The organism is Rhodospirillales bacterium, assembly GCA_023898765.1.
Classification (GTDB): domain Bacteria; phylum Pseudomonadota; class Alphaproteobacteria; order Micavibrionales; family Micavibrionaceae.
In genome coordinates this window covers 1,545,390-1,600,200 of record CP060238.1, presented here as the reverse complement: position 1 = coordinate 1,600,200, position 54,811 = coordinate 1,545,390, and the positions used below count along the sequence as shown (strand labels likewise).

The 54,811-nt window shown below is 53.6% G+C and carries 64 protein-coding genes and 1 tRNA gene (2 of these 65 only partly in view); 32 read left to right on the top strand and 33 right to left on the bottom strand.

Going from position 1 to position 54,811, the window contains the following annotated elements; genetic code table 11:
* From upp to H6853_07805, 3 genes are all read left to right on the top strand, one after another.
* Positions 1-156, top strand: partial view of a uracil phosphoribosyltransferase gene (upp, locus tag H6853_07815; protein USO03425.1) — the 3' portion only. The gene continues 498 nt to the left of window position 1, outside the view; the window shows 156 of its 654 coding nt (coding positions 499-654); its start codon lies off the left edge, out of view; it ends in the stop codon at positions 154-156.
* Positions 157-240: 84 nt separating this feature from the next.
* Positions 241-648, top strand: coding sequence for a transcriptional repressor (locus H6853_07810; GenBank protein USO03424.1), 408 nt, complete (start codon positions 241-243; stop codon positions 646-648).
* A gap of 8 nt (positions 649-656) precedes the next feature.
* A complete protein-coding gene (locus H6853_07805) occupies positions 657-992 on the top strand; it encodes a DUF1491 family protein (protein USO03423.1) in 336 nt (111 codons plus the stop codon).
* On the opposite strand, the gene H6853_07800 is transcribed toward H6853_07805, so the two are convergent.
* Positions 989-1,177 (bottom strand): hypothetical protein, encoded by a 189-nt coding sequence (locus tag H6853_07800; GenBank protein ID USO03422.1) that lies wholly within the window; start codon positions 1,175-1,177, stop codon positions 989-991. The two genes, H6853_07805 and H6853_07800, sit on opposite strands and share 4 nt — an antisense overlap.
* Positions 1,178-1,207: 30 nt before the next feature.
* Complete coding sequence (locus H6853_07795; protein ID USO03421.1) at positions 1,208-1,387, bottom strand: hypothetical protein; 180 nt, start codon at positions 1,385-1,387, stop codon at positions 1,208-1,210.
* Positions 1,388-1,534: 147 nt separating this feature from the next.
* Here H6853_07795 and H6853_07790 point away from each other — a divergent pair, with 147 nt between their 5' ends.
* The 9 genes from H6853_07790 (at position 1,535) to H6853_07750 (ending at position 8,024) form a co-directional block, all read left to right on the top strand.
* Positions 1,535-1,945 carry an SUF system Fe-S cluster assembly regulator gene (locus H6853_07790; GenBank protein ID USO04638.1) on the top strand — a complete coding sequence of 137 codons (411 nt, stop codon included), beginning with the start codon at positions 1,535-1,537 and terminating at the stop codon, positions 1,943-1,945.
* Positions 1,942-3,414, top strand: coding sequence for a Fe-S cluster assembly protein SufB (sufB, locus tag H6853_07785; protein USO03420.1), 1,473 nt, complete (start codon positions 1,942-1,944; stop codon positions 3,412-3,414). Before H6853_07790 ends, sufB begins: the two co-directional genes overlap by 4 nt.
* Positions 3,415-3,485: 71 nt before the next feature.
* Positions 3,486-3,815, top strand: a complete 330-nt coding sequence (locus H6853_07780) for a hypothetical protein (GenBank protein USO03419.1) — start codon at positions 3,486-3,488, stop codon at positions 3,813-3,815.
* A 6-nt stretch (positions 3,816-3,821) separates the two neighbouring features.
* The gene (sufC, locus tag H6853_07775) at positions 3,822-4,562 is read left to right on the top strand and encodes a Fe-S cluster assembly ATPase SufC (protein ID USO03418.1); all 741 of its coding nucleotides are present in this window, start codon (positions 3,822-3,824) and stop codon (positions 4,560-4,562) included.
* Between the two features lie 91 nt (positions 4,563-4,653).
* Positions 4,654-5,598, top strand: a complete 945-nt coding sequence (gene sufD / locus H6853_07770) for a Fe-S cluster assembly protein SufD (GenBank protein ID USO03417.1) — start codon at positions 4,654-4,656, stop codon at positions 5,596-5,598.
* Between the two features lie 10 nt (positions 5,599-5,608).
* Positions 5,609-6,832: a cysteine desulfurase gene (locus H6853_07765; protein USO03416.1), complete on the top strand. Its 1,224-nt coding sequence runs from the start codon at positions 5,609-5,611 to the stop codon at positions 6,830-6,832.
* Positions 6,829-7,227 (top strand): DUF59 domain-containing protein, encoded by a 399-nt coding sequence (locus H6853_07760; protein ID USO03415.1) that lies wholly within the window; start codon positions 6,829-6,831, stop codon positions 7,225-7,227. The genes H6853_07765 and H6853_07760 overlap by 4 nt, the downstream gene beginning before the upstream one ends.
* Before the next feature lie 63 nt (positions 7,228-7,290).
* A complete protein-coding gene (locus H6853_07755; GenBank protein ID USO03414.1) occupies positions 7,291-7,674 on the top strand; it encodes an endonuclease domain-containing protein in 384 nt (127 codons plus the stop codon).
* Positions 7,671-8,024 (top strand): iron-sulfur cluster assembly accessory protein, encoded by a 354-nt coding sequence (locus H6853_07750; GenBank protein ID USO03413.1) that lies wholly within the window; start codon positions 7,671-7,673, stop codon positions 8,022-8,024. Before H6853_07755 ends, H6853_07750 begins: the two co-directional genes overlap by 4 nt.
* A 534-nt stretch (positions 8,025-8,558) precedes the next feature.
* Here H6853_07750 and H6853_07745 read toward each other — a convergent pair.
* The 3 genes from H6853_07745 to dusA form a co-directional block, all read right to left on the bottom strand.
* Positions 8,559-9,122 (bottom strand): hypothetical protein, encoded by a 564-nt coding sequence (locus H6853_07745; GenBank protein USO03412.1) that lies wholly within the window; start codon positions 9,120-9,122, stop codon positions 8,559-8,561.
* A 9-nt stretch (positions 9,123-9,131) separates the two neighbouring features.
* Positions 9,132-9,746: a hypothetical protein gene (locus H6853_07740; GenBank protein ID USO03411.1), complete on the bottom strand. Its 615-nt coding sequence runs from the start codon at positions 9,744-9,746 to the stop codon at positions 9,132-9,134.
* Positions 9,747-9,835: 89 nt separating this feature from the next.
* Positions 9,836-10,828 carry a tRNA dihydrouridine(20/20a) synthase DusA gene (gene dusA, locus H6853_07735; protein ID USO03410.1) on the bottom strand — a complete coding sequence of 331 codons (993 nt, stop codon included), beginning with the start codon at positions 10,826-10,828 and terminating at the stop codon, positions 9,836-9,838.
* 120 nt (positions 10,829-10,948) lie between these two features.
* Between dusA and H6853_07730 the strand changes: the two genes are divergently transcribed.
* Both H6853_07730 and H6853_07725 read left to right on the top strand, forming a co-directional pair.
* Complete coding sequence (locus H6853_07730; GenBank protein USO03409.1) at positions 10,949-11,470, top strand: hypothetical protein; 522 nt, start codon at positions 10,949-10,951, stop codon at positions 11,468-11,470.
* A gap of 90 nt (positions 11,471-11,560) precedes the next feature.
* Positions 11,561-12,535, top strand: coding sequence for a hypothetical protein (locus tag H6853_07725; GenBank protein USO03408.1), 975 nt, complete (start codon positions 11,561-11,563; stop codon positions 12,533-12,535).
* Positions 12,536-12,547: 12 nt separating this feature from the next.
* Here the strand turns inward: H6853_07725 and H6853_07720 are convergent, their stop codons facing one another.
* The gene (locus H6853_07720; GenBank protein ID USO03407.1) at positions 12,548-12,766 is read right to left on the bottom strand and encodes a hypothetical protein; all 219 of its coding nucleotides are present in this window, start codon (positions 12,764-12,766) and stop codon (positions 12,548-12,550) included.
* A gap of 79 nt (positions 12,767-12,845) precedes the next feature.
* Entirely contained in the window at positions 12,846-13,172 is a 327-nt protein-coding gene (locus tag H6853_07715; protein ID USO03406.1) for a hypothetical protein, read from the bottom strand.
* A 182-nt stretch (positions 13,173-13,354) separates the two neighbouring features.
* Here H6853_07715 and fabA point away from each other — a divergent pair, with 182 nt between their 5' ends.
* Genes fabA through H6853_07700 form a run of 3 tightly spaced genes read left to right on the top strand, consistent with a single transcriptional unit; the run spans position 13,355 to position 15,934 of the window.
* Positions 13,355-13,882, top strand: coding sequence for a bifunctional 3-hydroxydecanoyl-ACP dehydratase/trans-2-decenoyl-ACP isomerase (fabA, locus tag H6853_07710; GenBank protein ID USO04637.1), 528 nt, complete (start codon positions 13,355-13,357; stop codon positions 13,880-13,882).
* Positions 13,883-13,885: 3 nt separating this feature from the next.
* The gene (gene fabB, locus H6853_07705; protein USO03405.1) at positions 13,886-15,127 is read left to right on the top strand and encodes a beta-ketoacyl-ACP synthase I; all 1,242 of its coding nucleotides are present in this window, start codon (positions 13,886-13,888) and stop codon (positions 15,125-15,127) included.
* Positions 15,128-15,130: 3 nt separating this feature from the next.
* On the top strand, positions 15,131-15,934 hold the full coding sequence (locus H6853_07700; protein USO03404.1) for an SDR family oxidoreductase: 804 nt from the start codon (positions 15,131-15,133) through the stop codon (positions 15,932-15,934).
* On the opposite strand, the gene H6853_07695 is transcribed toward H6853_07700, so the two are convergent.
* The 5 genes from H6853_07695 to pnp all read right to left on the bottom strand — a co-directional run bounded on the left by H6853_07695 (position 15,935) and on the right by pnp (position 20,958).
* Complete coding sequence (locus H6853_07695; GenBank protein USO03403.1) at positions 15,935-16,273, bottom strand: hypothetical protein; 339 nt, start codon at positions 16,271-16,273, stop codon at positions 15,935-15,937.
* A gap of 61 nt (positions 16,274-16,334) precedes the next feature.
* Entirely contained in the window at positions 16,335-17,084 is a 750-nt protein-coding gene (locus tag H6853_07690; protein ID USO03402.1) for a glycerophosphoryl diester phosphodiesterase, read from the bottom strand.
* A gap of 48 nt (positions 17,085-17,132) precedes the next feature.
* Positions 17,133-18,038, bottom strand: a complete 906-nt coding sequence (locus H6853_07685; protein ID USO03401.1) for a peptidase — start codon at positions 18,036-18,038, stop codon at positions 17,133-17,135.
* 117 nt (positions 18,039-18,155) lie between these two features.
* Positions 18,156-18,725 carry a hypothetical protein gene (locus H6853_07680; GenBank protein USO03400.1) on the bottom strand — a complete coding sequence of 190 codons (570 nt, stop codon included), beginning with the start codon at positions 18,723-18,725 and terminating at the stop codon, positions 18,156-18,158.
* A 91-nt stretch (positions 18,726-18,816) separates the two neighbouring features.
* Positions 18,817-20,958 carry a polyribonucleotide nucleotidyltransferase gene (gene pnp, locus H6853_07675; GenBank protein ID USO03399.1) on the bottom strand — a complete coding sequence of 714 codons (2,142 nt, stop codon included), beginning with the start codon at positions 20,956-20,958 and terminating at the stop codon, positions 18,817-18,819.
* Positions 20,959-21,192: 234 nt separating this feature from the next.
* Between pnp and H6853_07670 the strand changes: the two genes are divergently transcribed.
* Positions 21,193-21,825: a 2,3-bisphosphoglycerate-dependent phosphoglycerate mutase gene (locus tag H6853_07670; protein USO03398.1), complete on the top strand. Its 633-nt coding sequence runs from the start codon at positions 21,193-21,195 to the stop codon at positions 21,823-21,825.
* A 172-nt stretch (positions 21,826-21,997) separates the two neighbouring features.
* Here H6853_07670 and H6853_07665 read toward each other — a convergent pair whose 3' ends face one another.
* The 10 genes from H6853_07665 to H6853_07620 all read right to left on the bottom strand — a co-directional run bounded on the left by H6853_07665 (position 21,998) and on the right by H6853_07620 (position 30,489).
* A complete protein-coding gene (locus H6853_07665) occupies positions 21,998-22,456 on the bottom strand; it encodes a hypothetical protein (GenBank protein ID USO03397.1) in 459 nt (152 codons plus the stop codon).
* A 41-nt stretch (positions 22,457-22,497) separates the two neighbouring features.
* A complete protein-coding gene (locus tag H6853_07660; GenBank protein USO03396.1) occupies positions 22,498-23,229 on the bottom strand; it encodes a hypothetical protein in 732 nt (243 codons plus the stop codon).
* Positions 23,230-23,258: 29 nt separating this feature from the next.
* Positions 23,259-23,612, bottom strand: coding sequence for a hypothetical protein (locus H6853_07655; protein USO03395.1), 354 nt, complete (start codon positions 23,610-23,612; stop codon positions 23,259-23,261).
* Between the two features lie 9 nt (positions 23,613-23,621).
* Positions 23,622-23,948, bottom strand: a complete 327-nt coding sequence (locus H6853_07650; GenBank protein USO03394.1) for a hypothetical protein — start codon at positions 23,946-23,948, stop codon at positions 23,622-23,624.
* Positions 23,949-24,084: 136 nt separating this feature from the next.
* Positions 24,085-24,354: a 30S ribosomal protein S15 gene (gene rpsO / locus H6853_07645; protein USO03393.1), complete on the bottom strand. Its 270-nt coding sequence runs from the start codon at positions 24,352-24,354 to the stop codon at positions 24,085-24,087.
* A gap of 14 nt (positions 24,355-24,368) precedes the next feature.
* Positions 24,369-25,385 carry a tRNA pseudouridine(55) synthase TruB gene (gene truB / locus H6853_07640; GenBank protein USO03392.1) on the bottom strand — a complete coding sequence of 339 codons (1,017 nt, stop codon included), beginning with the start codon at positions 25,383-25,385 and terminating at the stop codon, positions 24,369-24,371.
* 5 nt (positions 25,386-25,390) lie between these two features.
* The gene (rbfA, locus tag H6853_07635) at positions 25,391-25,774 is read right to left on the bottom strand and encodes a 30S ribosome-binding factor RbfA (protein ID USO03391.1); all 384 of its coding nucleotides are present in this window, start codon (positions 25,772-25,774) and stop codon (positions 25,391-25,393) included.
* Positions 25,775-25,886: 112 nt separating this feature from the next.
* Positions 25,887-28,316 carry a translation initiation factor IF-2 gene (gene infB, locus H6853_07630; protein ID USO03390.1) on the bottom strand — a complete coding sequence of 810 codons (2,430 nt, stop codon included), beginning with the start codon at positions 28,314-28,316 and terminating at the stop codon, positions 25,887-25,889.
* A 68-nt stretch (positions 28,317-28,384) separates the two neighbouring features.
* Positions 28,385-29,971, bottom strand: a complete 1,587-nt coding sequence (nusA, locus tag H6853_07625; GenBank protein ID USO04636.1) for a transcription termination/antitermination protein NusA — start codon at positions 29,969-29,971, stop codon at positions 28,385-28,387.
* A 5-nt stretch (positions 29,972-29,976) separates the two neighbouring features.
* On the bottom strand, positions 29,977-30,489 hold the full coding sequence (locus tag H6853_07620; protein ID USO03389.1) for a ribosome maturation factor RimP: 513 nt from the start codon (positions 30,487-30,489) through the stop codon (positions 29,977-29,979).
* A gap of 290 nt (positions 30,490-30,779) precedes the next feature.
* Here H6853_07620 and H6853_07615 point away from each other — a divergent pair, with 290 nt between their 5' ends.
* Positions 30,780-31,178 carry a hypothetical protein gene (locus H6853_07615; GenBank protein USO03388.1) on the top strand — a complete coding sequence of 133 codons (399 nt, stop codon included), beginning with the start codon at positions 30,780-30,782 and terminating at the stop codon, positions 31,176-31,178.
* 29 nt (positions 31,179-31,207) lie between these two features.
* On the opposite strand, the gene trmB is transcribed toward H6853_07615, so the two are convergent.
* A complete protein-coding gene (gene trmB, locus H6853_07610; protein USO03387.1) occupies positions 31,208-31,906 on the bottom strand; it encodes a tRNA (guanosine(46)-N7)-methyltransferase TrmB in 699 nt (232 codons plus the stop codon).
* Between the two features lie 69 nt (positions 31,907-31,975).
* Here trmB and H6853_07605 point away from each other — a divergent pair, with 69 nt between their 5' ends.
* Positions 31,976-32,488, top strand: a complete 513-nt coding sequence (locus tag H6853_07605) for a hypothetical protein (GenBank protein USO03386.1) — start codon at positions 31,976-31,978, stop codon at positions 32,486-32,488.
* Here H6853_07605 and H6853_07600 read toward each other — a convergent pair.
* The 8 genes from H6853_07600 to miaB form a co-directional block, all read right to left on the bottom strand.
* A complete protein-coding gene (locus H6853_07600; GenBank protein USO03385.1) occupies positions 32,475-33,131 on the bottom strand; it encodes a hypothetical protein in 657 nt (218 codons plus the stop codon). The genes H6853_07605 and H6853_07600 overlap by 14 nt on opposite strands.
* Before the next feature lie 6 nt (positions 33,132-33,137).
* Entirely contained in the window at positions 33,138-34,301 is a 1,164-nt protein-coding gene (locus H6853_07595) for a methionine adenosyltransferase (GenBank protein USO03384.1), read from the bottom strand.
* A 113-nt stretch (positions 34,302-34,414) separates the two neighbouring features.
* Positions 34,415-34,828, bottom strand: a complete 414-nt coding sequence (locus tag H6853_07590) for a helix-turn-helix transcriptional regulator (GenBank protein USO04635.1) — start codon at positions 34,826-34,828, stop codon at positions 34,415-34,417.
* A gap of 236 nt (positions 34,829-35,064) precedes the next feature.
* Entirely contained in the window at positions 35,065-36,642 is a 1,578-nt protein-coding gene (gene lnt / locus H6853_07585; GenBank protein ID USO03383.1) for an apolipoprotein N-acyltransferase, read from the bottom strand.
* Positions 36,632-37,540 carry an HlyC/CorC family transporter gene (locus H6853_07580; protein ID USO03382.1) on the bottom strand — a complete coding sequence of 303 codons (909 nt, stop codon included), beginning with the start codon at positions 37,538-37,540 and terminating at the stop codon, positions 36,632-36,634. The genes lnt and H6853_07580 overlap by 11 nt, the downstream gene beginning before the upstream one ends.
* A 13-nt stretch (positions 37,541-37,553) precedes the next feature.
* A complete protein-coding gene (gene ybeY, locus H6853_07575; protein USO03381.1) occupies positions 37,554-38,072 on the bottom strand; it encodes an rRNA maturation RNase YbeY in 519 nt (172 codons plus the stop codon).
* Positions 38,053-39,024: a PhoH family protein gene (locus H6853_07570; GenBank protein USO03380.1), complete on the bottom strand. Its 972-nt coding sequence runs from the start codon at positions 39,022-39,024 to the stop codon at positions 38,053-38,055. The genes ybeY and H6853_07570 overlap by 20 nt, the downstream gene beginning before the upstream one ends.
* A 71-nt stretch (positions 39,025-39,095) precedes the next feature.
* A complete protein-coding gene (miaB, locus tag H6853_07565; protein USO03379.1) occupies positions 39,096-40,448 on the bottom strand; it encodes a tRNA (N6-isopentenyl adenosine(37)-C2)-methylthiotransferase MiaB in 1,353 nt (450 codons plus the stop codon).
* A 163-nt stretch (positions 40,449-40,611) separates the two neighbouring features.
* Between miaB and H6853_07560 the strand changes: the two genes are divergently transcribed.
* The 3 genes from H6853_07560 (at position 40,612) to H6853_07550 (ending at position 46,475) form a co-directional block, all read left to right on the top strand.
* Positions 40,612-41,100, top strand: a complete 489-nt coding sequence (locus H6853_07560; protein ID USO03378.1) for a hypothetical protein — start codon at positions 40,612-40,614, stop codon at positions 41,098-41,100.
* 27 nt (positions 41,101-41,127) lie between these two features.
* Positions 41,128-42,570 carry an alanine:cation symporter family protein gene (locus tag H6853_07555; GenBank protein USO03377.1) on the top strand — a complete coding sequence of 481 codons (1,443 nt, stop codon included), beginning with the start codon at positions 41,128-41,130 and terminating at the stop codon, positions 42,568-42,570.
* 146 nt (positions 42,571-42,716) lie between these two features.
* Positions 42,717-46,475 carry a hypothetical protein gene (locus H6853_07550; GenBank protein USO03376.1) on the top strand — a complete coding sequence of 1,253 codons (3,759 nt, stop codon included), beginning with the start codon at positions 42,717-42,719 and terminating at the stop codon, positions 46,473-46,475.
* Between the two features lie 21 nt (positions 46,476-46,496).
* On the opposite strand, the gene H6853_07545 is transcribed toward H6853_07550, so the two are convergent.
* Positions 46,497-46,667, bottom strand: coding sequence for a hypothetical protein (locus H6853_07545; protein ID USO03375.1), 171 nt, complete (start codon positions 46,665-46,667; stop codon positions 46,497-46,499).
* A 223-nt stretch (positions 46,668-46,890) separates the two neighbouring features.
* Between H6853_07545 and H6853_07540 the strand changes: the two genes are divergently transcribed.
* Positions 46,891-47,826, top strand: a complete 936-nt coding sequence (locus tag H6853_07540; protein ID USO03374.1) for a TIGR01459 family HAD-type hydrolase — start codon at positions 46,891-46,893, stop codon at positions 47,824-47,826.
* A 22-nt stretch (positions 47,827-47,848) separates the two neighbouring features.
* Here the strand turns inward: H6853_07540 and H6853_07535 are convergent, their stop codons facing one another.
* Positions 47,849-48,859: a patatin-like phospholipase family protein gene (locus H6853_07535; GenBank protein ID USO03373.1), complete on the bottom strand. Its 1,011-nt coding sequence runs from the start codon at positions 48,857-48,859 to the stop codon at positions 47,849-47,851.
* Between the two features lie 39 nt (positions 48,860-48,898).
* On the opposite strand from H6853_07535, the gene H6853_07530 reads away from it, so the two are divergent.
* The 8 genes from H6853_07530 to H6853_07495 form a co-directional block, all read left to right on the top strand.
* The gene (locus H6853_07530; GenBank protein USO03372.1) at positions 48,899-50,677 is read left to right on the top strand and encodes an ATP-binding cassette domain-containing protein; all 1,779 of its coding nucleotides are present in this window, start codon (positions 48,899-48,901) and stop codon (positions 50,675-50,677) included.
* Between the two features lie 98 nt (positions 50,678-50,775).
* Complete coding sequence (locus tag H6853_07525) at positions 50,776-51,300, top strand: CBS domain-containing protein (GenBank protein ID USO03371.1); 525 nt, start codon at positions 50,776-50,778, stop codon at positions 51,298-51,300.
* Between the two features lie 116 nt (positions 51,301-51,416).
* Positions 51,417-52,730, top strand: coding sequence for an arsenic transporter (locus H6853_07520; protein USO04634.1), 1,314 nt, complete (start codon positions 51,417-51,419; stop codon positions 52,728-52,730).
* 66 nt (positions 52,731-52,796) lie between these two features.
* Positions 52,797-53,252 (top strand): DUF192 domain-containing protein, encoded by a 456-nt coding sequence (locus H6853_07515; GenBank protein USO04633.1) that lies wholly within the window; start codon positions 52,797-52,799, stop codon positions 53,250-53,252.
* A 31-nt stretch (positions 53,253-53,283) separates the two neighbouring features.
* Positions 53,284-53,360, top strand: a tRNA-Pro gene (locus tag H6853_07510).
* A gap of 74 nt (positions 53,361-53,434) precedes the next feature.
* Positions 53,435-53,983 carry a sigma-70 family RNA polymerase sigma factor gene (locus H6853_07505; GenBank protein ID USO03370.1) on the top strand — a complete coding sequence of 183 codons (549 nt, stop codon included), beginning with the start codon at positions 53,435-53,437 and terminating at the stop codon, positions 53,981-53,983.
* Complete coding sequence (locus H6853_07500) at positions 53,976-54,617, top strand: DUF1109 family protein (protein USO03369.1); 642 nt, start codon at positions 53,976-53,978, stop codon at positions 54,615-54,617. The genes H6853_07505 and H6853_07500 overlap by 8 nt, the downstream gene beginning before the upstream one ends.
* 85 nt (positions 54,618-54,702) lie before the next feature.
* Positions 54,703-54,811 carry the 5' portion of a hypothetical protein gene (locus H6853_07495; protein ID USO03368.1) on the top strand. The gene runs 1,235 nt beyond the window's last position, so only the first 109 of its 1,344 coding nucleotides appear in the window; it begins with the start codon at positions 54,703-54,705; its stop codon lies off the right edge, out of view.

Sequence of the window (54,811 nt, the reverse complement as noted above, 5' to 3'; positions counted from 1 at the left end):
GCGCTGGTGGCGGCCCCGGAAGGCGTCCGGGTTGTGGAGGCGGCCTGCCCTGAAATCCCCGTATATGTGGCGGCGCTGGATGAGAAATTGAACGATAACGCTTTTATCGAGCCGGGACTTGGCGATGCGGGCGACCGCCTGTTTGGCACGGTTTGACCGAAGAGATTGAATTCCCCGACAGGTCCGGGTAGGTTGTCTGGGCACTCTTATCCTCTCGTCCTCTTAAGGAGCGTTTTTTTAATGATGGATCTTGAACAGCGCTGCATTGAAGCGGGCTTGAAAATGACCGGGCCGCGCAAAGTCATCCTGAAGGTTTTGACGCAGGCAAAGGACCATCCTTCCGTGGATACGGTATACGAGCGGGCCAAGGCCATCGACAAGACCATGAGCATCGCAACGGTTTACCGCACGCTCAGCACGCTGGAAGAGCTGGATATTATTGTCCGGCGGGAATTTAACGAAAGCTTTGCGCGTTATGAAACGAATATGGACCACCACCATCACCTGATTGATGTGGAAACCGGCAAAGTCGTTGAGTTTGAAAATATCGAGCTCGAAAAAATCAAAATCAAAATCGCCGAAGAACTGGGGTACGAGCTGATAGATCACCGGCTCGAGCTCTACGGGCGCAAACGCAGGAAGACGTAAAGGCCGGCATGTACGAAGAAGAGGCGCGCCTTCCGACACATCTATGGCTGGAGGCCAAAATCCGTGAATTGATGAGCGAAGGCCTGCCGGTCTATGTCGCGCATAAGGGGGAAAAGACGGGCGGGCTCGTTCTGCTCAAGATCAGCGATATGGCGGGGCGGTGCAGGCTCCTGACGCAGCAGCGCGATCTGGAGGGCGTTTTGGGCTGGGAAAATGCGCGGGGTTCGGACGTGGTGGAAGAAGAGGATGCGGATTCCTACATCCGGCGCTCAATAGAGCGCGACCCGGATCTCTGGGTCGTCGAAATCGAAGACCGGGAAATGAGGAATCCTTTTGCGTGTTAAAGTCTGGGGGTGCTTGAAAGGCCGGCCGCAGGCGCGCCTGTGGAAAAGCCGTTCCTGTCCAGCCGGACAATGCCGGGAATCTTTTTAACGTCCTGGAGAAATGCCTGTGTTGGCGCATCGCTTGGCGGCAGCAGTTCCGGACGCACTGCCTTCAAAAAATCCGTTCCGGTGTCTTTGTTCTTCATTTTTCGTCCCGTCCTTTATGGCAGGCCCGGTCAGGCCAGCCGCTTGAGTCCCTGGATATATTCAATTCCTTCCAGAAGAACCTTGTCCATGAACTCCTGATTTTGTGCTTCTTCGATCATTTCGATCATTTTGCGGCGGTCTTCCCCGACAAAAGGCAGGCTTTGTTTCCGGCGGTTTGCGGCTTCGTTGTAAATATGGCTTAATTTCATGTCTCACCCTTTTGCAAAATGAACTCAATTACCCTTCAGGGTACGTGAGAAGCCTTTAATAAATCTTAATTTCCTTGAATTTTTGAGACAGACATGCCATTTAAAGCGTACCGGATTTGTACGGATTTGACGATTTTTGATAAGTATATGATAAAACTGACAAAATTAACGGATTATGCGGTGGTCATTCTGGCTGAAATGGCTGCCCGGAAAGGCGTTTTGCTGCAGGCTTCCGGGCTGGCGGTCAAAACGGCCCTGCCGGAGCCGACGGTTTCCAAAGTTTTGAAACTGCTGGCAAAGGGCGGTGTCGTGACATCTGTGCGCGGCGCCGGCGGCGGGTATATGCTGGATAAAATGCCGGAGGAGATCAGTGTCGCGGCCGTGGTTACGGCGCTGGACGGCCCTGTGGCCCTTACGGCCTGTGTCGAGGGCAGCGACGAATGTTGTGCGCGGGAGGAGGACTGCCCGATCAAGGGGCAGTGGAATCCCGTGAATATGGCCATGCGCGAGGCGCTGGAAGGGGTGTCCCTGGCCCAGATGATGAGGCACGCCGCATGACTCCCGCCCGGAATGAAACGATTGAAGCGGTTCAGAGTCTCGGCACGTATGAGGCCGGATTTGAAACCGATATTGAAACGGACTACGCGCCCAAGGGCTTGTCCGAAGAGATTATCCGCCTGATTTCCGAAAAGAAGAAGGAGCCGGAGTGGATGCTGGCGGCGCGGCTCAAAGCCTATGCGCACTGGCTCAAAATGCCCGAGCCGGAATGGGCTAATGTTGATTTTCAGGCGATTGATTATCAGGATTTTTATTACTACGCCGCGCCTAAAAGCATGGCGGACAAGCCAAAGAGCCTTGACGAGGTGGACCCGAGATTACTGGAGACATACAAAAGGCTCGGTATTTCGCTTAAAGAGCAGGAGGTTCTGGCAGGGGTCGAAGGCGCGCCGAAGGTTGCCGTCGATGCCGTGTTTGACTCCGTTTCGGTGGCGACGACCTTTCGAAAGTCCCTGGAAGATGCGGGGGTCATTTTTTGCTCGATCAGCGAAGCTATCCAAAACCATCCTGATCTTGTGAAAAAATATCTCGGTTCGGTCGTGCCGTATCACGACAATAAGCATGCCTGTTTGAACGCCGCTGTGTTTACGGACGGCAGTTTTGTCTACGTGCCCGAAGGGGTGCGCTGCCCGATGGAGCTGTCCACTTACTTTCGCATGAACGCCGTCAATACGGGCCAGTTCGAACGCACGCTGATTATCGCCGGCAAGGGCTCGTATGTGTCCTATCTGGAAGGCTGCACCGCGCCGCAGCGCGACGAAAACCAGCTTCACGCCGCGGTGGTTGAACTGGTGGCGCACGAGGAAGCGGAGATTAAATACTCCACCGTGCAAAACTGGTATCCCGGCGATGCAGAGGGCAAGGGCGGCGTCTATAATTTCGTCACCAAGCGCGGTATGTGCGAAGGCAGGAATTCCAAAATTTCATGGACGCAGGTGGAAACCGGCTCCGCGATCACATGGAAATATCCTTCCTGCGTGCTCAAAGGGGAAGGGTCGCAAGGGGAATTTTATTCTGTGGCGATTACCAATAATCATCAACAGGCCGATACCGGCACAAAGATGATCCATATGGGGGCTAATACAAAGAGCCGGATTATCTCCAAGGGAATATCTGCCGGCAAGTCGAACCAGACCTATCGCGGGCTGGTAAAGGTTTTGCCGGGGGCGGACGGGGCGCGGAACTTTACGCAGTGCGATAGCCTGCTCATCGGGGACCAGTGCGGCGCGCATACGGTGCCTTATATCGAAAGCCGGAATCCAGGCGCGAATCTGGAACATGAGGCCACGACCTCCAAAATTTCGGAGCAGCAGCTCTTTTACTGCCAAAGCCGCGGGATCGGCGAAGAAGAAGCGCTGGCGCTTATCGTGAACGGTTTTTGCCGGGACGTGATGCAGCATTTGCCCATGGAATTCGCCGTGGAAGCCCAAAAGCTTGTCGGTATTTCACTGGAGGGAAGTGTGGGATGAATCCTAACACGAAGAAGGGAAAGTGAAGCGAAGTTCACGAAAAAATTTTTATACGAAGAAAGGAAAAAACGATGACGAAAATATTACCTGAAGATCCGAATGACGCGATCCGGAAAATGATCCACCTGACGCAGGAATGTGTCAGCCTTCTGGAATCCGAAGACGAGAAAATCACGCGCAATGATGCGGTGGAATTCACCGTGAATGAACAAAACAAACAAAAAGCATTCGACTATTACGATCAGGCCGCCAAAGAGCTTTCGGTCCGTATAGAAGGCATGCAGGGGAAGGTCAGCCCGGCCTTGATTACGGATCTGGAGCGGTTGCAGCTTCGTCTCAAACAGCAGGCGGCGGCGAATAACGACCGGCTGGGCAAAATTGAGGGCGTGAAATCGAAGTAAAACAAGATGATCGAAATTAAAAATCTGCACGCCAGTGTGAACGGCACGGAAATCCTCAAAGGCATCGACCTGCACATTGAGGCCGGGAAGGTGCATGCCATTATGGGGCCAAATGGCGCAGGTAAATCCACGCTCTCTTACGTGCTGGCGGGCCGGGAAGGTTATGAGGTGACGCAGGGGGATATCCTGTTTAACGGGAAAAACATTCTCGGCCTGCGCCCGGATGAGCGCGCGGCGGCGGGGCTGTTTCTGGCCTTTCAGTATCCGGTCGAAATTCCCGGCGTGCAGATGACGCAATTCCTCAAAACCGCGATCAATTCGATCCGCAAGGCCCGTGGGGAGGAAGAGCTGGACGCGATCGGGTTCCTGAAGCTCATGAAGGCAAAATGCGCCTCTCTTGGCATGTCCGAAGAGATGATGAAACGGCCTGTGAATGTCGGCTTTTCCGGCGGGGAGAAAAAACGCGCCGAAGTTTTGCAAATGGCGATGCTGGAACCGGGTTTTGCCGTGCTGGATGAAACGGATAGCGGGCTGGATATCGACGCGCTGAAAGTGGTCGCAGGCGGGGTAAACGCCCTGCGCTCCCCGGAGCGTTCCTTCCTTGTCATTACGCATTACCAGCGCTTGCTGGATTATATCGTGCCGGATGTCGTGCACGTGCTGGCGGAGGGGAGAATCGTCAAAACCGGCGGGAAAGACCTCGCGCTGGAACTGGAAGAAAAAGGGTATGGAGAAATAGCCGCATGAAAAGAATGAACCACGGAGGCACGGAGTCACAGAGTAACACAGAGTTTTATAAATATTCTCTGTGTCTTTGTGACTCTGTGGTTAAAGGCCCGTGATTTCTTTATCGTTAAATAATCTGCCAACGCCGAAAGAGGAGGCGTGGAAATACACGAACCTTCCAAAGGCGATGCCGGAAGGTTTGACGGCGGCTTCTGCCGCGCAGGAGATAACGATCACGCAAGGCGGGCGGGAGGAAATTCTGTGGTCGGGGCGCAGCGGGGAAATCCATACGCCGCATCTCACGGTCGCGCTGGAAGACGGGGTGGACCTGACCCTGATTGAACGCTACGAGGGGCAGGGCGCCTACTGGAGCAATGTCACAACTCAAATCACGCTGGGACAGGGTGCAAGGCTGCACCATTACCGCTTTCAGGAAGAAAGCGCGGACGCCGTCCACACCAATATGGCGCACATTACACTGGCGGCGGGGGCCGTTTATGAAGGCTTTACCTTAAGCTGCGGGGCAAAACTGAGCCGGAACGAGATCGCGGTGGATATTCAGGGGGAGACGGCGCGCTGCGATTTGAGCGGGATTCAGTTGTTGCGGGGCAGGCAGCACGGGGATACGACGATCGCCATGAACCATCATGTTGGCAATAGCGGTTCAAACCAGTTCTATCGGAGTGTCATAGCGGATCAGGCGCGGGGGGTTTTTCAGGGAAAAGTCCGCGTGGAACGCGCGGCCCGGAAAACGGATGCGCGCCAGCTTTCCAACGCTTTGCTGCTTTCCTCTCTGGCCGAAATGGACACCAAGCCGGAGCTGGAAATCTATGCCGATGACGTAAAATGCTCCCATGGTGCAACGACGGGTCAAATCGGCGAAGAGGCCCTGTTTTATATGCAATCGCGCGGTATTCCGGAAGGCCGGGCGCGCGCGCTTATCATTCAGGGGTTTTTGACCGAGGTTGCCGGGAAAATGACAGACGAGGCGGCCGGGGAGCAGGTGGCCGAAGCAATCCGGAACTGGCTGGAGGAAGCGCATGCAAGCGGCGGATAAGGCAAAGCATATGATGGATATTTCCATTTACCGTGAAGATTTCCCGATTTTGCAGGAAAAAATGAACGGAAGGCCCCTGGCCTTTCTGGACAGCGCCGCAAGCGCGCAGAAGCCGCGCAGCGTGATGGAGGCGATGCGCGATCTTTTTGAGCATAATTATGCGAATGTTCACAGGGGGTTATACAGGTTTTCTCAAGTAACAACACATCAATATGAGGCGGTCCGGTCCAAGGCCGCGGACTTTATCAATGCGCCGTCCGGGAACGAAATTGTCTTTACCCGCAATTCTACCGAAGGCATCAATCTTGTGGCGCAAAGCTGGGGCCGGACTTTCCTGCGGCAAGGGGATGAAATTATCCTCTCCGGAATGGAACATCACGCCAATATCGTCCCGTGGCAGCTTTTAAGGGACCAAATCGGCATTCATTTGCGCATTATTCCCGTTTTAGGGGACGGAACGCTCGATTTAGAGGCTTTTGAAGGTCTTTTAAGCGATAAAACAAGGCTTGTTTCCCTTGTTCATGTCTCGAATGCGCTCGGAACTATCAATCCGGTGCAAAAAATGGTCAAAACAGTTAAAAATTTTAACCCGGAGATCAAAGTCCTGCTGGACGGTTCGCAAGCCGTCGTGCATGGCCCCGTGGACGTTCAGGCTCTGGGGTGCGATTTCTACGTCTTTACGGGCCACAAGCTCTATGGCCCGACGGGGGCAGGGGTTTTGTGGGGGCGTTTTGATCTTCTGGAGGCCATGCCGCCTTACCAGGGGGGCGGGGATATGATTGAAACCGTCAGCTTCGAAAAAACCGCCTATAAAGCCCCGCCCGCGCGCTTTGAGGCGGGAACGCCGGCGATTGCGGAGGTTATCGGCCTCGGCGCGGCCATCGACTATCTCGGCGCCATCGGGATGGAGGCAATTGCGGCCCATGAAAAGGGACTCCTCGCTTACGCCCTGCAGGAACTTGAGAGGATAGAGGGCCTGACCTGTTACGGGCGGGCGCCGGAAAAGGCCGGCATTGTCAGCTTTGTCGCCGACTGGGCGCATCCAAGCGATATCGCCATGATTTTGGACCAGTGCGGCGTGGCCATCCGCACAGGACACCATTGCTGCATGCCGCTCATGAAGCGTCTGGGCGTGGAGGGCACGGCCCGCGCGTCTTTGGGCCTTTATACGAACAAAAACGATATAGACGCGCTTGTCGCGGGGTTAAAAAAAGCGAAGGAGATGCTGGCATGAGCGAACCCGCCCAGACGACGGAAGACGAGGATTATGACGAACTGGCGGAGCCGGAGCATGTGGAAGGCAGCAAGGATCACAGACTTTGGCCGGATATTGTCGCCGCTATCCGGGAGATTTACGATCCTGAAATTCCGGTCAATATCTACGAGCTGGGGCTGATCTACCGCATGGACATTATCGACCGGGAAGACGGCAAGGCGGATGTCTGTGTCCAGATGACCCTGACGTCGCCTGGCTGCCCCGTGGCGCAGGATATGCCCGGCTGGGTGCAGGGCGCGCTCTTTGCCGTTGACGGGGTGGAGGAAGTGGATGTGGAAATTGTCTGGGATCCGCCGTGGGACCCTTCAAAAATGGCGGAAACAGCGAAGTTGCAACTCAATATGTTTGTGTAGATTTACCTCTCCCTTCAGGGAGAGGTCGGCGGGACGTATGTCACGCCGGGTGAGGGAAGGAAAATGGGGATAACAAAGACAGCGCGAAATTTAAGGCAAAATCAGACAGAAGCTGAAAAGTGTTTATGGCTGCATTTGCGAAGCCGCCAGATGGAGGGGTGTAAATTTTACCGTCAGTTTCCCGTTCCGCCTTATTACGCGGATTTTGCCTGCCGGAGCGCCGGTCTGATTGTCGAAATTGACGGCGGGCAGCATGCGGACCGGAAGGGATACGATATGAAACGGACGGCTTTTATGGAACGAAAAGGCTATAAGGTTTTAAGGTTTTGGAACAATCAGGGGATGCAGGAAACAGAAGGTGTTTTGCAGACGATCAGGGATGAGATGCAGGCCCTCACCCGGAATGCTGTGCATTCCGACCTCTCCCTGAAGGGAGAGGTAAAGTGACGCAGGCGGTAAAAATAACAGATGCGGCTGTCAAAGCCATAAAAGCCAAAACGGCCCTCAATCCCGGAGCCGCGGGCCTGCGGCTGAGCATCCGGGCGACGGGCTGCAGCGGGCATTCCTACCGGATGGAGCATGTGCTGGAAGAGGATTTGACGGCGGATGAACGCTTCGCGCAAGGCGGCGCCGTGCTGTATATCCCCAAAATCCACTCCTGGATGCTCTACGGCATGGAAATCGACTATGCGGAAGATAAAATGGGCGCCGGATTTGTCTTCACTAACCCCAACGAATCGGCTCGCTGCGGCTGCGGGGAGAGCTTTGCGGTGGCGCCGCCCGAAAATCAGGAGTAAGTCCACTTCAAGCGGACCCGCTTTTTAGATAACATCTTGTTTTTGAAGAAAAAAATGTGGACTTAGTCCGCACGGCTTTTCGATTTTATGTGCAGCTCTTCAAGAAACATCTCTGCCATTTCAACAATAGTATTCCAATCTGCGATCACTTGAGCGTGAAATACTATAGCGAACGGAGTCGAAGGATATTTGAGGACCGTTACATATAAGATCCCTCGACTTCGCTCGGGATGACAGGGAGGGGGCTCGGGATGACAGGGAGGAAAGGGCATATCCCGGAAAAAACAAAGGGCCTCAAACGAGGCCCTTACTTACAAAATACACCAATCTACCGCACTATGGCTGCGCTGGTTTGTAGTCCGCGCCAAGGGTCAAACTGATACCAATACCCGGTGCGCGTTGATCAAGGCGCAACCCCTCGTTCCGTGCGCCATCCATAATTGCGCCGCTAACGGGACCTCCGATTGTAATGTTACTCAAAGACTTACTAAAAGCTAAAGAAGCTACAGCCATATTTACCCTCTCTTTCGTTTTCTAACGTCCTTCGTAAGCATCAAATAATTCCTTTTCAGAGGCATTATTCTCGTATGCTTTATAGACATCAATATACCCAAAATATGTTAATGCGTCAAGTAAATCCGAAAAATATGAAGAATTGGTTAACTCCTTTACAACTTTGCATGTGAAAACAATTGAATCCAGGTTTTTTGCATGCATAACAGAGGCATATTTTATAAAATCCTTGGATGGATCTGGCGCGGTGAAACCTATAACTTCGTGTTCTGCCTCACGAAGAGCTTTTGCAAGCTTGATGATATCTTTGGCGTCCGTTTTTGATATTTTTCCTGGAATTTGTAGGTAAATAACCTTTGTTTGCGGTGAATATCCGGACTCTCCTGTTCCTTTAATGACATGGATAGGAAAGTCATATTTTTCGTGCACTTGGATCAGGGTTTGGCCCGTTTCCGATTCTTTTAAAACCTCTTTTGCGCCTTCAATAATCGAATCGGCGTAAGGGTGGCCGTAGGCAATCTGGTTCACGTTCGTGCCTTTATCCCCGAAGGAGCCTGTCAGATTTCCTGTGTGTTCGTCGCTCATGTCGTTCCTTTATACCACAAATTTTCCGTTTTCGGCAGTCTGTCCCACCTCGTTTATAATCATTTTCCGGTCCTTGATGCCCACGCGGCCCGCATGATCGACATGAATGGTCGCGCGGAGCAGGATTCCGTCCACATACAGATCCACTTTCGCCATGTATCCCGCATCGTTTTCCAGACGTTCGACGCGGGGGGGGCGGTGATTCCGGATGATGGTCTGCACGGCGGAAGAATCAAGCGAGTCCAGCATCGGCATGTCGTGAGGATTGCGGACCAGGACGATATCGCCGTCTTCGGGGTCCGTCACATGCTGGAAATAAAAGACAAGATAATCGACCACGTGAATTTCATCCAGATGCAGGATCTTTTTGTCGTTCACGGCGTAAATGGGATGATTCGTCCCGTCCAGATAATGAAAAAACTTGCCGTCCCCCAGATATTCGAACGTGAAAGATGGCAGGGAGGCGAAACTCGTAATCCGGTAGAGGTAAAAATCCTTGTAAAAAGGCAGCCATGCGCGCTCGACCTCGCTGGCGGTGGCTGAAATCAGCCCCGGCTCGGCGGCGGATTTCACGCTGTCGATAATTTGGTGCGTCGTTTCGCGGTCCAGTCGTTTCCAGTTCATTCGTTTTCTTTGATCCGTGCAGAAGCAGTCGCCCGACTATTTCGTCAGGTTTTCATGACTTTATCAACTCTTTTCACAAATTTGCAAATTCAGGACGCAATCGCGCAATATAATGGGTTTTGGGTTGCCTCCAGCGCCCGTCTCAGGACGTCCGGCCCGGCGCCGTCTTCATGGGGCAATGTGCTTAAAGCCTGCCGCCATTTTCTGGCGCCCTTTTCGCCCTGAAACAGCCCCGTCATGTGGCGGGTGACGGATTTGACAGGCGTGCCGAATGCCTTTTGCTGCGCGGCGGCGTATCTTATCATTTCCTCGATAACCGACTCTCTGGGCAGGGGATTTTCATTTTTAAAAAAGCGGCGCTCGATTTCGCTGAGGAAAAACGGATTCTGGTAGGCCTCGCGGCCAATCATGATTCCGTCAAAAAGGGCCAGTTTTTCCGCCGCGTCCTGCACGGTCCTGATCCCCCCGTTCACCACGATATGCAAGGAAGGAAATTCCTGCCTGATCTTTTCAACCACGTCGTAGCGCAGGGGCGGAACGTCCCTGTTCTCCTTCGGGGAAAGCCCCTTGAGCCAGGCCTTGCGGGCGTGAATGACAAAATTCTGGCACCCCGCCGCCGAGACGGCTTTGATGAAGGTTTCAAGGAAGGGATAGTCTTCGTGTTCGTCGATGGCCACGCGGCATTTGACGCTGACGGGGATTTTTACGGCGCCTTGCATCGCGGAGACGATCTCGCCGACGCGGGCGGGCTCCTCCATCAGGCAGGCGCCGAACGCGCCGCTTTGTACGCGGTCCGACGGGCAGCCGCAATTCAGGTTGATTTCGTCATAGCCGTAATCCTCCCCCATTTTCGCGCAAGATGCCAGCGCGGACGCCTCCGAGCCGCCGAGCTGCAGTACAACCGGCTTTTCTTCCTCCGAAAACCGTAAAAAACGGTCCCGGTCCCCGTGAAGCAGCGCGCCCGTGGTCACCATCTCCGTATAGAGCCGCACATGCGGCGCAATCAAACGGTGGAAATAGCGGCAATGCCGGTCCGTCCAGTCCATCATCGGGGCCACGCATATCTGGGGCAGGGGTTTCATGCGCGGTACTTAACCACGAATGACGCCGAATGGACATAAATAAATTCCCGTAGCGGAGCGGGGGGGAAAGGCAGGAAGAAATGCTTTGCGTCTTTTACGTCCTTTGCGCTAAATAATTTTATGCGCTTTTTAATCCTTATATCCGTGTTGTTTCTCAGCCTTCCGGCCTTTGCGCAAGAGGAAGGGGCGGCGCCGGACCAAAACCCGCAGGACGTTTTTCGGACGACGGGCCTGCCCATTCCGCGCTTTGTGTCTTTGCGCTCCGATCGCGTCTTTGTGCGCTCCGGCCCGGCGCTGCGTTATCCCATCAAATGGATTTTTCAAAAAAACGCGCTGCCCGTCGAAGTCGTTCAGGAATTTGACACATGGCGGAAAATACGGGATATGGACGGGGACGAGGGATGGGTTCACCAGTCTTTGCTCTCCGGTAAGCGCAGCGCCATCGTTCAGGGCAAGGAACAGGCCCTCCTTTACAGGAATGCAACGGGACAGGAGCGCATTGTCGCGCGCCTGGAGCCGGGCGTCGTGGTCGAGGCGCTGCGCTGTATGTCCCTGCGCTGTGAAGTGAATGCCGGCGGCTATCGGGGATGGGTGGAGAGAAAGTTTCTCTGGGGCATTTACGCCGAAGAAAAATTCGACTAATCTTGATTTCAAGGTGATTCGCTCGCCGATTCACTCCATTTTCCACCTTTTCTATTCACAACCTTCTTTTACTGACTTCTCGTTTTGAACATGCTCGATTTTATGAACAAGGCCGAAGTGGCTGCAAGGATTCACGATTCGATTCAAGGTCTTTGCCATGACGAAGAACGCGGCATAGACGGGATGAAGGAATTGCTGCTGCTGTCGGGCATGATGGTGGAAACGGCTTTTCTCTTCGATAACTGCCAGGAAGCGCTGCCGGAGATGTTCGAGAAGCTCTCGAGGCTTCTTGCCTGCGAGCCGCTGGAGGGCGTTGTGGCGTCAAAGGCCATGCCGCCTTCGACGATCATAGATTTCGATACGGAACACGGCCGGGCGCTGGCGCGCGAGTTCTTTGAAGAATGGCTCGATTGCCCCTATGAATTCCATGAGATGCTGCTCTTTCTGATCCAGCAGATATTTATCCGCCGCGAAACGCAGGGGCAGTCGCGGGCCGAAAGTTTTCGGCTCCTGATAGAAGGAGCCCATCTGGCGATGGCCTACGAGCTGGCGGCGCAGGAATTGTGCGACGCCGTGATCGAAACAAAAATCGGCGTGAACGGCTGGACGCTGGCGGACAGCGTCAGCGGCATGGCCGGCACGGCGGGCCGGAAACTGGCCCTGTCGCACGACGGAAAAAACCAGTGCTGCTGGTTCCGCGGAACGAATTTTCCCGATTTTCTGGACCAGACCGCCTATGTGATGACGCAGGAAGCCGTGCGGCTGGGTCTTTCCACGGGGCCGGACTGGCGTTTCGGCCTGCCCGCGAACGACGTGCCGTCGAACCCGCCGACAATCCTGATTCAGGGAATGGAGAGTATCTGCCGTGGATTTTTTGCCGCCATAAACATGCATGACCCGGCGGACCAGGCCGTTGCCTGTGCCAAGGCCGCCGGACGGATGCTCGCCGTGGCGGCAGGGGGCAAGACGCCGGAAATGGAGCCTGCCATCGCCAAACCCCTTGCAATGGCCGCCCTGACAGAGAGTTACAAGGGCGTCTGCGTCGAATTCGCCGCCGCTTTGTAACCGTAGTCTGTTCTACAGGGAACAGTTCAAACCCTTTTTTTGTATTTTTGCGATCACCTGAGCGCCCGGGTTTTGTTTTTCAAAAGAGGTTATAGCCCCTGCTAAATCAATCCCTTCCTTAGAATTCTTAAACTTATCGCATAAGGTTTCTTCATGCTGGGCGCTTATAGCAGCAGCTGTTGTTCCTAACACCATAAACACGCTTAAAACATGTCCGTTTTTTATTCTCATTGTTTTTCTCCTGAATAATTCCGTTTCGGGAATATGCATATGTAAAAACAAAAAGCAATAAAAACCTTTTCCCGCCGGGTCAGGGAGCCGGTTTTCTCTCGATTTTGAAGATGTCCTTTCGGGAGTTTTTTCCCGGCGGTTGCGCTTTGGCTTGCAGTTGCCGGATTCTTTCACAGTCCTTGAATCTCCCGCATGTTCTTTTCAGGAACTCTTCGAGTGTTTTGTTCATGGCTTTTAATTCTTTGATTTCCTGCTGCTGTCGCCGGGTCAATTTTGGTGGAAGTTTTCCTTCCTTGACGGACGTTCTTTGATGGAAGTCGTTGTAAATATCTACGACGAGAGCTGTGGATGCGGCTATTGAAGCGACGAGAAAAGAATATGCCAGGCCTCTTGCTGTAATTTTCATGGTCCGTTTTCCAATATCGTGATGCTTCGGGAATATATAGAAAATATGCATTATGTCAATAAAAATAATCCTGCCGATACGGGCGTGGATGAGATTTGAGCGCGGTGGATAGGGCCTTGATTCAAGCGGCTGAAGGGTCTAAAACTCCCTTCATGTCTATCCATCACGCAGCGGAAAAACCCATGGAATTTGTACCGAAAAGCTCTTACAGCTACGAAGATATTATCGAATGCGGGGAAGGGAAGCTTTTCGGCCCCGGAAACGCGCAGCTTCCCCTGCCGCCGATGTTGATGTTCGATCGTATCACACATGTCTCCGATACAGGCGGGGCGTATGACAAGGGGCAGATTGTCGCCGAAATGGATATCAAGCCCGATTTGTGGTTTTTCAAATGCCACTTTAAAGGCGATCCGGTCATGCCGGGCTGTCTGGGGCTGGATGCGATCTGGCAGCTTCTGGGGTTTTATCTGGGCTGGACGGGCGCGCCGGGCGCCGGCCGCGCGCTGGGACTGGGAGAGCTTAAACTCACCGGGCAGGTTCTGCCGAGCGTGAAACTCGTCAGGTATATCGTGGATATCAAACGGGTGATTAACCGCAAGCTTGTCCTTGGCGTCGGGGACGGACGGGTGGAAGCCGACGGGGAAACCATCTATGAGGCGCAGGGGCTGAAAGTCGGACTGTTCGATAACAGCGCCGCAGCGGCGGCTTAAAGCATGGCAAATCCTCTCAGACGCGTGGTGGTAACGGGAATCGGGATTATTTCCTGCATCGGGAACGATTCCGGGAGCGTTCTGGCCTCTCTCAAGGCCGGGAAGTCCGGCATTACAAAAGACCAGAGCTACGAAGACCTGGGGTTCCGGTCCCGGATTTCGGGCAAGCCCGATATCGACCTGACCGAAGCGATCGATCGCCGCCTGATCCGTTTTATGGGCGATGGCGCGGCCTATAACCATTTGTCCATGGAGCAGGCTGTCGCCGACAGCGGTCTGGAGCCGCATGAGGTGTCCAATGAACGCACCGGGATTATTATGGGTTCCGGCGGGTCCTCTACACGCAATCTTTTGATCGCGGCGGATATTACACGCGAAAATAAAAGCCCCAAGCGTATCGGGCCGCTTTTTGTCCCGCGCTGCATGTCTTCGACGAACTCTGCCACCATCGCGACCAATTTTAAAATCAAGGGATTGAACTATTCCATTTCTTCCGCCTGTTCGACGAGCGCGCACTGCATCGGCAACGGGGTGGAGCAAATTCAGTGGGGCAAGCAGGATATTGTGTTTGCCGGCGGCGGCGAAGAACTGGACTGGACTCTCTCCTGCCTGTTCGATGCGATGGGGGCGATGTCCTCCAAGTATAACGATACGCCGGAAAAGGCGTCCCGTGCTTACGACGCCAACCGTGACGGGTTTGTGATTGCAGGCGGCGGCGGGGTCGTTGTGCTGGAAGAATATGAGCGGGCCAGAGCGCGCGGCGCCAAAATCTACGCCGAAATCACAGGCTACGGCGCGACATCCGACGGGGCCGATATGGTGGCGCCCAGCGGTGAGGGAGCCGTGCGCTGCATGCGTCAGGCGCTCTCTACGGTCAAAACGCCTGTGACCTATATCAACACGCACGGGACCTCGACCCCCGCCGGGGATATTACAGAGCTGGACGCAATCCGCAGCGTCTTTGGGCAGATGGATCAGGACATGCCCCATATCAGCGCCACAAAATCCATGACAGGGCATTCTCTGGGCGCCACCGGCGTGCAGGAGGCGATTTATTCGATCCTGATGCTCCAGAATGATTTCGTTGCGCCAAGTATTAATATTGAAACGCTCGACGAAGGTGCGGCCGGGATGCCGATTGCGCGCGAGCGCGTTGATGGCGTTCAACATCAAACCGTAATCTCCAACTCTTTTGGTTTTGGCGGAACAAACTGCACGCTGGCGCTTTCGCGGTTGGAGGAGTAGGGCATGAAATCCGACATTTTAAAAAACAAGCGCGGGCTGATTATGGGCGTGGCAAACGACAAATCCATCGCCTGGGGCATGGCGCGCACATTGGCGCAGCACGGGGCGGAACTGGCCTTCACCTATCAGGGCGAAGCCTTCGGCAAGCGGGTCAAGCCGCTGGCGGAGAGTGTCGGTTCCTCAATCTTGCTGGATTGCGATGTTTCGAGTGAAGAGAATCTCGACAGCGTTTTTGACACGCTGGAGAAGGAGTGGGGGCAGCTTGACTTCCTCGTCCATGCGATCGCCTTTTCCGACAAGGAAGAGCTTAAAGGGCGCTATGTCGATACGTCGCTAAAGAATTTTCTGATGTCGATGCATATCTCCTGTTACTCCTTTACGTCCGTGATGCGCCGCGCCGCGCCGCTGATGAAAGAGGGCGGCTCTGCCGTGACGCTGTCTTATTACGGGGCGGAAAAAGCGATGCCCAATTATAACGTGATGGGCGTGGCCAAAGCGGCTTTGGAATCTTCTGTGCGCTATCTGGCCGCCGATCTGGGGCGTGACAATATCCGCGTAAACGCGATTTCCGCCGGGCCGATGCGCACGCTCGCCGGGGCCGTGATTGGCAGCGCCCGCACGACATACAAATATTCCCAGCTGACCGCGCCTTTGGGACGGGGGGTAGAGCTGGAAGAGCTCGGCGGCACCGCGCTTTATCTTCTCTCTGATTTGTCCGGCGCGGTGACCGGCGAAATCCACTATGTCGATTGCGGCTTCAACGCCGTGGGGATGCCGGGCGGGGACGCGCTGAAGGCGTTTGGATGATCAGGCGATCTTGAGGCCTGAGGGTTTTTGGACATTCATGAATTCATAAGGGTTGAAATCCCCGCCCTCTTTTCTGTCCTCTAGAAATTCTTGTCCCAGAAGGAGCGCCTGATGGGCTGCAAGAACTTCCGGACCTGCACATCTTTCACCACCAAAGATAGGGGCGCGATAGGTGTTTCTCCGCAGTTCTACCCAAAAGGCGTTATGGGCGTCTTGCCGGATGATTTGACCGGCCTTTTTGCAGATGTGTGCTATTTCATTGTTGCTGGCCCGATAAAAATAATTAATTAATCCAATTTTTTCACTGTCGCTTGTGGCCGGTTTTTCAAAGGGGATCATCATTTTTCTCCTGCTGTTGAGTGCTTTTTATATGTAAAATATTTATTTTGTCAACAAAAAATTAATGCACCGCCAGTAAATTTTCCAAAATTACGTCCGGGCAGTCCGAGAAGACGCAGTCTATGCCCAGACGCTGGAATTTCTGCGCCTCCATCGGGTCGTTCACCGTATAGACGAGCAGGGGAATTTCCATGTCCATCGCTTCTTCCACGATCTCCCGCGTCACAAGGTTTGCACCGAGATGGAGGGTGGAAACATCCAGATAATCGGCGAGGTCTTTCCAGTCCGGCGGCAGGTCTTCGCCGCCCAGGAGAAGGCCGCGATGCCAGTCACGGGCGAGATCCTGCGCCGTTTCCAAAGACACATGCTGAAAGGAGGAAATCAACAGGCGGTCGTGGTCGTCCCAGATCCGGGAGAGCAGGTCGAGCGCAATTTCGGCCGTTTCCTTTTCGCGCCCCGGACAGGGTTTTATTTCAAGATTGAGGCCCAGCCCGCGCGCGATCAGAACGTCTACGGCTTCCTCCAGTGTCGGGATTTTGATGCCCGCAAAACTGTCGCCGAACCAGCTTCCGGCTTCGAGTTGCTGAATATCTTCATAGGTCGTTTCGGCCACCGCGCCCGCGCCGTTGGTCGTGCGTTCCAGCATTTCGTCATGGAAAAGGATCGGCACGTCGTCTTCGGTCAGCTTCACGTCCAGCTCCACCCATTCCACGCCCATATCCGCCGCCGTGTGGATTCCCTCCAGCGTGTTTTCCGGCGCATAGGCCGCCGCGCCGCGATGTCCGATGACTTTGGGAAGTTTTAAGCTCATGGGGTGTCATAACACGTGTTGCTTTAAAGAGGTAGTTTGAAATGATCTCTACAGGGATAATTTAATGTAGTTAAGGGCGCCTTCAATGGCAGCTAATTGCCCCGCAACGGCCTCGCCTTCGGGTAACGGATCGGGGTAGACTTCTGTTATCGCTGCAAAATCAGCATATCCGTTTAATCTCAGGTAGGTTGCCAGCATACCGTCTGCTTCGAAATCAACAATCCCGCCATGGTTTGGAAGATTCAGGACTTCCTTATCCGGTGCAATCTGTGTGACCTTGGCGACTTCATTGATAACGGATTGGCCAAAGGGATGATTGCTTCCATCTTTATCACGGTAAACAGAGTCCATAACCAGATAGAAACCGGCGGGAATGTGGTCTATATTATCAACAGGCTTTGTTCCAAAACGATCGGCGCGTTCACGCCGAAGCTCTTTGTCCCGATCGGGTGTTTCATGGAGATCAAGAGAAGCATGGAATTTTTTTCCAAGGCTATCAAGAGAATCCATAAAAGCTACGCATTCCTCAACATCACGTCTTGGATTATCGCGTCTAAAGCCTCTGTTGGGGTCTTCCGCATGAATATCCCAGCGATGGTTTACCTCATACCCCCATGGGCTGATGCATGGGTAAGCAGCGATATTAAATTCATTGGTTAGTTTTGGAGCGCGCTTTTCTAAAAACTCAAGTGTAGCCATAATACCGCTTGGTTCATATCCATGGTTGCCGGCGGTGATCAGAATGCTTTTTTTACCCTTATCCCAATCTCTGGGGGTAACCTGAAAAAGAGGGTAGCGAGCAGGATTGTGCGATAGTGCGCCATATTGTGTTACGTTAAAGGAGCCTGATAAAGCTTTAATTCTTTCAACAATCGGCGCGTATTCGCGAACGATCCTTTGCTTCCGCGCCCATTTCTGAATTTCTTCTTCTGTCCACTCTTTTCTGATCGTCATGAAACGTCTCTTTTCTTTACTTCATAGGTTGAAAAGGTTTATAGACTGAAAATCATTATGTCAATAAAAAACCCGCCGCTCAGTGAAGAGGGCGGGGATGACAGGCAAGGAGGGAGCTTAAATTTTTGCAAGCCGTTCCAGATAAACTCTTTCCATGAGTTGCTTATCCGAAGGCATTTGCAGAAAACGGTCTACCTGTTCGAACGCCTGACGGGATAATGTTTTTCCATGGATTCCAAGATTAAAGACGGCTTTGCAGGTAACGGCTTCGGCAACATAAGCAGCGTCCATCATGGTTTCGTTTTTTATTTCCCGTCTAAAAGTTTTAGCCTGCGGAGTTCTTGGAACCGCATGTTTCCTTCGATTCCATTGCAGGGCCGCGATATGAAAGCTCTTTGCAAAAGGAGGGGCGGCATATGCAATGATAATGTGCTCCGGGCAATAGTTTATAAAGCCGTCTTCTTCTTCCTCCTGCAACGGGACATTGAGCAAAACCCTGATGCTGCGGTTTTGCCATCTTCGATGAGAATTTTGTTCGAAAGACAACGAAGCTTCACGGTGCCCCCTATCGGAGCTTTCGATTGGAAAAGCGACCCTGTCCTCTGTTTGCATCCCAAAATATTCACGCAACCTATCGCCAGTGCGCAGGCCCGTGAATTTTTTAAGATCATTCAATTCCAGCATCATGAAACTCCAGAAAAACTCAGACGCGGACAGAAGGCGATAGATGAAGGAACGTTTTCCATCATCTATCGTTTTTATCCCGTTGTCCGGGGGCTTAAGCTTCCTTACGTTCGCGTTTTTCAGGTTCGCGCTCTTCGCCCGTTTCCTGATCCACGCGCTTCATGGAAAGCTTTACCTTGCCCCGGTCGTCCATGCCGATGCACAGTACTTTGACCTCATCGCCCTCATTGACGATATCGGTGGTGCTGGCCACGCGCTGATCCGCCAGTTCGGAAATATGAACGAGGCCGTCACGCGAGCCCATGAAATTGACGAACGCGCCGAAATCGACACATTTCACGACTTTGCCGTTATAGATTTTGCCGACTTCAGGTTCTTCCGTGATGCCCTGAATCATCTTCACCGCCGCGTCGATCGATTCCTGATTGACGGCGGAGACCTTGATCACGCCGTCATCGTCAATATCGACCTTGGCGCCCGTCTCCTCGGTAATGCCGCGAATGACTTTTCCGCCCGTTCCGATGACGTCCCGGATTTTGTCCGTCGGGATGGTCATGGTCACGATCTGCGGGGCGAACTGCGACGTTTCGCCGCGCGCTTCGTTCAAAGCCTTGCCCATTTCTCCCAGAATGTGAATGCGTCCGTCTTTGGCCTGCGCCAGAGCGACTTTCATGATGTCTTCGGTAATGGAGGTGATCTTGATATCCATCTGGAGGGAGGTAATCCCTTCTTCGGTACCGGCCACTTTAAAGTCCATATCGCCGAGATGGTCTTCATCCCCGAGAATGTCGGACAAAACGGCGTACTCGTCGCCTTCCTTGATGAGGCCCATCGCGATCCCGGCAATCGGGCGCGCCAGCGGAATTCCCGCATCCATCATGGACAGGGACGTCCCGCAAACCGTCGCCATGGAAGAAGAGCCGTTGGATTCCGTGATTTCGGAAACCGTGCGGATCGTGTAGGGAAAGCTTTCGGCATCCGGCAAAAGCGGATGAATGGCGCGCCATGCCAGTTTCCCGTGACCGATTTCACGGCGTCCTGGAGAGCCAACGCGTCCGGCTTCCCCGACAGAGTAAGGCGGGAAGTTGTAATGCAGCATGAAACGTTCGCGGTATCCGCCTTCCAGCGTATCCACGATCTGCTCATCCTGACCTGTGCCCAGCGTTGTCACAACAAGCGCCTGCGTCTCTCCGCGTGTAAACAGGGCGGAGCCGTGCGCGCGCGGGAGGATTCCCACTTCGGCCACGATCGGGCGCACCGTTTTGGTATCGCGCCCGTCAATCCGGCTGCCGGTTTTCAGGATGGCGCCCCGGACGATATTTGATTCAAGTGATTTGAACTTGTCGCCGATCAAAGCCGCCGTTACGCCGTTTTCCTCGTCGAGAAATTCAGCCGTGGCCGCATCGCGCGCCGCGCCGACCGCGGCCTGACGTTCCATTTTGTCCACAATGGCATAGGCTTTTTCAACATCGGCGGCGTATTTCGCTTTCAGGCCTTCGCCCAGTTTTTCGGCTTTTTCGTCTTTTCCCGGCATCTCCCACGGATCTTTCGCGGCCATTTCCGCCAGATCGATAATGCCCTGAATAACAGGCTGAAAGCCGTGCCATGCATGCATCACAGCGCCGAGCATCACGTCTTCGGAAAGTTCGGACGCTTCAGATTCAACCATCAAAACGCCTTCGCTTGTTCCGGCAGCAACGAGGTCCAGTTTGCTTTCGGCCATTTGCTCCAGCGTCGGGTTCAGGATGTATTCGCCGTCTTTATATCCCACACGGGCGCCGCCAACAGGTCCCATGAACGGAATGCCCGACAGGGTCAGCGCGGCGGAGGTTCCGATCATGGACACGATATCGGGATCGTTTTCCATGTCGTGCGCAATCACGGTGCACATCACCAGAACTTCGTTGAGGAAGCCTTTCGGGAAAAGCGGGCGGATCGGACGGTCGATCAGGCGCGCGACAAGCGTTTCCTTTTCGCTCGGCCGCCCTTCGCGTTTAAAGAAGCCGCCGGGGATTTTTCCGGCCGCATAGGCTTTTTCCTGATAGTGGACCGTAAGAGGGAAAAAATCCTGTCCTTCCTTCACGGATTTGGACGCGGTAACCGCGCAAAGAACGGACGTGCCGCCCAGCGTCGCAATCACGCACCCGTCGGCCTGACGGGCGATTTTGCCTGTTTCAAGAACGAGTTTTTGACCGCCAAAGTCTATTTCTTTGCGGTAGACATCGAATTTAAGCATTCTTTTTTCCTTTTCATCATCATTATTATTTAAAAAAAGCGATGAGCAGGACGCAGGTTATATTTCCCGGAGGTTCGTTTTCGGTGGACGATTAAAAGCACGGATTACATGCCTTTAATGGTCAACCGTCATGCCAACCTCTTTTGAAGTATAGTTTGCGCCCTTTTCATGCGCGCCTTTACATGCCATTATCCTGCCCAAATGTCAAACAATTCGCGATAAAGGGCTGTTTTTATGAATTATCTCGTTCTCCTGCGCCACGGGCAATCCCAATGGAATCTGGAAAATCGTTTTACGGGGTTCCGGGATGTCGATATCACCGATGTCGGGGAGGAAGAGGCCCGGTCCGCAGGGCAAAGACTCAAAAACGCCCATATAAAATTCGACCAGGTTTTCACCAGTACCCTGAAAAGGGCCTCCCACACGGCCGAAATCGCCCTTGAGGCCGCGGGACAGGAACACCTGCTGGAGAGCATGATTCACCACGACGACTTGCGGGAGCGCGACTACGGCGATTTGACGGGGCTTAACAAGGATGAAACCCGCGCCAAATACGGGGACGAGCAGGTGCATATCTGGCGCCGGTCTTACGACGTGCCCCCGCCGGGGGGCGAATGCCTTCGGGATGTCGTCGAAAAGCGCGTGCGGCCCTATTACGAAGCGCATATCAAGCCAATGATAATGGAAGAGGGGAAGAACGTGCTGATAGCCGCGCACGGGAATTCCCTGCGCGCGATGCTGATTATCCTCGGTGCAGAAACGCCGGAGACGATCAACAGCGCCGAAATGGAAACCGGTGTGCCGGTCGTCTTTGAAATAGAAGACGGCAAAATCCGGAAGCGGTATTTTCTGGATGACCCGAACTGAACTATGGATAACTATCCTTGTACATCCGTATCTTGAATGTCATCCCGAGCGCAGTCGAGGGATCCTGAATATATCAAACGACGAAGATTCCTCGGCTTCAGGCCGCTTGCGCGGCCCTTCGCTCGGAATGACAGGATGGAATCAGCCTGATCGCAGAATGCTCCAGCCGGATTTAGATTTTGTATTGCCGGATGTTTTGGGCGGGGGGCGCTTTTTGAGGGCAGGCGGTTTTGATATCCTCTCTCAGTTCCTCCGGTTTTATCTTTATTATTTTTGCAATCTTTTTTTCCGTGAGTATGCCGTTATTCAGTGTTCGGAGGTCCGCTTTTTTGTCCTCCTCCGGTTTTTCGGACTCCAGTATCTCCAGTATTTTCGGGGCGATTTCGCATTCTCTCTGGCGCAGTTCCTCTATCATGCGCCCAAAGCCGGGACTATTTAAAAGGCTTTCCAGATACCGGGTTCCCGCTCCGAGCTCTGGAAGAGCCTCTTGAAGATCCTGAAAAAGTTCTTTCAGGGGGAATGATTCAGGGGGCGAAGGGGCTGTGTCCGGGTCGGCGGCAAAAGCGTTCGGGGAGAGGGCTGCTGCCGTTGCTGCTGCTGCGAAAAAAATTTTTGGGGCCAGTTTTGTCATTTTTATGGAACTCCTTTTTTATTCAATTTTTATTCAGTGTGTTACGGGGTGGCCGGTTTCGGGCAGTTCTCCTTCAGATAGGCTTGCAGCATATTCCGGCCTTGCTGATCAAGATTTGCAAGAATGTCGGCGTGATCTTTGTCCATGAGGGCGTATGCTTTTCTCGCAGGGTTCCATATGGCCACGTCTTCCATGAGTTGTTTTTTGATATGTTCCCTGTCCCCTTTGTCTACGCTTGTCTGCTCGGAAGGGGGGACCTGCGTTATGATGCCGAAGGACTGTTGCATAGCTCTGCATGTTCTGTCCTGATTGACCGCTTTTTCTATGTCGGAGTTAATTTTACCGGCATCAATTTTACGGGTTTCTTCCTCGTAAAGACGTTGCTCCAGATCCGTTATCTGTTCATTCAGCTCGTTTAATCTTTGGCTTTCCGCCGCATCGGGGACGAGAGGGCTAATGACTGTGGCTGTGTACGCCGAACGGAGATCTCTAACGCATTTTTCCAAAGAGATGAAAGAGGGCTCAGGGTCGCGGCAACTTTTTTCCAGATCCCGGTCCATGTGTTGTCTGGACAGCTTGTCCCGTAAAGTTTCCTCTTGATCGCCTCTCGCCTCCACCATTTTTGTCCTGACATCCTGCAGGGATTTTTTTATGTAGTGGGCATCCTGGCCCATGTCGGGGATGCTGTCTGCCGAGACGGGCGTGGAAAACAGGGCGGCGGCGAAGGCAATTCCTACGGAAGCGGCTGCGCGTGCGGGCGTAATTTTTGTCATTTTTGATATTCCTTTCGTTTAATTTTCTATTACGGGGTATAGGGTTGTTGGCAGTTTTTTTGAATAAATCTTCTGCCTTCTTCTCTTTCTTTTTCAGTAGAGTTGAGTGTTTTTTCGACTTCTTCGGGCGGAAGGAGAAAGCCATAGGCGGTTATGGTTTCCAGCCTTTTTTTCCGTTCTTCCCGCGAGAGGCCGGGGGTTTCCATGATTTCAAGCGCGGGAGGTCCGACAATGCATTTGAGATGATTTATAACAAACTGAGGGAGGTCGGAGATTTGAGACGGGGATGTATCCATTTCTTCCGCATCACCCCCCATGGCAACGGCAGGGGCCATCATTGCGGCCAGGGCAGCGCCTACATATGTGGGGGAAAGTCTGGTCATCTTCAGTGATTATTTTATTGTTGGTACGGGGGAGCCCGGATCCGGGCAACCCTTGCTGACCCAATCATTTCCGTCTTCTATGACAGCTTCGGGAAGATTCAGCATGGCGTCAATCTGGTCGTCATTTGCAGGGGTGCCTGCCCCCTCATATATTGCCTTAAGACTGCTATGGCGCTGTTGATATGCCATGTCGCCGTTTTGTACGATCTTCAGGATGTTTCCATAGTGATTACATGCGTTATCGACGGAGGGCGCCGAAACCGCTATCGGGGCATGCGAAAAAACAGTTGTGGCCACAAAGGCGAGCGCAGCAGAAAAGGGGGCAGGTTTTATCATTTTAGCATCTTTCTTCAATTTGAGTTTCCGTAATATATTTAACTCTTTGTAAAAAAGCAAGATAAACTTTCTAAAAAGACAAGAAAAAACCGCCCTTAGGAGGCGGCTTTTTGTATTTTTTGTTTTTCTCAGTCCGTTATCGGCGGATGTTCAGACGTTTGATGAGGTCCTGATATTTGCCTTCATCTTTGCCTTTCAGGTAGTCCAGCAACTTTCGGCGCTGCGCCACAAGGGCCAGAAGGCCGCGGCGGGAGCCGAAATCTTTTTTATGGTTCTTCATATGCTCGGACAAATTGTTGATCCGTTCCGTCTGGATTGCGATCTGGACTTCCGGAGACCCGGTATCGCCTTTTTTGGTGGCATATTCTTCTATGACTTCTGTTTTACGCTCTGCTGTAATCGACATCGTCTTCTCCTTTGTTAGACGTTTAAAATACGAAGCGGTTGAATGGTCGGGCCGTTCACTTCGATCAAAGCCAGCGCTTTGCCTTTACAGGTGGCCAGAGCCGTGGTGCAGCCGTCTTCCAGCTCAATCCCGATCCGGTATAACCGCTCCAGATCCGGCCTGGCGACGAAAGAGAGGCCTTGCCCCTGTTTCAACCTCGCGGCCTCCTGTTCCCTCAAGGCCAGAGCCGGGATGTCGTCCAGCACGGTCTGAAGGGGGAGAACCACGTCTTCACCGATAGTCTCTCGGGCGGTGTTATCGTCCAAATTCTCGAAAAAGTCCAGAGAAATCGCGCTTTCAAGCGTAAAGGGCCCGACCTTTGTGCGCTCCAGCGCGCCGATATAGCCGAAGCAGCCCAGTTTTTGTCCCAAATCCCGCGCGATCGAGCGGACATAGGTGCCCTTGCCGCAGACGCATTCGAAAACTGTTGATGTCATTCCGACAGAGCGTAGCGACGAGGAATCTCCCGGCTTTGTTTGAGATTTCTCGCTTTGCTCGAAATGACATTCTTTAATGTTCAAACTCTCAATATAAACTGTCCGTGTCTTGATATCGGCCTGCGCGCCGCTGCGGGCAATATCGTAGGCGCGCTGCCCTTCAATCTTTACGGCGGAAAACTGCGGCGGCAGTTGTTCGATGTCGCCGATAAAGCCGGGCAGGAGGGCTTCGATCTCCTCTTTCGAAGGGCGTTTATCGGACGTTTCGATGACGCCGCCTTCGCGATCATCCGTGCTGCGCTGCTGCCCCCAGACAGCCGTGAAGCGATAGGTTTTGAGAGCGTCCTGCGCGTAATTGACCGTCTTGGTGGCTTCGCCCAGCGCAATAGGCAGCACGCCCGAAGCCAGCGGGTCGAGCGTGCCGGCATGGCCGGCCTTTTGCGCATTCAGCGCCCGGCGGACCTTGGCCAGCGCCTGTGTAGAGGTGATCCCGGCGGGTTTGTTCAGGTTAATCCAGCCGTCAATCTTGAGGCCATTTTTGCGACGGCGTCCCATGGCGGTTATTCCTGATCCGAATAGTGGATATTGCTGAGGATGCTGTCGAGTTTCTGGGCGGCGTCGAAGCTGTCATCCTGTTTGAATTTCAGGCGCGGGGTGTATTTCAGATTGCTGGAGCGGTTGATTTCCTTCTGGAAATAATAGGCCGCGTCATTCAGGGCCGGAAGGATTTTATCCATCTCCTGACCGCCCAGAGAGATCACAAAAACCGTGGCGCTTTTAAGATCGGGCGTAGCGCGCACCTCCGTTACGGTGATGTCGCTGCCGTGGTTTATCAGGATTTCGTTTTTGAAATGCCCGCGCTGGAGAATCCCGGCCAGAATATGCCGAAGCTGTTCGCCCACGCGAAGCTGCCTTTGAGAGGGCTGGTTGATGGAATGTTTCATTTTTACCTCTTGTCATCCCGACCGGAGGGCGTAGCCCGAAGTGGAGAGATCTTTAAAATGTCAATGCGCGGCAAAGATCCCTCGACGATGCTCGGGATGACATTAAAATTTACTATGCCAGTTCCCTCGCTTCTTCAACGATTTCATAACATTCGATGATGTCGTTTTCCTTGATGTCTTCGTAGTTTTCAAAGGCCATGCCGCATTCCGTGCCTTCTTTCACCTCTTTGACCTCGTCCTTGAAGCGTTTCAGGGTTTTGAGCGTGCCTTCGTGGATCACCACATCGTCGCGCAGCAGGCGGACTTTCGCCCCGCGCCGGACCTGACCCGCCGTGACCATGCAACCAGCGATTTTCCCGGACTTGGTGATGTTGAAGACTTCGCGGATCTCGGCCTGCCCCAGATATTCCTCCCGCAGGGCAGGGGAGAGCATGCCCGAGAGCATCGCCTTGACGTCATCAATGACGTTATAGATGATGTTGTAATAGCGGATTTCGAGCCCTTCCCTTTGCGCCTGTTCGCGGGCCTGCGCGTTTGCGCGGACGTTAAAGCCGATCAGCAGGGCTTTGGAAGCATTGGCCAGCGTTACGTCGGATTCCGTAATCCCGCCAACGCCGGAATGCAGAACCTTCACATCAATCTCTTCCTCGTTCTCCGCCAGTTTTGCAAGGGACCCGATCAGCGCCTCCACCGAGCCGTGGACATCGCCCTTGATTACGACAGACAAAATCCGTTTTTCGTCAGACTCTTTTGAGGCGGCCAGAAGCTGTTCGAAAGATTGCCCCGAAACGCCGGAGGCTGCGGCGCGTTTTTCCTTCGCGCTGTGCTGCCTGTAGGCGCCGATTTCCCGCGCCCGGGATTCATTTTCGACGACGTTAAGGATATCGCCGGCCTCGGGCGTGCCGTTCAGTCCCAGAACCTCGACGGGTTTGCCCGGTTCGGCTTCCCTGATCTGCGCGCCCTGATCGTCGATCAATGTGCGCACGCGGCCCCATTGCGTGCCCACGACAAAAATATCGCCCACTTTCAGCGTTCCACGCCTTACAAGCACCGTCGCAACAGAACCGCGCCCCGTTTCCATTTTGGATTCGACTACAACGCCTTCGGCCTCGCGGTCCGGATTGGCCTTGAGTTCCAGCATTTCGGCTTGCAAAAGAATGGCTTCTTCGAGTTTGTCCAGCCCCTGCTTTTTCAGGGCGGAAATCTCGATCGCCTGAATATCGCCCCCCATATCTTCAACGATGACTTCATGCTGAAGAAGGTCCTGTTTGATTTTCTGGGGGTTCGCGTCCGGCAGATCGACTTTGTTGATGGCGACGATAATAGGCACGCCGGCCGCTTTGGCGTGTGCGATGGCCTCAATGGTTTGCGGCATTACGGAGTCATTGGCGGACACGACCAGAACGACAATATCCGTGACATTGGCGCCGCGGGCCCGCATTTCGGTAAAAGCCGCGTGACCGGGCGTGTCCAGAAACGTGATTTTCTGCCCGTCGGAAACCTCGATCTGGTAGGCCCCGATATGCTGGGTAATACCGCCGGCTTCGCCGGAGACAACGTTTGTCTGCCGCATGGCATCCAGCAGGGAGGTCTTGCCGTGATCGACATGGCCCATGATGGTAACGACAGGCGGACGGGGCTTCAGGTCTTTTTCCTGATCTTCCTCGCCGAACAGACCTTCTTCGACGTCGGCGTCCGTTACCCGTTTGATGGTGTGTCCGAACTCCCCGACGATCAATTCGGCCGTGTCCGCATCGATGACCTGATTGACCGTTGCCATGACCCCCAGTTTCATCAGGGATTTAATGACATCGACGGCGCGTTCGCTCATCCGGTTTGCCAGTTCCTGCACCGTAATGGTTTCAGGAACGACGACGTCACGATACACTTTTTGCGCGGCCTCTTTCGGCCCCATGGCGATTTTTCGCGCCTTTTCACGGGCCCGGCGCTGCGCCGCCAGAGACGGGCCGCGATCGCGTTCAAAGTCGTTGTTCATGACCTGCGTCACGGTTATTTTGCCGCCGCCGCGCCGATCCGTATTCCGCGGCGCACGGGCGCGGGCCTTTTTAATCCTGTCCCGATATCCTTCGGAAAAATCGTCCTTGCGCTGAAAGTGTTCCTGACGGGTGCGGTCTATGGCCTGCGCGCTTTTTTGTTCGCTGGCTTCGATTTGTTCAAGTTCGGCCAGTTCGCGTCTGCGGGCTTCGTCGTCCGTTTCTTTTCTGCCGGAAGCGGGCGGCACGTCTGTTTTGGAATCGTTTCTGTTTTCTTCCGGGGCCGGTTTTTTCGGCGCAGCCAGAGCTTCTTTTAACGCCGTGGCGCGGGCGTCACGCTCTTCGGATGTGAGGTGTTGGAGTTCCCTGCTTTGGTCCGCAGCGGCCTGCTCTTCCAGCGTCGGGCGTGCCGAACGCCGCCGCCGGACTTCGACAACGGTTCCGCCGCCGCTGCTTGCGCGCGGCTTAGGCGCCCCGCCTTTCAGGCTTAACGTGCCGCCTTTCTTCAGGCCCAGGGGTTTCTTTTCTTCTTTTGTGCTCTCGCTCATACGATTTTTCTTCAAACTTTCTATTCGCTGGTTCTTTTACACCAAAAAGGGCTAAAGCGCCAATGTCCTTAAACATTGGTCGCCGCCTCCCGTTTGCCGGTTTCCACGCCATTGTCGTTTTCGGCTTCCGCTTCCGCATTTTCATCCTGCGCGGCTTTTGCGGCATCTTCTTCCGCAAACCAGTGTTCGCGGGCCTTCATGATGAGTTTTTCCGCTTCGGAAGGCTTCATGGTGCCTTCGCCGAGAAGTTCAATCAGTTCATCCGTGGCCAGATCCGCGAAGTCATCAAGGGTCTTGATCCCGTTTTCTCCCAGTTTGATGATGAGATCCGGGGAAAGCCCTTTGAAAGAAACAAGATCGTCGGACAGATTGAGTTCTTTTTGTTTCTTTTTGAGGTCTTCCGCCTGCGCTTCCAGCCAGGCCTTGGCGCGGTTGATCAGTTCTTCGGCCACATCTTCGTCGAAGCCCTCGATATACGCCATTTCCTCCACGGGGGTTTCGGCGATTTCTGTAATGTTCCTGAAGCCTTCGGCCACCAGCAGGTGCACGATAACCTCATCCACATCCAGGGCGGTGGTGAAGAGTTCCGATTTGGCCGCAAATTCTTCCGTCCGTTTTTTGGCTTCTTCTTCTTCCGTCATGATGTCGATATCCCAGCCCGAGAGCATGGAAGCCAGACGGACATTTTGTCCGCGCCGGCCGATCGCCAGAGACAGCTGGTCTTCCGGCACAACGACATCCATGCGTTTTTTGGCTTCGTCCAGAACCACCTTGGCCACGGCCGCAGGGGCGAGGGCGTGGATAATGAAGGTTCCGATATCTTCGGACCAGGGGATAATGTCGATTTTTTCGCCCTGCAGTTCGTTCACAACCGTCTGGACACGGCTTCCGCGCATCCCCACGCAGGCACCGACAGGGTCAATGCCGCTGTCATAGGACTGAACGGCGATTTTGGCGCGGCTTCCCGGATCGCGGGCCACGCCTTTGATCTCGATAATGCCGTCGTAAATTTCAGGCACTTCCTGCGTAAAAAGTTTGGCCATGAAATCCGGATGGGTCCGGGAGAGAAAAATCTGCGGTCCGCGCTGTTCTTCGCGCACATCGTAAATATAGGCGCGCACGCGGTCGCCGTTTTTCAGATGTTCGCGGGGCAGGGCTTCGTCGCGGCGGAGCAGCCCTTCGGCGCGTCCGCCGATATCGATGGTGGCATTGCCGTATTCGACCCGTTTGACCAGGCCGTTGATGATTTCGCCCTTGCGGTCCTGAAACTCGATAAACTGGCGCGCCCGCTCGGCTTCGCGGACTTTCTGGACGATGACCTGTTTGGCGGTCTGGGCGGCGATACGGCCAAAATCCAGCGGCGGCAGCTCGTCAATCAGAAACTCACCAATCTCGGCGTCTTTTTTGATGCGCTGCGCTTCCTCGAGGGTGAGCTGGCGCACTTCGTTTTCTTCGTCAACTTCCTCGACCACTTCGCGGTAGCGTTTGAGTTCAATGTTCCCGTTCGCGCGGTCAATCGTCGCGCGGATATCGTGGTCGTGCCCGTATTTGGAACGGCCCGCTTTCTGAATGGATTCTTCCATCGCCTCAATAATGATTTCACGGTCGATGTTTTTCTCACGCGCCACAGCGTCGGCAACTTGCAACAATTCGATCATTTTTATCGTCCTTTTCCTTTTCCTTTTTCGATCTTTTTATTTTTCATCTGCAGTAATGAATCGTTCATGACCAGCCGGGCTTTCTGAATATCGGCAAGGGGGAATGTTTTGTCTCCCTCATCCGTCTTCAGCAAGACCGTCCCGTCTTTTTCGTCCCCCAAAATACCGCGAAAGCGTTTTTGCCCCGACTCTGCAGGGACGCCAAGCTCTATTTTGGCTTCAAACCCGGCATAGCGCCGGAAATCCTGCGCGTCCACAAGCGGACGGTCGATGCCCGGAGAGCTGACTTCCAGCCTGTAAGCGCCCGAAATCAGGTCTTCAACGTCCAGCGCCGGCGCAATCGCGCGGCTGATTTTTGCGCAATCCTCCACGCCCAAAGAGCCCGTTTCAGGATTTTCGGCCATGATTTGCAAAATATCCTTGGCAAAGCTGAGCGTCATAAACCGAAACCCCATCTCTTCGACGATCGGGGCAATTATAGGCGTTAGTTTTGCTTCCAGCGGTGTTTGTCTCATCTTTCTTTCTGCAATCTTTCCGCAAACCGGCAATAAAAAAGGCGGGTCTCTTTATGAGCCCACCCGTTTATCACTTCAGGTTTTGAAGGGGTTATAAGCTTTTACGTGTTGTTTTGCAAGTTTTTCTTTTTTGAACCACGGAGACACAGAGGCGCAGAGTTTTTATAAAAATTCTCTGTGTCTTTGTGCCTCTGTGGTTAAATCTTCCTATAAAACAAATAGGCCATTTTTCAAAAAACTTGTTTTATTTGCCATATTCTGTATTGTGCGAGGGGTTTCAGGAGGTGAAGATGAGTGGTCTTAAGGAAAAATTTAATATCATCAGGGGGGCAATTCGCGGTGATATTGACGAGGTTAGAAATGCGCTTCAAGAAGATCCGGCATGTGTGAATAAACAAGAGGCGGTAACGGGCTGGACGGCGCTTCGTTATGCCGCATCCAGTGGCGAATATTCAATGGTAGATTTGTTGTGCAACGCCGAAGGAATCAAGACCAGTATTCCGGATATTCGAGGGCGGACACCTGCCCATTTAGCATGGGTTATAGGTCGCGAGGATATCAAGAGGCGAATTAACCGGGAACGGGATGAACGGCTTCGCGCCAAGCTTGACGAAGAAGACGGTGTTAAAAGAGAGATTCCGGATAATGTTGTTTCACTTGCGGCTGGACGAAAACCAAAGCCTTCCTGAGGAGTTTTTGCCGCCTAAGATTTAAAAGGTTATTTTTTCCTGTAAAACAAATAGGTCATTTTTTTGGCCCCTTTGGCGCCCTTGGTTTCGTAGCGCGTGGGAATCCAGTCCCCGGGCGGGGTTTGCCAGTCTTTGGCGCTCTCGGCCAGCCATTCAAACCCCCCATGAAGATGGACATGCGTGGCCATCCATTCGGCCAGATCCTCGACATCCGTGGTGAGGATGAGGTCCCCGCCGGGCTTGAGGACGCGGTGATAGTCTTTCAAAGTCTCTGCCCGCACGATCCGGCGTTTATGGTGCCGGGCTTTATGCCACGGGTCGGGGTTCAGGATATAGAAGGTGTCGATGCTTTCGCTTTTGAGGGACCGCACCACCGTCAAAGCGTCATCCATATAGACGCGGATATTGTCTTGAGATAAAGCTTCAATATCTTTGAGAAAAGCACTCATTCCATTGATAAAAGGCTCGATGCCGATATAGGCATTTTCCGGCATGCGGCGCATCATCCCGGCCAGATGCTCTCCGTTCCCAAAGCCGATTTCGAGAATGATTTTGTCGTGTGCGGACGAAAAGAGGGACTGCGGATCAAGGCGTCCGTCTTCCTTCAGCAGGGATTCGCCAATCTGAAGGGCGGGGAGGGCGTCTTCCAGCGTTTTCAGGCGTGAAGCGCTTAAGGGCCGCCCCTGCCGCCGCCCGTAAAAGCCCTGTTTTGTGTTTTTTATTGACATAATACTTAATATAGTGTTAACTGTGACAATCATTATATAGCCTGTGGGCAAAAAGAGAGGGAAATAAAAATGTCTAAAACGAACGAAAACGGTATTGATATCAAGGGCCGCCTTGACTCAATGATGACGGACCTGACAGCGGTTATACGTCAGTTTAAACCTGGGGCCGTACTCAGAAACAATATGAGCCCCAATCTTACCAAAGTCTTTACCGGCGAAAATACCGGGATAGAAATTGATATGGTGCCCATAGGCGGAACGCACGTGCCTCCCAGTTCGTATATGTTTACACAAAAAGACATGAGCGGCATAACGAAGAACTCAAACGGAGGGATTAGCTCATACTTTATCAACACAACTCACGCGCCCCAAATATCTGTAAATGCTAACCAGGAAGAACTCGTAGATTTTCAGGCTGCGGTTGTCGCGAGTGTCGCAGATGGGCTGGGCGTTGAGCTTTCTGAATTTACAGGTGCTCTTGTTGCTTACGCGCAACAAAAGCAGGTCGTTGCGAATGCCTTTAACGCAGGATATAAAAATTCTGCTTCTCAACAAGGCGGTCAAAAGTTCACAATTTTATAACAGCCTTCGCAGGTCTTGTTTTTCCGGATCGTTCATAGGGAAAAATTCTGCCATGAATCTGAAATCTGCGAACGATTAAAAACAGCACGAAAATAAAATTCAGAATCAAAATCGTGCAGGGAAAGAGCAATGTCGTGAGGTTATAGTTTTCGATCGCTATAACGCCCATCATCAGTGGAATATTTAAGACGACAAAAGTCGTCATGTTTTCTTCAAAAGGTTTCATGAAGGATTTGCGGAAAGTCGGGTAAAAAGCCAACCCATCAACGAGGGATACGACAATAACCGCGTAAAGCGGGTCTTGAATGAGGACCCATAAAACGAGTCCGAACAGACAGGCTATCAGCGCATATTTATCCCCTGACGTGATATTTTTTTCGCCGTAGGGAATGGCCAGCCCCGCACGTATAAAGCAGAACAGGGCGATGGCAACTGTCAAACAGGCCCCCGGACCTGCACCGCTTACGAATTGTGCGGCTGCGGCGATGGCTGCTTCCAGTCCCCAAATAAAATGGGTGTATAAATGAGGCTTTACCTGTCCGTATAAGACCGTATAGGTGTAGTGCAACAAAACCAAAAAGGAGATGGACGTTGCCGTCAGGGCAAGTGTCAATTTGCCGTGATTAACGAGAAAATCTTCCACTAATTTTTAGCCAATGGCTTTTTGCAACGGCTCCACAAGGTCCAGCTTTTCCCACGAAAAACCGCCGTCTTGTTCCGGCTCGCGGCCGAAATGTCCGTAAGCGGCGGTGCGGGCGTAAATCGGGCGCCGCAGATTCAAGTGGTTGCGGATGCCTGTCGGGGTGAGATCCATCACCCGATCGATGGCTTCGACCAGTTTCGCTTCCGGTACGCTGCCGGTGCCGTGCGTGTTCACGTATAAAGACATCGGTTTGGCCACGCCGATCGCATAGGCAAGCTGGATGGTGCAGCGGTCCGCATAACCGGCCGCGACAATGTTTTTCGCCAGATAACGCGCCGCATATGCCGCCGAGCGGTCCACTTTCGTTGAATCCTTGCCCGAGAAAGCGCCGCCGCCATGCGGGGCCGCGCCGCCATAGGTATCCACGATAATCTTGCGGCCTGTCAGGCCGGCATCCCCGACCGGGCCGCCAATGACAAAACGGCCTGTGGGGTTCACGTAAAATTCATCTTCCGGGCACATCCAGCCTTCGGGCAGCGTTTCGAGAACGTAAGGGCGGATCATTTCACGCACGTCGTTCTGGGACACTTTTGCGCTGTGCTGTGAAGACACCACAACGGAGGTGGCGCGGACGGGTTCCCCGTCTTTATATTCAAGGGAAATCTGGGATTTTGAGTCAGGCTCAACATCCGGCAGCTTTCCGGCATGACGGGCTTCAGCCAAAGACCGCAAAATCACATGCGAGTAATGAATAGCTGCGGGCATCAACGCTTCCGTTTCGCGGCAGGCATAGCCGAACATAATGCCCTGATCTCCGGCGCCTTCGGCGTCAACGCCCTGGGCGATATCGGCAGACTGGGAATGGGCGCGGACGTCAACCTCGACATCCTTCCAGTGAAAGCCTTCCTGTTCGTACCCGACCTGTTTAATCACATCGCGGGCGATCTGTTCCATCACATCGGGCGTGATGTCCGAGGGGCCACGCGTTTCGCCCAGAATCCCGACATAATTTGTTGTCGTGACTGTTTCCACCGCGCAACGGGAATTCGGGTCGCCTTCCATGAACCGGTCGACAATCGCATCCGATATCTGGTCGCAGAGCTTGTCCGGATGACCTTCGGATACGGATTCACTGGTGAAGATAAAATTTTGCAGACCGTGTGCAGACATGCGGTTCTCCCGGCTTTCAGGGCTGTTATTTTGATTCAGGGCAGGCTGGCTGGACATAGATTTCTTCCACTCTCTAATTTAAAGCGGAAAGGTATCGTGCTTTGCTGTGGGAATCAAGACTCTCCGTCCTGATCTCTCATGTTGTCGGCCATGCTTTTGACAAGATTGAACAAATCCTTGCGGAGTTTCGGATTGCGGATGGAATAGTAAACACGGATCAACTGAAGCGTTTCTTTTCGTTTCAGAATATCTTCCTCTCCTTCAAACGGGGCCTGATCCCCTTCCGCAAGCCCCAGAGCCTGGTAGGATTTCTTCTTCCCGCCTGCAAAATTTTCAAAAAAGAAGGAAACCGGCACATCCAGAATTTCGCTGAATTCAAACAGGCGTCCGGCGCTGATCCGGTTGACGCCGTTTTCGTATTTTTGTATCTGCTGAAAGGTGATACCGACAGATTCCGCCAGTTGTTCCTGAGTTATCCCAAGCAGGGAACGGCGCTGGCGCAGGCGTCCTCCGATATGCCCGTCCATAAAACCGGCGCGGCCTTTTTTCTTGCTGTCCATCAGGTTCCCGGTTTTCTTCTTGCTTGCTGCAGACATAGCGTCCCCCACATCAGAATACACAAAGTACGTTTTCGAAAAGTTCAAGTACCCGTAAAAGTAATACGAAAACTAGCAGCGCCTACCTTTGCATGCAAGAAAACTTTGCCCAGCCTAGTCTTAAGTATAGGTATCCGCTTGATATCACTTTAGTTTTTAAGCGTGTTCTAATTATGTTTAAACATACGTCTGAACCCGGCGAGCAGGATAAAGCCACAAAAAAGAAGAAAAGGCCAGTCTCTTGTTTGGCTGTAGAGCGTTGCCTTGCCGGAAGCGGCGGGAAGAAGCGTCTGAAGCGCATTATCCTGGTTCAGGGTCGACACGCTCAGGGTGCGTCCGTATGAATCGATGACACCCGAAAGGCCCGTATTGGCGGACCGGATGACGGGCAGGGCTTCTTCAACCGCCCGGAACCGGGCATGGTCGAAATGCTGGTAGGGGCCCGCACTGATGCCGTACCATGCGTCGTTTGTCAGGTTCACGATCCAGTCGGGCCGCGTTTCGGACTCTCCGGCAACCTTTCCGGGAAAGATGATTTCATAGCAGACCAGCCCGCTGAAGGGGGGGATGCTGTCTTCTATAATGGTTTGCGGCCCTGCGCCTCTTTGAAAGCCCGTGAATTCCACGACGGGTCGAAGCGGAATCCATTTTTGAAGCGGGATATATTCGCCAAAGGGAACAAGGTGGGTTTTGTCGTAGAGGGGCCTTACGCGCCCTTTTTTGTCAAAGAGAACGATAGAGTTGTAATAATCCGTCTGGCCGCTTTCGCCTTTTTCCCGTCTGAGAACGCCTGCAAGGAGATAGACTTCCCCTTTATAGGAAGAGAGCATGTTTTTTATTTTATCCCGGCCTGCGGGCGATTCGAAAATAACGGGCGGAACGGACGTCTCCGGCCATATTATGAGGGTTGTGGAAGCCTGCGGCGCTCCTTCGCCGGAAGAAGGGGCGGAAAGTTTCAGGTGTTTTTCAAAATGAAGTCCCTGTAAATCCGGGAGCCATTTTAAGTCCTGCCGGATATTGGGCTGGATAACCCGTAAGGCGATATTCCTGTTTGTGCTTTCGTCTGCCGATGTGTGGAGCCTGTAACTCCCGAAAGAAAAGCAGGCGATAAAAAGAAAAACAGCGCTGAAGGTTAAGAGCATTTTCCGGTTCAGGCTCTGCGGCGAAACGTACAAATATCCTCCCAGCGCGGCCCAGAAAATCGTCAGAAGGGTCAGGCCGTAAGGCCCTGTGAGGCTTAAGGTCTGGAGGAGCGGCAGGTTCTCCGACCATGCATAGGCGTATAAATTCCACGGAAAGCCGGTGAAGATATGCCCGCGCACCCATTCGGACAGAGCCATGACGGCGCAGAAAACAAGAAAACCGGAGATGGTTTTAAGATCCCCCGTCACGCGGGAAAGCGCTGCCGCGACAGACGTAAACAAGGCCAGCAGGGTCGGCAGGCCCATCACGGCCAGCGGCCAGACCCACGCATAGTCATTGCCTTCGACAAGAAGGGCGTTTCCGATCCACCACAACCCCTTCAGGAAATAACCCAGTCCAAAGAAAAAACCGGAAAGAGCGGCCCGTCCGGCACTTCCGGCCTTTGCAAGGGTTATATAAAAGAGGCTGAAGCCTGCAAAGAGAAGGGGCCACCAGGACGCAGGCGCCATGGACAAGGCGCAAAAAATACCGGCCATAAAAGGCAGGAGCGTGGCAAAGGCAAAGGAAAGCAAGGACTTTGCGGCAGGTTTTTTAACCTTCATCTTTTTTCGGAATATTTTTGATTAAAACGCGCTCCACACGGCGCGGATCGGCATCGACGATTTCAAAAACCATGCCGGAGGATTCGTGCCTGATAACTTCGCCGCGCGCCGGAACGCGCCCGGCCGCCAGGAAAACAAGGCCGCCGATCGTGTCGGCATCTTCCCGTTCTTCTTCTTTCAACAAACAGCCATATTTTTCTTCGAATTCTTCCAGATCATAACGGGCATCCGCCAGGAGGGTCCCGTCAGGCTTTTCGATCAGTTCGGGCTGGTCGTCCGTGTCAAACTCGTCTTCCACTTCCCCGACAATGGCCTCGATAATGTCCCCGATTGTCACGAGGCCGTCGATTCCGCCATATTCATCCGTAACAAGCGCCATGTGTTTTTTCTGCTCCTGCATCAGGAGGAGAAGGTCCAGAACGGCCATGGCCGGGGAGAGAACCGGAATATCCCGCAGCATGTTCCGAATGTTGAGTTCTTTTTTGGCGGCCATGCAGGCCATGATGTCCTTGATATGGACGCTGCCGATCACATCGTCCAGCGTTTCGCGGTAGACGGGAATCCGGCTGAACTGTTTTTCGGACAGAAGGGCCATGAGGTCCTCTTCCGAAGCGTTGACTTCTATGGCGGCAATGTCGGCCCGCGGAATCATGACATCCACAAGCGTCATATTCCGTATTTTCAGCACGTTGGAAATCAGGTTGCGCTCATGCACCGCCACCGAGTGGGAATCGCTTTCGTCCAGTTCCTCGATATAATCTTCCAGCGCCTCGCGCAGATTATGATCCTCCGGTTTCGAAGGAAGCAGGCGCTTTATCCATGGAAAAGCGCCTCCTTTTTCGGAAGAATCAGGAGAAGGTTCGGCGTCGGCGTTATCTTTATGGAGGGGATCGGACATGTTTTTATTGAGGTTATGAAAGGGGAATTGTTTCCGTATAAGGGTTTTGAACACCCAGTTTTTCGAGAATACGGATTTCAAGGGTCTCCATGATGTTGGCTTCGTCATCGTCCTGATGACGGTATCCTAAAAGATGAAGCGTGCCGTGAACCAGAAGATGGGCGACATGGTCCTGAAGAAATTTTTCCTGCTCCTGCGATTCCCGGCGGACGGTTTGATAGGACAAAACGATATCGCCAAGATTGACAGGATCTTCGCTTTGCAGCTCCCCCTCATCCAGCGTTGCAAACGTTAAAACATTGGTGGGGGAATCTTTCTCCCGGTATTCCCGGTTCAGGATCCGGATCAAATCGTCATTGGCCAGCGCAACGCTGATTTCCATCGCCCGGCCCTGGAGCGGCTCCGGCAGATCGACCATCTGCATCGCCATGTGCACGGTCTCCAGTGCCAGCGTTTCAATGCCTTTAAGATCTTCCCATTCAGGGTCCTGAATGGCCACGTCTATAAGGAGGTTATCCGTCGGAATCGTCATATGCCTTGTACGCCTCTATAATCTTGCTGACCAGCCTGTGCCGGACGACGTCTGTTTCATCAAAATGGATAAAGGCAACTTCATCTATTTCTTTTAAAATTTTAATGGCCTCTTTTAAGCCTGATTTTGCGCCGTTTGGCAAGTCAATCTGGCTCGGGTCGCCGGTTATGACGACATGCGTTCCTTCGCCCATACGGGTTAGCAGCATTTTCATCTGCATGGCCGTGGTGTTCTGGGCTTCGTCCAGAACTACAAACGCATTCTTCAACGTGCGCCCGCGCATAAAAGCAAGCGGCGCGATTTCAATATCGCCGTTTTCGAGCTTTTTGGCGATTTGTTCTTTCGGTATGAGGTCATGCAGCGCGTCATAAATGGGGCGCAGGTAAGGGTCTATTTTTTCCAGCATGTCGCCCGGAAGAAAACCAAGCTGTTCGCCGGCTTCGACGGCCGGGCGGCAAAAAATCATCCGGTCAATGAGGCCGTCCTTGTACATTTCGACGGCTGCGGCGACGGCCAGAAACGTCTTGCCCGTTCCGGCGGGGCCGATCCCGAACACCATGTCATATTTCTTGATGGCTTCGATATAAGTGGACTGGTGAGGGGAGCGGGGCGTAACAAGCCTGTTTCCCCCTGCCTTTATTCCCGCTTTTTCCTCAAAAAAATCATCCTTGTTCGAGGCGGTCCCGTTTATCGGGAGAGGCTGACCTTCCCCTTGCGCAAATTTAATGGCGGCTTTTACTTCGGATCTTGTGACCTCCTGTCCGCGCTGCAATTTTTTCCAGAGCATCTCAAGGGTCATCTGTGCGAGCTGTTTAGGCCGCGCCGCGCCCTCGATCAGGAGGTCGCTCCCGCGGGAGGAAATATCGACTTTCAAAGACTCTTCGATATCGCGCAGATGCGCGTTTTGCTCGCCATAAAGCAGCGGCAGGAGACGGTTATCGTCGAAGCTCATGGAAACAGGGAAATTGGTGTGTTTTGAGATAGTAGACCTCTTGCTGTGATTACTCTTCCATTATCTCAAAATCAGGCGGATTTTACAATCGTTTCAGACATCCGGATTTCCCCTATGAGGGCGTTGGAAGAGGCGGCATTGACCGTAATATTCTCAATCCGGCCCAGAAGGCGCGCGGGGGCGGTCACGTTAATGGCCTGATTATAAGGGGTGCGGCCCTGAAGCTGGGCTTTTTTGCGCCCTTTCCGCTCAAACAGGACCGGCAGGGTCAGTCCCACGGTTTTTTCGTTAAAAGCGAGCTGCTGCCCGTTTATCAGGCTTTGAAGGCGCTCCAAACGTTCCGATTTCACCTCTTCACGGACAAGTCCGGGCATATTGGCCGCCGGCGTGCCGGGGCGGGGGGAATATTTGAAGGAATAGGCGGATTGATAGCCGATATCCCGCACGATTTGCAAGGTGGCCTCAAAATCTTCTTCCGTTTCCCCCGGAAATCCCACGATAAAGTCCGACGACATCGCGATATCCGGGCGATGCGCCCGAAGCTGCGCGACGGTTTCGCGGTAACTTTCGCCGGTGTGCTTCCGGTTCATGGCTTTCAGGATGCTGTCGGCGCCGCTTTGAACGGGCAAATGCAGATAAGGCATCAATTCGGGAACATCCCGGTGGGCCTGCATCAATTCGTCGCGCATATCGCAAGGGTGGGAGGTTGTGTAGCGGATGCGTTCAATGCCTTCGATTTGCGCAACCTCGCCGATCAGGCGGCCCAGCCCCCATCCTTCGCTGCCGTGCCAGGCATTGACATTCTGGCCCAGCAGGGTGATTTCCCGTACGCCAAGATCCGCCAGCCGCCGCGCTTCGGCCATGATTTTTTCCGCCGGCCGTGAATATTCCGCCCCCCGCGTATAGGGCACGACGCAGAAGGTGCAGAATTTATCGCAGCCTTCCTGCACGGACAAAAAGGCCGCAGCTCCCGGATTCTCATGCTCTTCGGGGAGGAAATCGAACTTGCTTTCGGCGGGGAAGTCGGTGTTCACAATGCGCCGGTCCCCAAAGGCACCTGTGGCTTTGGCCACCATTTCAGGCAGTTCGTGGTAGGTTTGCGGCCCGAAGACCATATCCACGCAAGGCGCGCGCTTGAGGATGAAATCGCCCTCGGCTTGCGCCACGCATCCCGCCACGGCAATCAGCATCTTGCCGCCACGCGTCTCTTTTTCTTCCTTGAAGGGGCGCAGGCGGCCGATTTCGGAGAAGACCTTGTCCGTGGCTTTTTCGCGGATATGGCAGGTGTTCAGGATGACCATATCCGCGCTTTCGGGTGTTTCGACCGTCCGGTAGCCCAGCGGCGCCAGGATATCGGCCATCCGGCGGCTGTCATATTCATTCATCTGGCAGCCCCAGCTCTTGATGTAGAGTTTCTTTTTCATGGTCCCGGGACCGTATAAACCATAGAAAGAGAACAAAAATCAAGAAACTAAGATGTGCATCAAATCCTGTTTCCGGTAGACATTGCCGTTTTTTTGCCGCATACCGGAACTATTCTGATTTGAAGACCTCTTAAGTGTTTATGTATTGTAAGGATTTTGACTGATGAGACTTCTATCTCTTGTCCTTGTGACGTCTTTGCTTGTGCTCCCGGCTTTTACCCCGGCCTTTGCCAAAAAAGGGGGCGGATGTTATTCGACCGCTGAGGCCGAGGCCGAACAAGGTATTCGCATTCACAGCGAGCTTATGGTCATTGGCCTGAATTGCCAGCATATGACCCCGCGCGGCTGGAAGAATTTTTATCAGCAATACCGCGAAATGACGGACCGCAATGCCGATTTGTTCGCAGGATATGAGGAAACGCTGATAAATTATTACAACCGGATAGGGGACAAGAATCCGGAAGGACGGTTGCATGGATTGCGCACCGCCATGGCCAACAAGGTTTCCACAGATGCGGCGCGGATGCGTCCGGATATTTTCTGCGCGACCTTTTCTCCCCGTATCCCGAAGGCGGCAAAGATGAGCCGCGACGAATTTCGCCACTGGGCGTCTTCCACCTTTCGCGGCGAGCATTCCATCTGCGAAAACTAGACAAACGGTTAAAACCGGAAAGCCAGTATGAGTATAGACCAGCAGATTAACGAATCTTTTCGGCCGGTGTCCGAAGGGCTCGCGTCCGTTATCTTCTATGCCGAACCCTTTACAGGGTACGACATTAAACTCATCCTTGTCTGGCTCGTGATCGGGGCCCTGTTTTTTACCCTGTATCTCGGCTTCATCAATTTCCGTTATTTCGGCCATGCCATCCGGATCGTGTCCGGAAAATATTACAGTAAAAAAGAAGGGGTGGACGGCCAGATCAGTCCTTTTCAGGCCCTGATGACCTCTTTGTCCGGCACGGTGGGGCTGGGCAATATCGCAGGCGTGGCGGTTGCCATTTCCGTCGGCGGACCGGGGGCGGCCTTCTGGATGTTTGTCATGGGCCTGTTTGGCATGTCGACAAAATTTGCCGAAGCGGCGATGGGGGTGAAATACCGGCATCATGCAACCTCCGGAGATACAAAGAAAATTTCCGGCGGGCCGATGTATTACCTGCGGGATGCTTTTGACAACCGGGACATCCCCTATCTGGGGCATATCATGGCCAGCCTGTTTTCCTTTTGCTGCGCCGTGGCTGCGTTGGGCGCGGCCAGCATGTTCCAGTCCAACCAGTCGTTCCAGCAATTCGTCAACATCACCGGCGGCGCTGAAGGGTTTCTGGCGGATAAAGGGTGGATGTACGGGTTGTTTCTGGCCTTTTTGACAGGGCTTGTGATCCTTGGCGGGATCAGGTCCATTGCCGCCGTGGCCTCCAAGATCGTGCCGTTGATGGGCGGGCTGTACCTGCTGTCCGGCCTCGTTGTGATCGGGATGGATTACGAACGCGTTCCCGGCGCCTTCATCAGGATTTTCGAGTTGGCCCTGACGCCGGAAGCGGGGTTGGGCGGGGTCATCGGCGCTCTTCTCGTCGGTGTCCAGCGGGCCGTCTTTTCGAACGAGGCGGGCCTTGGCTCCGCCGCGATACCGCACTCCGCCGCGCAAACGGACAGCCATATCCGCCAGGGATTTGTCGCCATGCTGGGGCCTTTTATCGACACGGCGGTGATTTGCATGGTCACGGCGTTTGTGATTGTACTGACCGGGGCTTATCAGGAGGCGGACGGCATGGAAGGGATGGTGCTGACCTCCCGTGCATTCGAAACGGCTATACCGTTCTTTCCGTATCTTTTAGCCTTTATCGTATTCCTCTTTGCCTTTTCAACCATCATTTCATGGTCCTATTACGGGCTGAAAAGCGCGACCTATCTGTTTGGAGAAAGCAATGCGGTCGAATACGGGTACAAAATTATTTTTCTGGCCTTCGTGGTTGTCGGCGCATCGTCGGCACTGGAGAATGTCATTCTCTTTACAGATTCTGCTGTTTTTATCATGGCGATCCCCAACCTGATCGGTCTTTATCTTTTGGCGCCCGAATTAAAGCGGGATCTCAAGGCTTACATACAAGACCTTAAAAACGAATAAAAACATACCGTCGTCTATGCGGGCGGACCGGCGCAATCCCTGTGGAAAAAATTTTTTCTATCTTGCAGAGATGCCTTGAACATGCCTCTATAAAACCTTCTCATTTTTGACTTTTTTGAACTTTTTAATCAAAAGAAGGGGCCTTCATGTCCGATTTATCCGCAGCAAAGCGATCCTATAAAAACATTGAGGTGACCCGTGAAAAACTCACAGGGGTCAAGAAGGGGGATAAGCTGCACGATCAAATGCCTGTGGAAAGCAATATCCCGCCCTTGTCTGCGAAAAAGCCGGTCCCGCAAAAAAGTCCGGACAAAGACGATCCGGTAGCACAACAGGTCGAAAGCCAGTTTTCCATCCGCAGCGGGTCGGGGCTTAAAATGCTGCGCATCACCTCCGCGGCCAATCAGGAAGAGTCAAAGGGCGCGGACAAAACGCGCGGGAATCCCGGCGAAATCCGGGCGCCGAAGCGGCCTGCCGCTCAGGCTGCGCAGGAAGAGGAGCCGGAGCAATATCTGGAACCCGCCCTGATGTTAAGTCCGTCCAATACCGCGCCGATGCGCCGGACCCTTCGTTTTAAAATCATGAATGTGGCGGGCGTCCTCGCCAGCGCCGTGTGGATAGGGCTTTCTCTGGGCTATGTTCAGACCTATATCGGCTGGAGCGAAATCCTGGCGCTTCAGCCCCATCTTCTGGGCGGGTTTCTGGCCGGCGCTCTGGCGCCGCTGGCGCTGCTGTGGATGGTTCTGGCTTACGCGCAGCGCGGGGCGGACGTCCACATGTATGCCGATGCGCTGCGTGCGGAATTGCAGGCCATGATTTTCCCGTCCGAGGAACGCGCGCAGGTCATCCACAGGGATATTGAGGATCTGTGCCGTCAGGCCGCCGAGCTTTCGACCGCTTCGACCTCTGTCCTGAAATCCATTCATCGGGCGCGGATGGGCCTTCGCTCGGAGATTAAAAATCTGGGCAGCATGAACGCCGAAACCGAAACGCATATTGACCTGTTGGCGCAGGCTCTGGAGGAACGCAGCGCCAGCCTGCGTTCTTTGATGGAAGAAATCGAAAAACGCGTTGCCGGTATCGAATCCAAAACGGCGGAAGGCGCGAACGCCTGGGATGCGGCGGCGAAAACAATGTTCGCACAGAGCGCCGAGGTGGAAGATATCTTCTCCAAAAGTACGGAAAAAATTCTCGGTACCGCCGAAAAAGTAACGGAAACGGCGCGGGTTGGGGAACTCCTGGCGCAGCAGGTTACATCGCTCGAAACGGTCACGGAAAAAGCCTCCTCCTCTCTGGAAAATGTAGGACGGAGCCTGGAAGAAAATCGTGAAGCGCTGGACGAAGGGTTGATGGCCCTGTCCCAAAAAGTGGAAGCTATGGCGGGGGCCTTAACAGGAAATGTCGAGATGATCCGCGCGGCGGTCGACAAGGCGGCGGCGCAGACCGAAGGACTTGAAAAACGGCTGGAAGAAAAAGCCGGAAGCCTGCAGGATACGGCCGATCATCTGGATAAAAAGGCGCAGGCGATTGAAACCGCCGGTTCCGAAGCCGCGCATAAGCTGGAAGAGGCCATGTCCGTGGCCGTTTCCAGCGCGGAGAATATGAGCGCTTCCGTCCGGCGCGCGGTGGAGGGCCTGTCGAAAACATCCGCACAGGCTGAAAAACAGGCTGAAAATATGCTGACCCAAACCGATGAACGTATCGGGGATTTGAACAGGGAAGCGGAAAAACAGACCTCCCGTATTCAGGCGCTTGTGTCAATGCTGGAGGAAGGGCGGTCGGCTCTGGAGAAAACAAGCGAACAAATTACGGTTCAGGCCGAGGATATCTCCAGAAATGTCGGGGCGCAGGCCGATAAATTTAAAAACATGCAGGAAGAGGCCGCCGCGTGCATGGAAAGCGTTTCGCATTCTCTGGCCGCGCCTGTCCGCAACATCGTGGCTGCGGTTGAGTCTGCGGATATGACACACGCCAGAATATCGGAAAGTCTTGCCCAAAGGGTAGGGGAGCTTACCGAAGCTTCAAACCGCGCCGAAGAAAAGGCCGTTTGCATCCGCGATATGTTGCGCACGCAGGTGCGCGACGTTTCAAGCTTGAGCGGGCAGCTTGCCGGGCATTCCCGCAGCCTGAGCGACACGCTGGTCCAGCAGAAGGAAAGTCTGGCGCAGCAGGTGGATATTTCCTTAAGCCGGATTGAAACCGTGCGCGATTCCCTGTCCGAAGAATCCAGAAAGCTGACGGATTATTCGCAGGATGTGGAAGGAAAACTCTCTTCCCTTCAAAACCGGATTGTCATCAGTTGTCAGGACATTGAAGAGCGCAGCGGCAGGGCTTTAAGCGAACTGGGGGCGCTGGACGAAAAATTGCTGGCGCAGGTTTCTTCCCTGAACGCGCAATCTTCCGGCGCGAAAGAGGCGCTTGCGGGCGTAACGCAGGCGCTGCAGGACACGTCCGAAACCTATACGCCGATTTATGAAAGGGCCGTGGAACAGGTCGAGGAAACGGCCCGGCGCTTGCGCGATCTGCGGGAAGGATTTGAAGAAACAAGCGAGGCCAATCTCGAAAAACTGGAGAAAGTCGGCACCGTCTTTGATGAACGCCTCGGCTCCCTGAAAGCCGGCGCGCATGATGCCGCGGCGCTGCTGCGCAGTTCCGGCGAGTATCTCCGTGGCTGCGTTGAAGATATGGAAACCGCTTCGCGCAATGCGGAAGAGCGCGTGGACGCGATCGGCAAGGCGCTGGAAGGGCAGTCTACGGATGTTCATTTGTCAACAGATCAGGCGCTCATGAAAATAGAGGCTGTGCAAACAGCCGTCAGCGACCAGTTCCACGAACTCACGGAAATGGTCGGGATGTCCGTTGCGCAGATCCAAAATGCAGGGGAAGGGTTCGCGAAAAACCTCGAGAAGGTGAAAAACTCTTCGGAAGAGGCGGCGGAGCATCTGGCGCGGGCCGGCGGAAAAGTGCACGCGGAAAACCAACGCCTGAGCAAGACGGTGGAAGAAAGTGTATCGAATACCCAGGACATGGTGGCGCGAGTCCAGAAAGAATCCAGAACGCTTCTTGAATCTTCGCAGGACACATTGTCGGAGCTTAAAAAGGCTGGAGACGGCTTTGCCCTGCGTGCGCGCGAGATGTCGGAACAGATGAAATCGTCGCTTCAAATCTCGAAATCCTACGGCGAGGAACTGAGCCGTCAGACAGACGACGTGGCACAGGCATCTGCGGCCAGCGCCGACAAGATCAGCCATGCAGCGTCGATTTTGTCCAGCAAGATGAATGAGGTCGGACAGCAGGGCGAGAGGGTTTTTGAACAAATTGAAGAGGTGCGCGAGCGCCTTTCGAAAGAAAGCAAAAACCTTATCACGATCTCCTCGCAGGTCGTGCAGAGCGCGGATGACGCTTCCGGCAGCTTCAGCCGCCAATCCAGCGCGTTATTCAAAGCCGCGCAGGATGCCGTCCGGCAGGCGGAGAAAATCCGGAAAGAAGACTGGAAAATCCAGAGGGATTCCTTCTTTGGCAGCGCCAAATTTGTGGTGGAAAGCCTTCACTCCCTGTCTGTGGATATTACGCGCCTGATGGACGGCGAGGTGCCGGAGCGGACGTGGAAAGCCTATCAGAAGGGCGACGTTTCCGTCTTTACGCGCCGGCTGGCGGAAATGAGAGACGATTTGCCTGTGGATAAAATCAGGGGCAGATATGAGAAAAACAGCGAGTTCCGAAACTATGTGAATCGTTTCGTGCGCCAGTTCGAAGAGGTTTATGTGCAGGCCGGCGCGAACGATCACGGCGACTTGCTGGCTTCGACCTTTGCCTCCAGCGACATCGGAAAACTCTACGAGATGCTGTGCTATGCGGCGGGAAAAGAGCCGAAGATCCTGCGCTCTGCGCGCAAAACGGCCTAGGACGGGCGGAATTTCGTCTGATTAGAGCGGTTTTTGAGCGGGCGGATAGGCGCGAACGCCCTCCTGCGGGCCGGGGGTGGGTCTGTGCTCCGGTGCAGGGACCATCTGATGCGGCGGCGGGGTCGGAACGCGAACCTCCCCCAGTCTGCGGCCTCTTCCATCTATGGCCATGCCAAATGCTTTCATTACCATGTTGAATGCCCCGATTGTCTTCGCCATCAAAAGATTATGCCGGAGATAATGCAAAAAAAATTATGAAAAGGCAAGGTGTTTTCGAGGGGGAAGCCGATTTTTCGTCTAAAGGATTGGTTGATTGATCTTCCGCTTGGCGTCATAATGACGGGTCGGCGCATTTCGCATGCGCCAGCTTTTTGCACGGGTAACCGCAAGGTAATAGAGTAAAGGTCACGTATTCATGGCGAAGACGAAGTTCTGCCAAGGTGTTTCGGATATCTCCGACAGCTATATGGGGTTCATCATAGACCAATGGGGAACCCTCCATGACGGCGAAAACCTGTTCCCCGGTGTTCTGGACTGCATGAAAGAACTCAAAGAGCGCAAAAAGACGATTTTGCTGCTTTCGAACTCAACGCGGCGGGCGGAGTTTCATAAAGACGAGCTTAAAAAAATGGGCCTCGGGCCGAGCCTGTATAGCGAAATCGTCACTTCCGGGGAAGTGATCTGGCAGGGGCTGCACCGTCAGACCGGCGGTGTTTTTCAGAAGATAGGGAAAAAGTGTTTTGTCTTCAGCCGGGGGGACGACACGTCTATCCTCGACGGGACGGGTGTGACGGCCGTTGATGATATAGAGAACGCGGATTTCGTTTTGATTACGGGGATGGATTATCCCCGCAAAACGCTGGAGCATTACGAGCCTTTGATCCGCCGCGCGATCCAGCTTCGCCTGAAAGCCGTTTGCCCCAGCCCGGATAGTTTGTCCATGATCGGAAACGCCCTGCTGAAGGGGCCGTCCCTTCTGGCGCGGCGTTATCAGGATTCCGGCGGGATCGTGTATCATATCGGCAAACCCCATTCCCTTATTTTTATGCATTGCATCGAAATCCTGAAAGAAAAAGAGATTTATCCTTCCGGCACGGTTGTCCTGGGCGATACGATGGCGCATGACGTGATCGGGGGGCACGCGGTGTCGCTTGATACCTGCCTGTTCAAATCCGGTCTTCATGCGGCCAATTTCGGCCATTGCCAGACTCCCAAAGAGGTCCATAACGCGCTGAAAAACCTCATCGCGGTATACAACAACGTGATGCCGACCTATCTGGCGGATGAAATGCGCTGGGGTAGGGCCCTGCCGGACCGCAAGCACAAAAAACGCAAGCAGCCGAAAAGTTAGGGGTAAAAGGCGTTCGCGGCGGCTATCCCTGCGGCGGGATGTCGCTGTCCGCGATTTGCGGCTGCATCGACGGGGGCAGGAGGACGCGAATGGCCGCCAGAATTTCAGGCATGGCCCTTTCCGCCGCTTCTTCGCCCAGACGGATGAGTTCGTCCGCTTTTTCAAATTCCAGCATCCCGATATGTCCGATCTGCGGCTTGATATGAACGTCCGGCGGGTCCCCGGCGAGGCGGGAGCGGGTCAGGCGGTCCTGAATGATCCCCAGCGCGGACACCATCACGCCAAAAAGGCTGGGGCTGTTTTCTTCCCGGCGGAAAAGACGCCGCCCGATGCTGGAGCTTTTAAATATCTTCTGCTCTTCCCGCGGCACGTCCTGATCGTTGAAAATATCAAATCCCGCGACCGTCTGATAGGCCTGACCGGGCTTGATGGTTTTGCCCATCAAATCGGCATTCAGATCCACGGCGATGGTCATCCGCGATCCGAGCGCCTGACAGACGGAAACGGGCACAGGGTTCACCAGCGCGCCGTCAACCAGAAATCTGTGATTGCGTTCGACGGGCGGAAAGACGCCGGGCAGGGCAAAGGAAGCCCGCATGGCATCCACGAAATTGCCCTTGCGCAGCCAGACTTCGTGCCCTGTTGCCAGATCGGATGCAATCGCGATAAAGGGGTGGGGAAGGTCTTCAATTTTCGTGTCCTCAAAATGATCTTTGAGTATTTTGACGAGCTTTTCACCGCCAATAAGCCCGGCGCTGCGAACCCTGAAGTCCAGATAGGAAAAAATCTTGAAGCGGTTTAAGGACAAAACCCAGTCTTCCAGAACGTCCAGCTTTCCGGCCAGATACGCCCCTCCGACAAGCGCGCCGATGGACGTGCCGGCAACAATGCCCGGGTAAATACCGTGTTTTGCCAGAACCTTTAAAACGCCGATATGGGCAAATCCCCGCGCCATGCCGCTTCCCAGCGCAAGCCCGATTCCGGGGGAGGCTTTCGAAAATTCAAGTGTTTTACTCTGCGTGTCGGATGTCATAGACTTGCATACCCTCTTGGACCAGTTTAACACGGATAGATGGATAAAATCACGCTGCAACCGCACAATAAAACGGAAAAAAAGAAGAGCTGGGACCTCATCAAACGGATGGCCGGCAACTACCTGCGTCCCTACGCGGGCCGCCTTCTTGTCGCGATGATTTTTATGGCCGTATCGGCGGGGCTGACGGGGGCTTTTGCCGTGATGATCGAGCCGGTGATGGACGACGTTCTTGGGGCTGGCAAGCTGGACAAGGTCTGGTCTTTAGGGTTTGTGGTCTTCCTCATTTTCTTCTTTCGCGGCATCACCACCTATGCGCACACCGTGATGATGAACCAGATCGGGCAGCGTATCGTGGCGGATATCCAAAAGGCCGTTTTTTCCCATTTTATGACGCTGGACCTGAAATTTTTTCATGCCAATCCAAGCGGGCAGCTTTTGTCCCGCGTTGTAAACGACGTCAACGTGATGCGCACGGCGGTGGTGGAAAGCCTGACAGGATTTGGGAAGAGCCTCCTTACCCTCTTTTCCCTTGTCGGCGTCATGTTTTATCAGGACTGGGTTTTGGCGTGCAGCGCCTTTGTGATTTTTCCTTTCGCGGCCGGATTTGTTGTCTGGATCGGGCAGCGCTTGCGGAAGTTTTCAGGCCGCATTCAGGACGATATGGCGGATTTATCGGATATCCTGTCCCAGATCTTTCAGGGCGTACGGCTGGTGAAGGCTTATGGTATGGAGGAATACGAAAAAGAGCGGGCGGAAAAATCCATTTTCCGCGTCCGGGATCTGATTATGAAGTCCGTTCAGGTGGGGAATCTTTCAACGCCGGTCAATGAATTTTTGATCGGAGTGGTGATTTTCGGTATTGTGGTTTACGGCGGATACGAAGTGGCGGCGGGCCGTTCCAGCGCGGGGGAGCTTCTTTCTTTCATTACGGCCTTTACGATGTCTTACGAGCCGATGAAAAAGCTCGCGCGGCTGAACAACAAGCTTCAGACGGGCCTTGGGGCGGCGGACCGCGTTTTCGATCTGATGGATACGGTTCCCGATGTCGAAGAAGCGCCCGGCGCCGTGTCCGTTTCCCTGTCCAGACCTGAAATCACCTTCGAGAATGTCGAGTTCCAATACGAGGACGACGAGAAAAAGGCGCTGGAGGGCGTATCTTTTACGCTCGCAGGCGGGCAGGTGAGCGCGCTTGTCGGGCGCTCCGGCAGCGGAAAAACAACGATTATGAATCTTATTCCCCGCTTTTTCGATGTGACCGCCGGACGGGTGCTGATTGACGGGCGCGACATCAGGGAGATGACCCTGCGCAGCTTGCGGGAAAATATCGCGCTTGTCTCTCAGGATGTTACGATTTTTGACGACAGTGCCGAGGCCAATATTGCTTACGGCCGTCAGGGGGCAAGCCGGGAAGAGATCGTAAGGGCAGCCATTGCCGCCGAAGCAGACGCTTTTATCCGTGAGCTCCCGCAGGGCTATGACACAAGGCTGGGGGAAGAGGGGGTCAAGCTCTCCGGCGGGCAGCGCCAGCGCATCTCCATTGCCCGCGCCATCTTGCGCGATGCGCCCATTTTACTGCTGGATGAGGCCACGTCCGCCCTGGATAACGAAGCAGAACGCGCCATCCAGAAAACGCTTTCGGAACTTCAGAAAGGCCGGACGACGCTGATTATCGCCCACCGTCTTTCAACCGTTCAAAATGCGGACAGGATTTTGATGCTGGAAGAGGGAAGGCTCGTGGAAAGCGGCAATCACGAAGATCTGCTGGCCAATGACAATGTCTATGCCCGGATGTATGACGCCGGGTTGAGTGGATAATTTTTTAAAATCTTCGAAATAATATATTGCGTTGCAATGTGAAGGGCATATAGTGCGCTCCAAATTTTATGGCATACAATTAACAATTAAGAGGGTCCATGATGCCTTGCTCTGATGCAATGATTACCAACGAGTTGATAACGGCAGCGCCGGATATGCGGGTCGAAGATGCGCTCGAGCTTTTCCAGAAACATAGGATTCGCAGTGTTCCGATTGTGGATGCGAACGGAAAATTCTTGGGGATTTTTAACTTTCACCATTTGCTGAATTCTATTTTACCGGCGCCGCTGGGGCTGCAAAAAGAAGACCGCCGGATGCGGGGGCTTAATCTTAATCTGGATCATTTAACGGGCCAGACAGAGTGGCTTGCCTCCCGCCTTCAAAGCCTGATGGAAAGAAAGCTTGAAACGGTTATGGTCCGCGATGTCGAGACGGTCGATCCTGACACCCCGTTGAGAGAAGGCGTTCGCCTGATGGCGAATAACGGCAGCCCGCTTCCTGTCGTTGATGAAAAAACGGGGAATCTTGTCGGACTGATTTCATCTCAGAGCGCGATCCGCACCATTTTGCAAATCAAGGCAGATATTAAACGGCGGAAACCCGTAGATGAGATTTCTCGATAAAGACCAAAAAATTTTTATAAAAAACAAAAAAACAAAAAGAATAGAGGGTAAGTAAGATGATAGATAGTGACTCTGCAGCGGAAGCGGTTGTAGAAACGTTAACTTTTGATACGTCAATGTTAGCGTCGGCGATTGTTTTGATTGTAACTTTTATCGCTATTTTCACAGAGGAAATTCACGGTTTTCACAGGGCAAAGGTGGCAATGGTCGGTGCGGGCGTGATGGTTTTTACGGGAGAGGCGTTTGGTTTTTACGATCAAAAGCTGGCCGTTGAGATCATTGACTGGAACGTGATTTTCCTTCTGGGCGCGATGATGACCCTTGTGGCGATTATGATTCCCACTGGCGGGTTTCAGGCCTTGGCCTATTACACAGCGGAGCTGAGCAAGGGGAGGCTCTACGTGTTGCTTGCGATGCTGGGGATGTCCATCGCCGTTTTGTCCCTTTTCCTGAATAATGTCACGACTGTCATCATATTCGGACCGCTGATCATGCTTATTTGTCAGGCCCTCAGGGTCAGCCCGGTTCCGTTTCTGATGACAACGGCTATATTGTCCAATATCGGCGGCGTTGCGACTTTGGTCGGGGACCCGCCCAATCTGATGATCGGTTCTGCCGCCGGCATTGATTTTACAAGCTTTTTGGTTCATATGGGCGGTATCGTCCTTGTCGCTTGTCTTCTGACTCTTGCTTGTTTGAGCTTTCTTTTCAGGAAGAGGCTGAATGTTATTCCGGAGCCCTTGAATGTTGATCTTGAGGGAATCATAAAAAGCAAAAGGATATGGTATTCCTCCCTGCTCGTTTTGGGCGGCATGATCGTTTTGTTTGTGTTTCAGGGAAGCTTGGGGTGGGATGCCTGGGTTATTGCAGCTCTGGGCATGACGGTCCTGCTGTTTATCGCGAATAAGATAAGCATTGACGATTACATCGCCCAAACGGAACTTTCCCTGCTGGTTTTTTTGGTGGCCCTGTTCGTGATTATCGGCGGCGTTGAGGAAAGTCATTTCCTTCAATATCTGGGGCAATTTATCGAGCCGTTTGTGAAGTCTGATATTCTCGTCGCGGCGATTGTCTTGATGTGGGTTGGGGCATTCTTTTCTGCGGCCATTGATAATATTCCTTTCACCGCAGCGATGATCCCGATCATCCTGGGACTGCAAACGCAAGGCATAGACGTTACCGTTTTGTGGTGGAGTCTGGCGATAGGGGTCGGTCTGGGCGGAAATGCAACGCATTTGGGATCCGCTGCGAATGTTTTTGTCGTGTCTATTGCGGAACGTGCGGCTTCCAAAGAAGGGAAGGAAAGTCTTTCGATCACCCCGTGGATTTGGTTTAAGAATGCCACGCCGGCGACGCTGGTGGCGCTTTTCGCTTCTTCCGTTATCATGTGGATTTTCTTCCCCTTCTTTTCAGCCCCCGTCCACGGGTAAAACAACGAAGGGCGCGGCAGCATGAAACCAACAAAACCAAAGCAGGCTGCCGCCTTTTTTTTCCTGATGTCCCTTCTCGCTTTGTTCATGCTTCCGGCGTGTTCGGAGGAGGGGGCCGACATTCCCCTTCGGAACAGGCTGGAGGTTGAGACGCAGGACGGGAACACACACCTGTTTTTTGCCGAACTGGCGCTGACGCCTGCGCAGCAGGCGCAGGGCCTGATGCACAGGGTGGATATGCCGGAAAAAACAGGGATGCTGTTTTATTTCGGCGGCGATGAGGCGGAGCGCAATTTCTGGATGAAAAACACCCTGATCCCCCTTGATATGCTTTTCATTAAAAAGGATGGGCGCATCCACCATATCCACGAAAACGCGCGTCCGCACGATTTGACAACGATTCCCTCGAATGGCCCGGTCGCGGCGGTCTTCGAAATCAACGGCGGGCTGAGTGCCCGGCTCGGGATAAAGGCCGGGGACAAGGTCCGCAGCGCTTTTTTCAATTCTACCGTTGCGGAGTAAGCCGCAATCGTCTAAAAACCTTTTTCCGTGTCGGAGTGTAGCGCAGTCTGGTAGCGCATCTGCTTTGGGAGCAGAGGGCCGGGGGTTCGAATCCCTCCACTCCGACCATGTTTTCCTTGACAGAAGGGGCAGGGGATCGAACCCCCTCTACTTTGAATGCAAAATCGTGTAGGGTCGCTCTTATGACCCGACAATTCCAACAGGACTGGCAAGAGCTTGCGGCGGCGGCGCAGAAGGGAGACAAACGCGCCTATCATACGCTTTTGCAGCAGCTTGTCCCGTATATCCGCAATGTCTTGTCCGGATCTTTATCGGATGCCGATGCGGTGGAAGATATCGTTCAGGAAACGCTTCTTTCGGTTCATAAGTCCTTGAAAACCTATTCGCCTGACCTGCCTTTCAAACCCTGGCTTCTTGCTATCGTGAATTTCCGGCGCACGGATTATCTGCGCAAATATTATGCGGGGCGGCAGGACAGGATTTCGCCGGTGGATGTTCTGGAATTTTCTGACGAACATGTAACCACTCAACCTTCCATCAGCGAACTGGGGGATGTGGAGCTGGCTCTTTCCCGTCTGCCGGAGCGGCAGCGGCGGATTTTCCGGATGATTAAGATAGAAGGATTTAGTGCGCAGGAAGTCGCAAACGAAATGGGGATGAATGTGTCGGCGGTGAAAGTCTCCGCCCACCGGACATTGAAAAAACTGCGTGAGGAACTGGGGAATGACTAGCGAAAAAAGACTGGAGGATTTGATTGACGGGTTGTCCGGGGATTTAAATCCTGTCCGGCCGCTTGCCCATCCTTTGTGGCGGGCCGGCGTCTGTTTTGTTTTGACGGCGGCGTATCTGGCCGCGACTGTCTACGGCTTGCATCCGCGTATGGACTGGATGGATAAATTCCATGAACTGAATTTCCTGTTCGAAATGTCGCTGGCGGGCGCCGTCTGGATCAGCGCGCTTCTTTGCGCCGGATGGCTTTGCGTTCCCGATATGCGCGGGCAGGAATGGATGAAGGCCGTCCCTGTGACCCTGACAGGGATTTTTGTGCTCTGGAGCGTGCTGCGCGGGGTTATGGACGGCGTTTCCATTTTCCCGCTGCACTGGGATCACTGTTTTGAAAACGGCTTTCTCATGGGCATGGTTCCTTTGGCCCTTGTGGCCTTCTTTTCGCGGGGCGGAACAACGACGCATCCTTACTGGCTGGCCCTGATGAATACGCTGGCTGTCGGCTCTGCCGGGTGGATGGGGCTGCGCCTGACCTGCTCCATGGACGATGTCGGTCATGGTTTTTTATATCATTTCGTCCCGTTCCTCGTTTTGGGAAGCCTGATTGGGGTTTTCGCCCGCAGGCTTTTCCGGTGGTAAGCTCATTTTTGCTCCCGGCTTGGCAATAAAACCTTTTTCCTTTAAGGTTTTGCGGTTTACACCCCTGACCTGTCCGGAGAAACGCATGACTCTCTCTTTTGTCCTGTTTGCCGTTTACATTGCTGTCATTGCCGTTGTGACATGGAAAACCTCGCGGCAGGAAAACCCGGAAGATTTTATGATCTCCGGACGGA

Excerpts from the sequence above, each read along its gene's own strand:
- H6853_07780 (USO03419.1), top strand. The coding sequence starts at position 3,486 with ATGACGAAAATATTACCTGAAGATCCGAATGACGCGATCCGGAAAATG.
- H6853_07800 (USO03422.1), bottom strand. The coding sequence starts at position 1,177 with ATGAAGAACAAAGACACCGGAACGGATTTTTTGAAGGCAGTGCGTCCG.
- H6853_07665 (USO03397.1), bottom strand. The coding sequence starts at position 22,456 with ATGACAAAACTGGCCCCAAAAATTTTTTTCGCAGCAGCAGCAACGGCA.
- truB (USO03392.1), bottom strand. The coding sequence starts at position 25,385 with ATGGGACGCCGTCGCAAAAATGGCCTCAAGATTGACGGCTGGATTAAC.
- H6853_07650 (USO03394.1), bottom strand. The coding sequence starts at position 23,948 with ATGATAAAACCTGCCCCCTTTTCTGCTGCGCTCGCCTTTGTGGCCACA.
- H6853_07755 (USO03414.1), top strand. The coding sequence starts at position 7,291 with ATGGGGATAACAAAGACAGCGCGAAATTTAAGGCAAAATCAGACAGAA.
- fabA (USO04637.1), top strand. The coding sequence starts at position 13,355 with ATGGAATTTGTACCGAAAAGCTCTTACAGCTACGAAGATATTATCGAA.
- H6853_07605 (USO03386.1), top strand. The coding sequence starts at position 31,976 with ATGTCTAAAACGAACGAAAACGGTATTGATATCAAGGGCCGCCTTGAC.
- H6853_07515 (USO04633.1), top strand. The coding sequence starts at position 52,797 with ATGTCCCTTCTCGCTTTGTTCATGCTTCCGGCGTGTTCGGAGGAGGGG.
- H6853_07580 (USO03382.1), bottom strand. The coding sequence starts at position 37,540 with ATGTCCGATCCCCTCCATAAAGATAACGCCGACGCCGAACCTTCTCCT.
- H6853_07720 (USO03407.1), bottom strand. The coding sequence starts at position 12,766 with ATGAGAATAAAAAACGGACATGTTTTAAGCGTGTTTATGGTGTTAGGA.
- H6853_07535 (USO03373.1), bottom strand. The coding sequence starts at position 48,859 with ATGACATCCGACACGCAGAGTAAAACACTTGAATTTTCGAAAGCCTCC.
- ybeY (USO03381.1), bottom strand. The coding sequence starts at position 38,072 with ATGACGATTCCGACGGATAACCTCCTTATAGACGTGGCCATTCAGGAC.
- rbfA (USO03391.1), bottom strand. The coding sequence starts at position 25,774 with ATGAAACATTCCATCAACCAGCCCTCTCAAAGGCAGCTTCGCGTGGGC.
- trmB (USO03387.1), bottom strand. The coding sequence starts at position 31,906 with ATGTCAATAAAAAACACAAAACAGGGCTTTTACGGGCGGCGGCAGGGG.
- H6853_07730 (USO03409.1), top strand. The coding sequence starts at position 10,949 with ATGCGCTTTTTAATCCTTATATCCGTGTTGTTTCTCAGCCTTCCGGCC.
- H6853_07620 (USO03389.1), bottom strand. The coding sequence starts at position 30,489 with ATGAGACAAACACCGCTGGAAGCAAAACTAACGCCTATAATTGCCCCG.
- H6853_07690 (USO03402.1), bottom strand. The coding sequence starts at position 17,084 with ATGAGCTTAAAACTTCCCAAAGTCATCGGACATCGCGGCGCGGCGGCC.
- H6853_07525 (USO03371.1), top strand. The coding sequence starts at position 50,776 with ATGATGCCTTGCTCTGATGCAATGATTACCAACGAGTTGATAACGGCA.
- H6853_07530 (USO03372.1), top strand. The coding sequence starts at position 48,899 with ATGGATAAAATCACGCTGCAACCGCACAATAAAACGGAAAAAAAGAAG.
- H6853_07685 (USO03401.1), bottom strand. The coding sequence starts at position 18,038 with ATGACGATCAGAAAAGAGTGGACAGAAGAAGAAATTCAGAAATGGGCG.
- H6853_07555 (USO03377.1), top strand. The coding sequence starts at position 41,128 with ATGAGTATAGACCAGCAGATTAACGAATCTTTTCGGCCGGTGTCCGAA.
- H6853_07725 (USO03408.1), top strand. The coding sequence starts at position 11,561 with ATGCTCGATTTTATGAACAAGGCCGAAGTGGCTGCAAGGATTCACGAT.
- fabB (USO03405.1), top strand. The coding sequence starts at position 13,886 with ATGGCAAATCCTCTCAGACGCGTGGTGGTAACGGGAATCGGGATTATT.
- H6853_07695 (USO03403.1), bottom strand. The coding sequence starts at position 16,273 with ATGATCCCCTTTGAAAAACCGGCCACAAGCGACAGTGAAAAAATTGGA.
- H6853_07520 (USO04634.1), top strand. The coding sequence starts at position 51,417 with ATGTTAGCGTCGGCGATTGTTTTGATTGTAACTTTTATCGCTATTTTC.
- H6853_07500 (USO03369.1), top strand. The coding sequence starts at position 53,976 with ATGACTAGCGAAAAAAGACTGGAGGATTTGATTGACGGGTTGTCCGGG.
- H6853_07765 (USO03416.1), top strand. The coding sequence starts at position 5,609 with ATGATGGATATTTCCATTTACCGTGAAGATTTCCCGATTTTGCAGGAA.
- H6853_07670 (USO03398.1), top strand. The coding sequence starts at position 21,193 with ATGAATTATCTCGTTCTCCTGCGCCACGGGCAATCCCAATGGAATCTG.
- H6853_07795 (USO03421.1), bottom strand. The coding sequence starts at position 1,387 with ATGAAATTAAGCCATATTTACAACGAAGCCGCAAACCGCCGGAAACAA.
- H6853_07715 (USO03406.1), bottom strand. The coding sequence starts at position 13,172 with ATGAAAATTACAGCAAGAGGCCTGGCATATTCTTTTCTCGTCGCTTCA.
- pnp (USO03399.1), bottom strand. The coding sequence starts at position 20,958 with ATGCTTAAATTCGATGTCTACCGCAAAGAAATAGACTTTGGCGGTCAA.
- H6853_07680 (USO03400.1), bottom strand. The coding sequence starts at position 18,725 with ATGATGCTGGAATTGAATGATCTTAAAAAATTCACGGGCCTGCGCACT.
- H6853_07560 (USO03378.1), top strand. The coding sequence starts at position 40,612 with ATGAGACTTCTATCTCTTGTCCTTGTGACGTCTTTGCTTGTGCTCCCG.
- H6853_07740 (USO03411.1), bottom strand. The coding sequence starts at position 9,746 with ATGAACTGGAAACGACTGGACCGCGAAACGACGCACCAAATTATCGAC.
- H6853_07760 (USO03415.1), top strand. The coding sequence starts at position 6,829 with ATGAGCGAACCCGCCCAGACGACGGAAGACGAGGATTATGACGAACTG.
- rpsO (USO03393.1), bottom strand. The coding sequence starts at position 24,354 with ATGTCGATTACAGCAGAGCGTAAAACAGAAGTCATAGAAGAATATGCC.
- H6853_07810 (USO03424.1), top strand. The coding sequence starts at position 241 with ATGATGGATCTTGAACAGCGCTGCATTGAAGCGGGCTTGAAAATGACC.
- miaB (USO03379.1), bottom strand. The coding sequence starts at position 40,448 with ATGAAAAAGAAACTCTACATCAAGAGCTGGGGCTGCCAGATGAATGAA.
- H6853_07595 (USO03384.1), bottom strand. The coding sequence starts at position 34,301 with ATGTCTGCACACGGTCTGCAAAATTTTATCTTCACCAGTGAATCCGTA.
- H6853_07660 (USO03396.1), bottom strand. The coding sequence starts at position 23,229 with ATGACAAAAATTACGCCCGCACGCGCAGCCGCTTCCGTAGGAATTGCC.
- dusA (USO03410.1), bottom strand. The coding sequence starts at position 10,828 with ATGAAACCCCTGCCCCAGATATGCGTGGCCCCGATGATGGACTGGACG.
- H6853_07700 (USO03404.1), top strand. The coding sequence starts at position 15,131 with ATGAAATCCGACATTTTAAAAAACAAGCGCGGGCTGATTATGGGCGTG.
- H6853_07505 (USO03370.1), top strand. The coding sequence starts at position 53,435 with ATGACCCGACAATTCCAACAGGACTGGCAAGAGCTTGCGGCGGCGGCG.
- sufB (USO03420.1), top strand. The coding sequence starts at position 1,942 with ATGACTCCCGCCCGGAATGAAACGATTGAAGCGGTTCAGAGTCTCGGC.
- H6853_07655 (USO03395.1), bottom strand. The coding sequence starts at position 23,612 with ATGACCAGACTTTCCCCCACATATGTAGGCGCTGCCCTGGCCGCAATG.
- lnt (USO03383.1), bottom strand. The coding sequence starts at position 36,642 with ATGAAGGTTAAAAAACCTGCCGCAAAGTCCTTGCTTTCCTTTGCCTTT.
- H6853_07540 (USO03374.1), top strand. The coding sequence starts at position 46,891 with ATGGCGAAGACGAAGTTCTGCCAAGGTGTTTCGGATATCTCCGACAGC.
- H6853_07790 (USO04638.1), top strand. The coding sequence starts at position 1,535 with ATGATAAAACTGACAAAATTAACGGATTATGCGGTGGTCATTCTGGCT.
- H6853_07745 (USO03412.1), bottom strand. The coding sequence starts at position 9,122 with ATGAGCGACGAACACACAGGAAATCTGACAGGCTCCTTCGGGGATAAA.
- H6853_07590 (USO04635.1), bottom strand. The coding sequence starts at position 34,828 with ATGGACGGGCATATCGGAGGACGCCTGCGCCAGCGCCGTTCCCTGCTT.
- H6853_07570 (USO03380.1), bottom strand. The coding sequence starts at position 39,024 with ATGAGCTTCGACGATAACCGTCTCCTGCCGCTGCTTTATGGCGAGCAA.
- H6853_07545 (USO03375.1), bottom strand. The coding sequence starts at position 46,667 with ATGGTAATGAAAGCATTTGGCATGGCCATAGATGGAAGAGGCCGCAGA.
- infB (USO03390.1), bottom strand. The coding sequence starts at position 28,316 with ATGAGCGAGAGCACAAAAGAAGAAAAGAAACCCCTGGGCCTGAAGAAA.
- H6853_07615 (USO03388.1), top strand. The coding sequence starts at position 30,780 with ATGAGTGGTCTTAAGGAAAAATTTAATATCATCAGGGGGGCAATTCGC.
- H6853_07805 (USO03423.1), top strand. The coding sequence starts at position 657 with ATGTACGAAGAAGAGGCGCGCCTTCCGACACATCTATGGCTGGAGGCC.
- sufC (USO03418.1), top strand. The coding sequence starts at position 3,822 with ATGATCGAAATTAAAAATCTGCACGCCAGTGTGAACGGCACGGAAATC.
- H6853_07550 (USO03376.1), top strand. The coding sequence starts at position 42,717 with ATGTCCGATTTATCCGCAGCAAAGCGATCCTATAAAAACATTGAGGTG.